The 57,671-nt window shown below is 59.9% G+C and carries 49 protein-coding genes, 1 tRNA gene, 2 rRNA genes and 2 pseudogenes (2 of these 54 only partly in view); 22 read left to right on the forward strand and 32 right to left on the reverse strand.

Translation table 11 applies throughout. The annotated features are described in order from the left end of the window. From ACHMW7_RS09540 to ACHMW7_RS09560, 5 genes are all read left to right on the forward strand, one after another. Positions 1-1,149, forward strand: a 23S ribosomal RNA gene (locus ACHMW7_RS09540); it begins 1,664 nt to the left of the window's first position. A 182-nt stretch (positions 1,150-1,331) separates the two neighbouring features. Beyond that, a 5S ribosomal RNA gene (gene rrf / locus ACHMW7_RS09545) occupies positions 1,332-1,446 on the forward strand. A 174-nt stretch (positions 1,447-1,620) separates the two neighbouring features. Continuing rightward, positions 1,621-1,697 (forward strand) — tRNA-Met (locus ACHMW7_RS09550). Between the two features lie 1,011 nt (positions 1,698-2,708). Continuing rightward, positions 2,709-3,272: a cysteine hydrolase family protein gene (locus tag ACHMW7_RS09555; protein ID WP_395450023.1), complete on the forward strand. Its 564-nt coding sequence runs from the start codon at positions 2,709-2,711 to the stop codon at positions 3,270-3,272. Next, on the forward strand, positions 3,269-4,276 hold the full coding sequence (locus ACHMW7_RS09560) for a GlxA family transcriptional regulator (RefSeq protein ID WP_395450024.1): 1,008 nt from the start codon (positions 3,269-3,271) through the stop codon (positions 4,274-4,276). The genes ACHMW7_RS09555 and ACHMW7_RS09560 overlap by 4 nt, the downstream gene beginning before the upstream one ends. A gap of 110 nt (positions 4,277-4,386) precedes the next feature. Here the strand turns inward: ACHMW7_RS09560 and ACHMW7_RS09565 are convergent, their stop codons facing one another. Then, a complete protein-coding gene (locus ACHMW7_RS09565) occupies positions 4,387-5,244 on the reverse strand; it encodes a LysR substrate-binding domain-containing protein (protein ID WP_395450025.1) in 858 nt (285 codons plus the stop codon). Positions 5,245-5,379: 135 nt separating this feature from the next. On the opposite strand from ACHMW7_RS09565, the gene ACHMW7_RS09570 reads away from it, so the two are divergent. From ACHMW7_RS09570 to ACHMW7_RS09580, 3 genes and pseudogenes are all read left to right on the forward strand, one after another. Then, complete coding sequence (locus ACHMW7_RS09570; protein ID WP_395450026.1) at positions 5,380-6,378, forward strand: zinc-dependent alcohol dehydrogenase family protein; 999 nt, start codon at positions 5,380-5,382, stop codon at positions 6,376-6,378. Next, the gene (locus ACHMW7_RS09575) at positions 6,371-7,162 is read left to right on the forward strand and encodes a 2-keto-4-pentenoate hydratase (protein WP_395450027.1); all 792 of its coding nucleotides are present in this window, start codon (positions 6,371-6,373) and stop codon (positions 7,160-7,162) included. The genes ACHMW7_RS09570 and ACHMW7_RS09575 overlap by 8 nt, the downstream gene beginning before the upstream one ends. A gap of 108 nt (positions 7,163-7,270) precedes the next feature. Then, positions 7,271-8,915, forward strand: a pseudogene (locus ACHMW7_RS09580) (ABC transporter substrate-binding protein). Positions 8,916-9,095: 180 nt separating this feature from the next. Here the strand turns inward: ACHMW7_RS09580 and ACHMW7_RS09585 are convergent. From ACHMW7_RS09585 to ACHMW7_RS09595, 3 genes are all read right to left on the reverse strand, one after another. Then, positions 9,096-10,793, reverse strand: a complete 1,698-nt coding sequence (locus tag ACHMW7_RS09585; protein WP_395450028.1) for a recombinase family protein — start codon at positions 10,791-10,793, stop codon at positions 9,096-9,098. An 18-nt stretch (positions 10,794-10,811) separates the two neighbouring features. Further along, positions 10,812-11,036 (reverse strand): hypothetical protein, encoded by a 225-nt coding sequence (locus ACHMW7_RS09590; RefSeq protein WP_395450029.1) that lies wholly within the window; start codon positions 11,034-11,036, stop codon positions 10,812-10,814. A 273-nt stretch (positions 11,037-11,309) separates the two neighbouring features. Further along, entirely contained in the window at positions 11,310-11,987 is a 678-nt protein-coding gene (locus tag ACHMW7_RS09595; protein ID WP_395450030.1) for a hypothetical protein, read from the reverse strand. Between the two features lie 149 nt (positions 11,988-12,136). On the opposite strand from ACHMW7_RS09595, the gene ACHMW7_RS09600 reads away from it, so the two are divergent. After that, positions 12,137-12,379 carry a multiprotein-bridging factor 1 family protein gene (locus ACHMW7_RS09600; protein ID WP_395451299.1) on the forward strand — a complete coding sequence of 81 codons (243 nt, stop codon included), beginning with the start codon at positions 12,137-12,139 and terminating at the stop codon, positions 12,377-12,379. A 767-nt stretch (positions 12,380-13,146) separates the two neighbouring features. Here the strand turns inward: ACHMW7_RS09600 and ACHMW7_RS09605 are convergent. The 14 genes from ACHMW7_RS09605 to tnpA (ACHMW7_RS09670) form a co-directional block, all read right to left on the reverse strand. Next, positions 13,147-13,605: a hypothetical protein gene (locus ACHMW7_RS09605; RefSeq protein WP_395450031.1), complete on the reverse strand. Its 459-nt coding sequence runs from the start codon at positions 13,603-13,605 to the stop codon at positions 13,147-13,149. 3 nt (positions 13,606-13,608) lie between these two features. Then, positions 13,609-14,181 (reverse strand): hypothetical protein, encoded by a 573-nt coding sequence (locus ACHMW7_RS09610; protein WP_395450032.1) that lies wholly within the window; start codon positions 14,179-14,181, stop codon positions 13,609-13,611. A gap of 404 nt (positions 14,182-14,585) precedes the next feature. Further along, on the reverse strand, positions 14,586-14,765 hold the full coding sequence (locus tag ACHMW7_RS09615) for a hypothetical protein (protein ID WP_395450033.1): 180 nt from the start codon (positions 14,763-14,765) through the stop codon (positions 14,586-14,588). A gap of 64 nt (positions 14,766-14,829) precedes the next feature. Beyond that, a complete protein-coding gene (locus ACHMW7_RS09620; RefSeq protein WP_395450034.1) occupies positions 14,830-15,009 on the reverse strand; it encodes a hypothetical protein in 180 nt (59 codons plus the stop codon). A 543-nt stretch (positions 15,010-15,552) separates the two neighbouring features. Then, positions 15,553-15,789: a DUF982 domain-containing protein gene (locus tag ACHMW7_RS09625; protein WP_395451300.1), complete on the reverse strand. Its 237-nt coding sequence runs from the start codon at positions 15,787-15,789 to the stop codon at positions 15,553-15,555. A gap of 197 nt (positions 15,790-15,986) precedes the next feature. Beyond that, a complete protein-coding gene (locus tag ACHMW7_RS09630; protein ID WP_395450035.1) occupies positions 15,987-16,274 on the reverse strand; it encodes a DUF982 domain-containing protein in 288 nt (95 codons plus the stop codon). A 12-nt stretch (positions 16,275-16,286) separates the two neighbouring features. Further along, positions 16,287-16,490, reverse strand: a complete 204-nt coding sequence (locus ACHMW7_RS09635) for a hypothetical protein (protein WP_395450036.1) — start codon at positions 16,488-16,490, stop codon at positions 16,287-16,289. An 87-nt stretch (positions 16,491-16,577) separates the two neighbouring features. Next, positions 16,578-16,820, reverse strand: coding sequence for a hypothetical protein (locus ACHMW7_RS09640; protein WP_395450037.1), 243 nt, complete (start codon positions 16,818-16,820; stop codon positions 16,578-16,580). A 38-nt stretch (positions 16,821-16,858) separates the two neighbouring features. Further along, positions 16,859-16,999, reverse strand: coding sequence for a hypothetical protein (locus ACHMW7_RS09645; RefSeq protein WP_395451492.1), 141 nt, complete (start codon positions 16,997-16,999; stop codon positions 16,859-16,861). Next, positions 16,966-17,412, reverse strand: coding sequence for a transposase (locus tag ACHMW7_RS09650; protein WP_395450038.1), 447 nt, complete (start codon positions 17,410-17,412; stop codon positions 16,966-16,968). Before ACHMW7_RS09650 ends, ACHMW7_RS09645 begins: the two co-directional genes overlap by 34 nt. A 110-nt stretch (positions 17,413-17,522) precedes the next feature. Further along, positions 17,523-17,921 carry an IS66 family insertion sequence element accessory protein TnpA gene (gene tnpA, locus ACHMW7_RS09655; protein WP_395450039.1) on the reverse strand — a complete coding sequence of 133 codons (399 nt, stop codon included), beginning with the start codon at positions 17,919-17,921 and terminating at the stop codon, positions 17,523-17,525. A gap of 116 nt (positions 17,922-18,037) precedes the next feature. Further along, on the reverse strand, positions 18,038-19,564 hold the full coding sequence (gene tnpC / locus ACHMW7_RS09660; protein WP_395451301.1) for an IS66 family transposase: 1,527 nt from the start codon (positions 19,562-19,564) through the stop codon (positions 18,038-18,040). Between the two features lie 72 nt (positions 19,565-19,636). Then, the gene (tnpB, locus tag ACHMW7_RS09665) at positions 19,637-19,990 is read right to left on the reverse strand and encodes an IS66 family insertion sequence element accessory protein TnpB (protein WP_067965081.1); all 354 of its coding nucleotides are present in this window, start codon (positions 19,988-19,990) and stop codon (positions 19,637-19,639) included. Further along, positions 19,987-20,874 carry an IS66-like element accessory protein TnpA gene (gene tnpA / locus ACHMW7_RS09670; RefSeq protein WP_067965083.1) on the reverse strand — a complete coding sequence of 296 codons (888 nt, stop codon included), beginning with the start codon at positions 20,872-20,874 and terminating at the stop codon, positions 19,987-19,989. Before tnpA (ACHMW7_RS09670) ends, tnpB begins: the two co-directional genes overlap by 4 nt. 827 nt (positions 20,875-21,701) lie before the next feature. Between tnpA (ACHMW7_RS09670) and ACHMW7_RS09675 the strand changes: the two genes are divergently transcribed. Genes ACHMW7_RS09675 through ACHMW7_RS09685 form a run of 3 tightly spaced genes read left to right on the forward strand, consistent with a single transcriptional unit; the run spans position 21,702 to position 25,093 of the window. After that, complete coding sequence (locus ACHMW7_RS09675) at positions 21,702-21,872, forward strand: hypothetical protein (RefSeq protein ID WP_395450040.1); 171 nt, start codon at positions 21,702-21,704, stop codon at positions 21,870-21,872. Between the two features lie 10 nt (positions 21,873-21,882). Further along, positions 21,883-23,655 (forward strand): TM0106 family RecB-like putative nuclease, encoded by a 1,773-nt coding sequence (locus ACHMW7_RS09680; protein WP_395450041.1) that lies wholly within the window; start codon positions 21,883-21,885, stop codon positions 23,653-23,655. Next, positions 23,627-25,093: a DEAD/DEAH box helicase gene (locus tag ACHMW7_RS09685; protein WP_395450042.1), complete on the forward strand. Its 1,467-nt coding sequence runs from the start codon at positions 23,627-23,629 to the stop codon at positions 25,091-25,093. Before ACHMW7_RS09680 ends, ACHMW7_RS09685 begins: the two co-directional genes overlap by 29 nt. A 359-nt stretch (positions 25,094-25,452) precedes the next feature. Here ACHMW7_RS09685 and ACHMW7_RS09690 read toward each other — a convergent pair whose 3' ends face one another. From ACHMW7_RS09690 to ACHMW7_RS09710, 5 genes are all read right to left on the reverse strand, one after another. Continuing rightward, the gene (locus ACHMW7_RS09690; protein WP_395450043.1) at positions 25,453-26,772 is read right to left on the reverse strand and encodes a hypothetical protein; all 1,320 of its coding nucleotides are present in this window, start codon (positions 26,770-26,772) and stop codon (positions 25,453-25,455) included. Beyond that, positions 26,769-29,855, reverse strand: coding sequence for an AAA domain-containing protein (locus ACHMW7_RS09695; RefSeq protein WP_395450044.1), 3,087 nt, complete (start codon positions 29,853-29,855; stop codon positions 26,769-26,771). Before ACHMW7_RS09695 ends, ACHMW7_RS09690 begins: the two co-directional genes overlap by 4 nt. Beyond that, complete coding sequence (locus ACHMW7_RS09700) at positions 29,803-32,778, reverse strand: DUF4011 domain-containing protein (RefSeq protein WP_395450045.1); 2,976 nt, start codon at positions 32,776-32,778, stop codon at positions 29,803-29,805. The genes ACHMW7_RS09695 and ACHMW7_RS09700 overlap by 53 nt, the downstream gene beginning before the upstream one ends. Positions 32,779-33,020: 242 nt before the next feature. Next, the gene (locus ACHMW7_RS09705; RefSeq protein ID WP_395450046.1) at positions 33,021-33,665 is read right to left on the reverse strand and encodes a 4Fe-4S single cluster domain-containing protein; all 645 of its coding nucleotides are present in this window, start codon (positions 33,663-33,665) and stop codon (positions 33,021-33,023) included. Continuing rightward, on the reverse strand, positions 33,665-35,371 hold the full coding sequence (locus ACHMW7_RS09710; protein WP_395450047.1) for an AAA family ATPase: 1,707 nt from the start codon (positions 35,369-35,371) through the stop codon (positions 33,665-33,667). The genes ACHMW7_RS09705 and ACHMW7_RS09710 overlap by 1 nt, the downstream gene beginning before the upstream one ends. Before the next feature lie 837 nt (positions 35,372-36,208). Here ACHMW7_RS09710 and ACHMW7_RS09715 point away from each other — a divergent pair. The 3 genes from ACHMW7_RS09715 to ACHMW7_RS09725 all read left to right on the forward strand — a co-directional run bounded on the left by ACHMW7_RS09715 (position 36,209) and on the right by ACHMW7_RS09725 (position 41,538). Beyond that, positions 36,209-36,940: a thermonuclease family protein gene (locus ACHMW7_RS09715; protein WP_395450048.1), complete on the forward strand. Its 732-nt coding sequence runs from the start codon at positions 36,209-36,211 to the stop codon at positions 36,938-36,940. 795 nt (positions 36,941-37,735) lie between these two features. After that, positions 37,736-40,222, forward strand: a complete 2,487-nt coding sequence (locus tag ACHMW7_RS09720) for an AAA family ATPase (protein ID WP_395450049.1) — start codon at positions 37,736-37,738, stop codon at positions 40,220-40,222. After that, a complete protein-coding gene (locus ACHMW7_RS09725; RefSeq protein WP_395450050.1) occupies positions 40,219-41,538 on the forward strand; it encodes an McrC family protein in 1,320 nt (439 codons plus the stop codon). The genes ACHMW7_RS09720 and ACHMW7_RS09725 overlap by 4 nt, the downstream gene beginning before the upstream one ends. Before the next feature lie 505 nt (positions 41,539-42,043). Here ACHMW7_RS09725 and ACHMW7_RS09730 read toward each other — a convergent pair. The 6 genes and pseudogenes from ACHMW7_RS09730 to ACHMW7_RS09755 form a co-directional block, all read right to left on the reverse strand. Continuing rightward, a complete protein-coding gene (locus ACHMW7_RS09730; RefSeq protein ID WP_395450051.1) occupies positions 42,044-42,439 on the reverse strand; it encodes a DNA resolvase in 396 nt (131 codons plus the stop codon). Between the two features lie 17 nt (positions 42,440-42,456). Next, positions 42,457-42,804, reverse strand: a complete 348-nt coding sequence (locus tag ACHMW7_RS09735; protein ID WP_395451302.1) for a zinc ribbon domain-containing protein — start codon at positions 42,802-42,804, stop codon at positions 42,457-42,459. 21 nt (positions 42,805-42,825) lie between these two features. Then, positions 42,826-43,029: pseudogene (locus ACHMW7_RS09740) on the reverse strand (aspartate transaminase); the annotation flags it as partial. Between the two features lie 203 nt (positions 43,030-43,232). Beyond that, entirely contained in the window at positions 43,233-43,958 is a 726-nt protein-coding gene (locus ACHMW7_RS09745) for a GntR family transcriptional regulator (RefSeq protein ID WP_395450052.1), read from the reverse strand. A 70-nt stretch (positions 43,959-44,028) separates the two neighbouring features. Continuing rightward, positions 44,029-45,120: a Zn-dependent alcohol dehydrogenase gene (locus ACHMW7_RS09750; protein ID WP_395450053.1), complete on the reverse strand. Its 1,092-nt coding sequence runs from the start codon at positions 45,118-45,120 to the stop codon at positions 44,029-44,031. Between the two features lie 23 nt (positions 45,121-45,143). Beyond that, the gene (locus ACHMW7_RS09755; RefSeq protein ID WP_395450054.1) at positions 45,144-45,941 is read right to left on the reverse strand and encodes an alpha/beta fold hydrolase; all 798 of its coding nucleotides are present in this window, start codon (positions 45,939-45,941) and stop codon (positions 45,144-45,146) included. Between the two features lie 150 nt (positions 45,942-46,091). On the opposite strand from ACHMW7_RS09755, the gene ACHMW7_RS09760 reads away from it, so the two are divergent. The 6 genes from ACHMW7_RS09760 to ACHMW7_RS09785 all read left to right on the forward strand — a co-directional run bounded on the left by ACHMW7_RS09760 (position 46,092) and on the right by ACHMW7_RS09785 (position 53,577). After that, positions 46,092-47,345, forward strand: a complete 1,254-nt coding sequence (locus ACHMW7_RS09760) for a cytochrome P450 (RefSeq protein ID WP_395450055.1) — start codon at positions 46,092-46,094, stop codon at positions 47,343-47,345. Next, positions 47,342-48,379, forward strand: coding sequence for a 2Fe-2S iron-sulfur cluster-binding protein (locus ACHMW7_RS09765; protein WP_395450056.1), 1,038 nt, complete (start codon positions 47,342-47,344; stop codon positions 48,377-48,379). The genes ACHMW7_RS09760 and ACHMW7_RS09765 overlap by 4 nt, the downstream gene beginning before the upstream one ends. 97 nt (positions 48,380-48,476) lie before the next feature. Then, entirely contained in the window at positions 48,477-49,910 is a 1,434-nt protein-coding gene (locus tag ACHMW7_RS09770) for an APC family permease (RefSeq protein ID WP_395450057.1), read from the forward strand. Between the two features lie 96 nt (positions 49,911-50,006). Next, positions 50,007-51,323, forward strand: coding sequence for a glutamine synthetase family protein (locus ACHMW7_RS09775; protein WP_395450058.1), 1,317 nt, complete (start codon positions 50,007-50,009; stop codon positions 51,321-51,323). A 135-nt stretch (positions 51,324-51,458) separates the two neighbouring features. Then, positions 51,459-52,790 carry a tetratricopeptide repeat protein gene (locus ACHMW7_RS09780; RefSeq protein WP_395450059.1) on the forward strand — a complete coding sequence of 444 codons (1,332 nt, stop codon included), beginning with the start codon at positions 51,459-51,461 and terminating at the stop codon, positions 52,788-52,790. Positions 52,791-52,863: 73 nt separating this feature from the next. Continuing rightward, on the forward strand, positions 52,864-53,577 hold the full coding sequence (locus ACHMW7_RS09785) for a gamma-glutamyl-gamma-aminobutyrate hydrolase family protein (protein WP_192567402.1): 714 nt from the start codon (positions 52,864-52,866) through the stop codon (positions 53,575-53,577). Positions 53,578-53,638: 61 nt separating this feature from the next. On the opposite strand, the gene ACHMW7_RS09790 is transcribed toward ACHMW7_RS09785, so the two are convergent. From ACHMW7_RS09790 to ACHMW7_RS09800, 3 genes are all read right to left on the reverse strand, one after another. Beyond that, on the reverse strand, positions 53,639-54,649 hold the full coding sequence (locus tag ACHMW7_RS09790) for a YeiH family protein (protein ID WP_395450060.1): 1,011 nt from the start codon (positions 54,647-54,649) through the stop codon (positions 53,639-53,641). Positions 54,650-54,752: 103 nt separating this feature from the next. Beyond that, the gene (acdA, locus tag ACHMW7_RS09795) at positions 54,753-55,949 is read right to left on the reverse strand and encodes a 3-sulfinopropanoyl-CoA desulfinase (RefSeq protein WP_395450061.1); all 1,197 of its coding nucleotides are present in this window, start codon (positions 55,947-55,949) and stop codon (positions 54,753-54,755) included. 21 nt (positions 55,950-55,970) lie between these two features. Continuing rightward, a complete protein-coding gene (locus ACHMW7_RS09800) occupies positions 55,971-57,185 on the reverse strand; it encodes a CaiB/BaiF CoA transferase family protein (protein ID WP_395450062.1) in 1,215 nt (404 codons plus the stop codon). Between the two features lie 125 nt (positions 57,186-57,310). On the opposite strand from ACHMW7_RS09800, the gene ACHMW7_RS09805 reads away from it, so the two are divergent. Continuing rightward, positions 57,311-57,671: the 5' portion of a LysR family transcriptional regulator gene (locus ACHMW7_RS09805; protein ID WP_395450063.1), read on the forward strand. It continues 548 nt past the right edge of the window; the window shows 361 of its 909 coding nt (coding positions 1-361); the start codon lies at positions 57,311-57,313; its stop codon lies off the right edge, out of view.

The raw sequence follows: 57,671 nt of genomic DNA on the forward strand, positions 1-57,671 counted from the left end.
TCATGCGCAAGCATGTGGAGGGTGGCACAGACCAGGGGGTAGCGACTGTTTATCAAAAACACAGGGCTCTGCGAAGTCGCAAGACGACGTATAGGGTCTGACGCCTGCCCGGTGCTGGAAGGTTAAAGGGAGAGGTGCAAGCTTTGAACTGAAGCCCCAGTAAACGGCGGCCGTAACTATAACGGTCCTAAGGTAGCGAAATTCCTTGTCGGGTAAGTTCCGACCTGCACGAATGGCGTAACGACTTCCCCGCTGTCTCCAGCATAGACTCAGTGAAATTGAATTCCCCGTGAAGATGCGGGGTTCCTGCGGTTAGACGGAAAGACCCCGTGCACCTTTACTATAGCTTTACATTGGCATTCGTAGTGGCATGTGTAGGATAGGTGGTAGGCTTTGAAGCCAGGGCGCCAGCCTTGGTGGAGCCACCCTTGAAATACCACCCTTATCTCTATGGATGTCTAACCGCGGCCCGTTATCCGGGTCCGGGACAATGTATGGTGGGTAGTTTGACTGGGGCGGTCGCCTCCTAAAGAGTAACGGAGGCGCGCGATGGTGGGCTCAGACCGGTCGGAAATCGGTCGTCGAGTGCAATGGCATAAGCCCGCCTGACTGCGAGACTGACAAGTCGAGCAGAGACGAAAGTCGGTCATAGTGATCCGGTGGTCCCGCGTGGAAGGGCCATCGCTCAACGGATAAAAGGTACGCCGGGGATAACAGGCTGATGACCCCCAAGAGTCCATATCGACGGGGTTGTTTGGCACCTCGATGTCGACTCATCGCATCCTGGGGCTGGAGCAGGTCCCAAGGGTATGGCTGTTCGCCATTTAAAGCGGTACGTGAGTTGGGTTCAGAACGTCGTGAGACAGTTCGGTCCCTATCTGCCGTGGGTGTAGGAATATTGAAAGGATCTGTCCCTAGTACGAGAGGACCGGGATGGACGGATCTCTGGTGGACCTGTTGTGGCGCCAGCCGCATAGCAGGGTAGCTATATCCGGACGGGATAACCGCTGAAGGCATCTAAGCGGGAAACCCACCTTAAAACGAGTATTCCCTGAGAACCGTGGAAGACGACCACGTTGATAGGCCGGGTGTGGAAGTGCGGCAACGCATGAAGCTTACCGGTACTAATAGTTCGATAGGCTTGATCGTTCTCATTCCTAATGCTCATCACAGTGCGATCCCAAAAGGATCGTCACACTGCCAAAAGCAGGATGAAAAGGCACATAAAGACCAGCGAATAGCCACGAGAGGCACCCCAACAGTTCCACTGTCGACGCCCCTCCACGCTCCTCGCTACACAAAGCTTCTCGATAAAACGTGCGTTTTGCCGACCTGGTGGTTATGGCGGAGCGGCTGCACCCGATCCCATTCCGAACTCGGCCGTGAAACGCTCCAGCGCTGATGGTACTTCGTCTCAAGACGCGGGAGAGTAAGTCGCTGCCAGGTCTGCCAAACGCACGTTGAAATCTTCTCTTTGCAAAAAAGGCCCGCCAAAGGGTACACGGGCCGCGCAAGCGGCCCTTTCCATTGGCAGTCTCTCGAAATCATCCGGGCAAACACCCATATGATCTCAAGAGAAAGACCAAAACTTGCCGCAAGCACAGCTTGCGATAATGGTGGCGCGGGGTGGAGCAGCCCGGTAGCTCGTCAGGCTCATAACCTGAAGGTCACAGGTTCAAATCCTGTCCCCGCAACCAAACCTCTTCAAATCCACGAGCTCTATCGCTGGCGGGAAGCTCCGCTTCCCTGGCGATGGTAGCTCCTCGTCCTGCGGACCATAAGCTGAAGGTCACAGGTTCAAATCCTGTCCCCGCAACCAAATACACAAAAGCCCGCCTCGTGCGGGCTTTTGTGTATTTAGATGCACGGCACGGCCGAGTTGAACCTGCATCAGGGGCCCGCAAGCAGGCGACAGCCGACCAAGCGGGACAAAAAAGCCAAATCCTGAAACCAAAACCAAACCTTCCAAATCCACGAGCTCTATCGCTGGCGCCAAGCGCCGCTTCCCTGGCGATGGTAGATCCTCGTCCTGCGGACCATAAGCTGAAGGTCACAGGTTCAAATCCTGTCCCCGCAACCAAATAACAAAACAGCCCGCCTCGTGCGGGCTGTTTTGCTATCTGGCCGCTGGTGACGGTTCGATTTGAAGCCGCATCAGGGGCCCGCAAGCAGGCAAAGCCGACCAAGCGGGACAAAAAGCCAAATCCTGGCCCACCAACCAAACCTCTTCAAATCCACGAGCTCTATCGCTGGCGCCAAGCGCCGCTTCCCGGGCGATCGTAGCTCAGCGTCCGCACGCACCAACTTCTGTCATACTATGCAAACCGTCTCGGTCTAGCCGAGGCGGCTTTTTGCCTTTTGAGGCTGGGATGTCTGGATGGCAGCCGACACCCGGTGCCAAGGTTTGAACGTCTCACATGGGGCCGACAGCAGGCTGTCAGGTTCCGGTAGAGACTGGCGATAAGCTGCCGCTCCGCTTCTCGACCTCCGCCTGCTTGCCGAAAGCGGCGATATCATCAGCACACGCCGGGTCCGTAAACGCAGGCATCCTCGGCAAACGTGAGTGATGAATATGCACCGGCCACATCAGTTTGATCTGGCTATCCGTGTTTGTCTTTTTTTGTCCGATCTTTGTCCGGTGAATGGCTGGAGTACTTCGGCACAAGGTCTACGATTGCAGCACAGCATGGCTCACGGAGTGTCTGGAAATGACCGATACTGCTCTACTCGTCATTGATGCCCAGGAAAGTTTTCGTCAGCGCGCCAGCTGGGGGGAGGTCGATAGCCCGACCTATCTCAGGAACCAGCAGGCGCTTATCGATGGTGCAATTGAAAAGGGCTGGAAGATCGTGCGCGTGTTCCATGCCGAGCCCGAAGGCATTTTCTCCCCCGCCTCGGGTTTCGTTAGACCTCTCGCGGAACTCAAGCTCAACAAGCCCGACCTCGAGTTCTTCAAGTTCAGGCATTCCGCCTTCGTCGGCTCGCCGCTTGAAGTGTACCTGATCGAGAACGGCATCCGTCGCCTCGTCATTTCCGGCATTCGCACCGAACAATGCTGTGAGACGACCACGCGCCATGGTTCGGATCTCGGTTGGCAGGTCGACTACGTTACCGAGGCTACCCATACCATGCCGCTTACCGACGCTACCGGAAAAACCTGGACGGCCGAAATGATCAAGGCCCGCACGGCAGCCGTTCTCGATGGGCGCTTCGCCCGCGTCTGCACGATCGCCGAGGCTCTGGCCAACGAGACGACGGCTGCCGCAGCATGACGCCGCCGCGTCGGGTTCCAACCTACGTCGTACTGCCGGCGCGGACCCTGCTGCTCGATGTGGCGGGGCCTATGGAGGCCCTGCGCTACGCCAATCGGCTGCAGCAGGACGTGCAGTTCGACGTCGACTATGTCGGCGCATTGCCCGAGGTCACGACCTCGATTGGGCTGCGCGTTGCCGGCATCTCGCCACTGCCCGAGACCGTTGAGGCAGGCGCCATGATCGTGATCGCAGGTGACACCGACGAGCCAATGGATGCGGGCCAGCCCTTCGAGGCGCCCGATCAAGGCTCCGACGAACTGGTCCAGTGGTTGCGGCGCAGCTTAAGGCCCGGCATTTTGCTCGTGTCGATCTGCTCGGGTGCTCTCCTGGCGGGGAGAGCGGGGCTGCTTGACGGGGTCAAATGCACCACGCATTTCACCGATTGCGACCGTCTCGCCCGGATTGCGCCGTTGGCCAAGGTGCTGGAGAACCGGCTCTATGTGGAGGATGGCGAACGCTATACCAGCGCCGGCATCACCGCCGGTATCGACTTGATGCTGCATATCATCGGCCAAATCACCAACCCGGCGGTCGCCGCCGCCGTAGCAAAGTCGCTCGTCGTCTATTTCCGGCGCCTCGGCACTGATCCGCAGCTTTCGCCATGGCTTGAAGGGAGAAACCACATCCACTCGGCCATCCATCGGGTACAGGACGCAATAACCGCCGATCCGGCGCGAGACTGGTCGCTCGCAACGCTGGCTGACATCGCCATTGCCAGCCCCCGACACCTTAGCCGCCTGTTCAATGACCAAGCCGGCATGAGCATTCCCGATTATCTCAACCGGCTACGCGTCGCACTGGCCCAGCAGCTTCTGAGCGAGACGAGGCTCGACATTGAGCGGGTGGCAGAGCGCGTGGGTTATGGTTCAAGCCGGCAATTGCGTCGCGCCTGGGGAAGGTTCAATGCGACTCCTCCGAGTGCACTTCGGCGCGGGGATCCTCTTCACCTGCCCAAAAGCTGAACTCCGCAGCGTGCAAATTGGCGGTCTTACGATTGGCTGCTATTTCCGCTCAGTTCTTCAAAAACTGCCTACCGCTTTGGGGCCGGCTTCGGTGGGAGGTCTCGGTGGCGTCAGTGGGCAAGATTGTCGGTGAGGAAAGAAAGAAGAGGCTGAACAATGCGGGCTTCGCTCTTCTCCTCACCGATGACCACGATCTCGGTCATCGGAAGTGCAGGCCACTGATCCGAAGGGCGGATGACCTGCAATCCGTCCTGAACGAATGATCTCCCCAGCACTGTCACCCCGAAACCACCGGCGACGGCTGCGCGCGCGCCGGCCAGGCTGTTGGTCGTGCAGGCCACAAACCAATCGCGCCGAACCGAATCGAGCGCCTTGATGGCCACGCCGCGATAGGTGCACGGGGCCGGCAAGAGAACCAGCGGCACCGGTTCGCCTGGATCGCGATCATATTGCTTGGACGAGATCCACATCAACGGCTCACGCCAGATGACCCTGCCTCGCTGCGCACGCCCATCCTTTTTGGCGATGACGATATCCAGCCGATCCTCGTCATAGGCAGCCAAGAGGTTGCAACTGAGGCCAGTCATCAGTTCGAGCCTCACCGCTGGACACAGACTGGCAAATTTCGACAACAAGGCGGGCAGATGGTGCGGTACGAAATCTTCCGAAATGCCAATACGCAGCCGTTCGACCTCTGCGAAATCGACAAGCGTACGAACCGCCAGATCGTTGAACTCGAGCATGCGCCTTGCCGCTGAGAGAAGGCGTTCCCCCTCGCCCGTGAGGACAAGGGAACGGCTGGTTCGCCTGAACAGCGGTCGCCCCAAAAGATCCTCCAGTCGGATGATCTTTTGACTGACGGCGGACTGCGAACGCCCGACGACGTCAGCGGCAGCAGTAAAGCTGCCCGTTTCGGCGACCGTCGTGAATGCCCGGAGAAGATCGATCTCCAGATCGGGATATCTCATTGCGGCCCCTGTCTGTCGTCCAAGCGTCACCATAAGCTAGAAGCGTTCCAGATCGATAGCATTAGATTTATGCGTTTCCTCTCATGCAGCGCTGACGGCACACTCCCAAAAGACGAAACGTGTTGGGAATCGTGAATGCGTGCAATGGTCCTGAAGGCTTTCGGAGGCCCGGAGAACGTCAACCTTGCCAGGCTTGAGACACCTCGACCTGCCCCAGGAGAGGTGCTGGTGCGGCTGCAGGCAGCGTCGGTGAACCCGGTCGACGTCCGTATCCGGAACGGTCTTCCCATCGGACCTGCTCTGCCGGCGGTGCTGGGCGCCGATCTTGCCGGCACCGTGGAAGCCATAGGCGAAGGCGTGACCGACCTGGTGCCGGGCGACGAGGTCTATGGCTGCGCTGGCGGCGTGAAAGGCCTCGGTGGCACATTCGCCGAATACATTGCCGCCGATGCTCGCCTGCTGGCGCCGAAGCCAAAAAACCTTTCGATGATCGAGGCAGCGGCGCTGCCCCTGGTATCGATTACCGCATGGAACTGCATGACGCGCACCGACGTTTGCGCTTCCGACCATGTCCTGGTGCACGGTGGCTGCGGCGGCGTTGGCCATATCGCCATCCAGTTGGCAAAAGCACGCGGCGCGCGTGTTGCAGCGACCGTCTCTTCAACGGAAAAGGCAGCACTCGCCCGCAAATTGGGCGCAGACGACACGATCCTCTATCCACGTGAACCGGTACAGGACTATGTCCACAGGCTGACTGCGGGGCATGGGTTCGATGTCGTCGTCGACACGGTCGGCGGTAGTAGCCTGGACCATTCCTTGCAGGCCGCTGCACCGCTCGGCCGCGTTGTCGCGACCGCCGCGCGAAGCACCCACGATCTGTCGCCGATGCATGGCAAGGCGCTGTCTCTCCACGTCGTGTTCATGCTGATCCCCCTGCTTTCGGGTATCGGCAGGGAGGAGCATGGCCGGATTCTCCGCGAACTGGCGACTTTGGTCGAAAACGGGAGCGTTCGCCCATTGATCGATCCCGAACGCTTCACTCTCGACAGGCTGCCCGATGCCTTCCGCCGTCTCGAAAGCGGGCAGGCGCTTGGCAAGGTCGTCGTTGAAATAGCTGGACACTTCGATGCCTGAAACGCCCTCGCAACGCCTCGACATGCACAAGGCGGCAGAAGCAATTCTGAGTGCCGAACGCGATGCGATGAGCATGCAGCCGCTCAGTGGCGAACATCCAGATCTCACGCTCGATGACGCATATCTCATCCAGAACCTGCTTAACGACATTCGCCAGAAGCAGGGGCTCCGTTTCGCTGGCCACAAGATCGGTCTGACCTGGCGCTCGACCCAAATCGCATGCGCTCTGACCGAACCTATCCGCGGAAGAATCCTGAGCAATGCTGTCTTCGACAGCGGCACCATGATGTCAGCTGCACGGTTCGTGAAACCACATATCGAAATGGAACTGGCCTTCATCATGGCGCGTGACCTCGATCAACCAGGCGCAACAATCGATGAGGTGCTGCAGGCTACGGACCATGTGGTCCCGGCCCTCGAGCTTGTCGACCATCGAATGGCTCCGCCGCGCATTGTCGCTGACACGGTTGCCGACAATTCCGCCTTCGCTGCCGTAATTCTTTCCGAACGGCGCTTGCGTCCACACGACATCGACACCCGTTGGGTCGGCGCAACCCTGTCGCGCAATGGCGTCGTGGAAGAAGCGGGCGTTTCAGCAATCGGGATGGGTCATCCGGCCGCCTGTGTCGCTTGGCTTGCGAACGCGCTTATCGAGGCCGGAGAGCGCCTCCGCAAGGGAGACATTGTCATGTCCGGAGCGTTCGCAAGAGCGGTAGCAGTATCGCACGGCGACTTTATCGAAGCGGATTTTGGGCCATACGGAAGCGTCAAGGCAACGTTTTGAAGAACGCGCCGGCTTTTTCGTCGGCTCCTGCCGTCCACTCACCAGCCACCACAATCGCCTGACGCCACGATTTCGTGGTGCCGACATCCCCCGGGGGAGGAGCATACAATGAGCAATCGCAACCATGATGAAAAGCCGATACCAGCCGCGGTCGCGCAGATGGCCCGAATGGCCAAGGCCGGCAAGATGGACCGGCGCGAGTTTCTGACCATCGCCAGTACGATGGGACTGAGCGCGGCGACCGCCTATGCACTTGCGGGCCTGGCACTGCCTGTGTCCGCGCGGGCGGCAACCCCGCAAAAAGGCGGCGTGCTCAGGGTTGCGATGCCCGTCAAGGAACTGAAGGATCCGCGTACTTTCGACTGGGGCGAGATGGGCAATCTCGGCAGGCAGTTTCTCGATCCCTTTGTCAAATACACCGCCAACTACACATTCGAGCCCATGCTTCTCGAAAGCTGGGACGTCAACGACGATGCGACGCAGTACGTGCTGCATCTGCGCAAAGGCGTGAAATGGAACAACGGCGACGATTTCACGGCGGAGGATGCGATATTCAACATCAACCGCTGGTGCGACAAGAAAACGCCGGGCAACTCCATGGCCGGGCGCATGGCCGCACTGGTCGATCCCGCAACCGGAAAAGCGCGTGCAGGCGCCATCGCCAAGGTTGACGATCATACGGTCAAGCTGTCGTTGTCGAAATCGGACATCTCGCTGATTGCGAACTTCGCCGATTTCCCCGCACTCATCGTCCACCGCAGTTACGAGGAAAGGGGTTCCGATCTGGTGACGCACCCCATTGGGACAGGGCCGTTTGAGCTCGTCTCCTTCGAAACGTCGGTACGTGCCGTCTACAAACGCCGGGACGGCTGGTGGGGGCGGCGAAACCTACCTGGATGGTGTCGAGTTCATTGATTACGGCACCGATCCCAATGCACTCGCCAGTGCATTCGAAGCCGGCGAAGTCGACGCCAATTTCGAAACCACCGGCGATCAGATTCAAGTGCTGGATTCCATGGGGCTTGCCCGCAGCGAAGCCCCGACCGCAGCGACCGCCGTTGCCCGGTTCAATGTGAGAAGCAAGCCTTACGACGATCAGCGCGTACGCAACGCAATGCAACTCGCCGTCGACAATGCTGCAGTCCTCAGCCTCGGCTACAGCGGCCGCGGCAATGTCGCCGAAAACCACCATGTCTGCCCAATTCACCCCGAGTACTTCCCCTTGCCGAAGCTGGAGCGGAATCTCGAAAAGGCTGCGGCTCTCATGGAGGAAGCCGGCATGATGGATTTCGAACACGACCTCATCAGCAGCGACGATGACTGGCATCGGGGGACGGCCGACGCGATCGCGGGGCAGTTGCGAGAAGCAGGCTTCAAGGTCAAGCGCACCGTGCTGCCTAGTTCCACATTCTGGAATGACTGGACGAAGTTTCCGTTTTCGCTGACCGGGTGGACGATGCGTCCTCTGGGTGTCCAGATCCTGGCGCTCGCTTATCGGAGCGGTGAGGCCTGGAACGAAACCGGGTTTGCCAACGATGAGTTCGATACAAAACTCAACGAGGCGCTTTCGATTTCCGATGTCGACAAACGTCGCAACGCCATGGAAGACATTGAAAAGATTCTTCAAGGGTCAGGTGTCATCATCCAGCCCTACTGGCGCAAGGTCTTTGCCCACTTCGTCCCCAAGGTCAAAGACCATCACGCTCATCCGCTTCTCCAGATTCAGCTCGAAAAGGTGTGGCTCGAGTCCTGAAGGCGCGACCGGCACACCGAGTGGACGCGACGGGCTCCGACCGCCACAAGAACCTAGGGCGCCGCTGCCGATGTCAGTTTTTGGCGAATGGCAGCGGTGCCTCTTGGCCGGCACAAAAGTACCGCAGGCAACGCCTGCAAATGGTGGCGGGGGGTGGAGCAGCCCGGTAGCTCGTCAGGCTCATAACCTGAAGGTCACAGGTTCAAATCCTGTCCCCGCAACCATTGATAACGACACTCCCGTGAGCCCTGCTCCGGGAGTGTTTTTGTTTGCAGGGCCAACAGCCTGTCGCTCGGTCCAGTTCAGGATCGTGCCCAGTTCTCCGTACAGCGTCGCCGCGATCTCGCCGCGCTTCGCGCCAGGTGTCAGAACGATCTTCTCGATCAACGATCTCAGCGCTGTCGCGGCTTGCGGCCGGTCGTCCGGATAGTTGAGCGCCTCGGTCAGATGCGCCACCTTCCGCGCATAGAGTGACGATATGCTCGGCAGCAGGTCCGGCTTGTCCTGGGGAGCGGCGGCAAGCTGGTTCGTGAGGTCAGCCTTGCGCGCCTCGAGCGCGTCCATCTCGGCCTTCATGCTCACCTGAAACATGCCGGCCTTGATCGCTTCGATGATGCTGCGGATCTGCTTGTCGACCTTCACCAGTTCTGCGTTCCAGCCGTCGGCATTGGCGCGGCGTTCGCGGTTGAGACGGTTGGTCTCCTCGGCGTAGGCCCTCATCGCAACCGCGGCTGCCTCCGGCGCCATCATCCTGTTCTTCAGGCCGGCCAGCACCCGCTGTTCCAGTTCGCTCCGCGCTATGGTGCGCTTGTTCGGGCATGAGCCATTGCTGGTGTGGCTGGAGCAGGCGAAGCGGTCGACGCTACGCAAGGAATAGGGCCCCTCGCAGCACCCGCAAAAGACAAGTCCCGACAGCAGCGACTTCGGCCGGCGGGCGCTGCTCAGCCGATTGCGCATGTGGTGAGCGCGGACAGCCGTGGTCAGGTTGACGGACCTGTCGGCGATATCGATCTGGCGCACCTTGACCGCTTGCCAGAGTTCGTCGCTTACGATGCGCAACTCCGGCACATCGGTGACGATCCATTCGCTCTCCGGATTGAGGCGGGAGACGCGCTTGCCGGTTGCGGGATCCTTCACATAGCGCTGGCGGTTCCACACCAGTCGACCGACATAGAGTTCGTTGTTGATGATGCCCGTCCCCCGCTTTATGTGACCGCGGATCGTCGTGTCGTTCCACAGCTTGCCTGCGGGTCCTGATATACCCTGGTCGTTCAGGTTCTTGGCGATCGTGCGCGGACTGATGCCTGTGGCAAAGTCCCGGAAGATGCGGCGGATGACATCGGCCTGATCGGTGTCGATCTCGCGGTCGCCCTTGATCTGTTCGCCGCGTTCGTCGACACGCCTGACGACACGATAGCCGTAACACAGCCCGCCGCCGGACTTGCCGAGTTCTACGCGGCCGCGCAATCCGCGCCGGGTCCTCATGGCGAGGTCCCCGAGAAACAGGGCGTTCATGGTGCCCTTGAGGCCGACATGCAGTTCGGAGATCGCGCCCTCTGCGAGAGTGACGATCGGCACGCCGGCGAACTTCAAATGTTTGTAGAGTGTTGCGATGTCGGCCTGGTCGCGGGAAATGCGGTCAAGGGCCTCGGCCAGCACCAGCTGGAACAACCCGCATTGGGCGTCGCGGACCAGCTTCTGGATACCGGGCCGCAGGATCTGGCTTGCGCCGGAGATTCCGGCATCCTGGTAGGTGCCGGCGATCTCCCAGTCTTCGCGCGTCGCATGTTCGCGGCAGAGCCGGAACTGGTCCTCGATCGAGGCTGCCCGCTGCTGGTCGGAAGAGTAGCGGGCATAAAGTGCTACGCGCATGGTCATGAGCGGTTCTCTCTCGGTCTAGCTGGTGTCGGAATTGCCGTCGCCGGCTCTTTCGCCCGGTGGTTCTGCCTTGGCCGCGTGAGAGTTGGGGGCGGCATTGGCGTCCGTTGCGTTTGCAAAGCGCTCGCGTGCCATGCCGCGGCCAATCAGCCAGGCGAGAGCCAGAATCGCCGGATGGGTTTTGGGCCTGTCGGTGCTCGGAGAGTGCCGCGCGTCGGCGGCCGTCATGTTGTCTTCTGCCATAGGCTTCCTCGCTTCGGTGTGTCGAAGCGGGGATGAAGCTGCCAGATATGCTGGCCGGGAAGGGGGAAAATGCGGTCGTAGCAACGTGGCGCGCAATGACCTGCATTCGGCGCCCTCTCCTAAGCAGACGCAGGATGCCGACTGCCGCGACGCTGGTAGCGCCGATCAAGGCCTTGGCGCCAACCCGCCTTGACCTTGACCGGCTCCGCCGTGAAGCCACATGCAATGAAGCCACCCGGCGAATTGTCCGGCAGGGCCGGGGAGAGGCAAGCCTCACCGTTTACCGTCCGGGAAAAACGCATGCGGTGTCAGCTGGCGCCCGATCCGCATCAGGTCCTCGCGCGCCGAGCGGATTTGTGGCCAGGGAAAGGCCGAACGATCCTCCCAGTCCGCGCCGTTGCGCAACACCGCATCGAGCTTGCCCACAACGCCTGAAAGCGAGACGGCGGGCGTCCCGGAAAGCGCCTCCAGCAGCGCCGCGCATTCTGCAAAGCCTGCCTGCTCAGCTCTCAGACCCTCGAAATAGCCGATCTCCGTCGCAACCACCTCGAAATGTGCTTGTCGCGCATCGAGTTCAGCTTCGGCCCTGTCGCGGATCTCCGCCATGTCCGTTCGCTCGCCGATGATCCGGTCCAGCGCTGCCTTCGAGCAAACGATGGTCTCCTCGCCGCCAGGGACGCTCACAACCGTCCACAGCCCGTCCACTCGCTCGGCAAGTGCTGCCTCGAGTTCCTGCAGCCGGTCACAGCGCCACATTGCTTGCTCATATGCAGCATTCCAATCGCGCCACAGCACCACCGCCGGGTCCGGTGCTGGATCGGGCATTACGTCAGAAGCCGCTGTCGCGCGTGAGGCCCCAAAAGCCCTCCCAACGCCGGCGACAAACAACCCGCCAAGCGCCAGCCGCCGCGTGACGCACCCAAAACTCATGCTATGGTCGGAATCAGCCATGATCCGAGCTCCCAACAGCTTAGGTTGTGGTTAGGTCGCTAACGGTGGTTGCACACCCTTGGCGGCCGCTGACAATGACAAAATCGTATCAGGGTTACGATAATGGCGATGGCGCTGCAGATCAACAAAAATCGTATCTGTGTTACGAAATGAATGCAGTTCAATGTAAAATGGCGCGCGTGGCGCTGGGATGGGGAACGCGAGACCTTGCTCGAAACGCGGAAGTATCACCTGATACGATCGCCCGTCTTGAACGTGGCGAGCAGCTGAAGGGTTCAACGATCGACGCAATTCGAATAGCTTTCGAGGCCGCTGGTATCGAGTTCATTCCGGCAAATGGCGGCGGCCCCGGCGTACGGCTGGCTCGAAACTTAGAACCGAAGAGCACGTAAAGCCCGGAGAGGGTTCCTATTTAGGCATTGCTCCGCGCCAACACTGCGACCATCTTCTCAACCCAGCTGTCATTCATAACGGTGGCAGTGTATGTCTGGCTCTGCCCTCCGAAGGCAGAGGTCACAGGTTCGAATCCTGTCGGATGCGCCAATAAAATCAAATGGTTATGGGAAGTTTGCGCGATTTCGTGCCTCGTCCCACATCTGCGGCCCACATAAAGCTTCCTTTCTGCGTTGAAGTGCTTTACCCGGCCGTTAGGGGTGAGGGCTGGGAACGTGTCTGTACTAAAACATCCTTTTGCGATCGGCGTTGTCGTTTTCTTCTTGTCGTGGAACATACTTGCGGCACTGCTAGGCCCGACGGCCTGTAACTCAGGCTGGCAATCTAGCTCCATCGGGCGCCAAGGCGCGTGCTCACATCACGGCGGCGTGGACCGATTACCGGCTGTTGTTGCGACCGTCGCAAGCCTCCTATTAGCCTTTGGGGCAGGAAGTCTCGCAAGCAATTTGCAGTCGCAACGTCGCACTCCAGCTGGTAGCCGCATACAGCGAATGTCCGCTAACCCTGCCCGAGCTCCTGGCTTGGGTTGCCCCAAGTGCGGCACGCAGAGGCGCGGAATGGCACGAGACGGCCGGATAGTCCTGCAATGCCCCGCAGACGGGTGCGGGCATATTGAGCCCTACTAGCTAGAGAGTTGCCGAAGCTGGGTGAGTGATGAAGGCTCATGTTACGGGCAAGAAACAACAGGCCGACTATCCCGGTGTGCTTAGTTGGCACTACTGCATTTGCAGAACCAGCCGCGCGCATCATGGCGCATGACGCCGCTCTGTGTGTTCGGCCTGATCGCAATTTCAGTCTTGCTCTTTTCGTCGAGGGAAAAGCAGTCCTTGTAAAGATCGACATACTGCATGAGCAACTGGTGAGCGTTTTTGCCAGTTATGGTCGTTGCCTCGCAGACCAACGTTTGCGCTAAATCCTCGGGGTCTGTTCGATAGCTCATGGCAGGGTCTTCACGTGTAGCGTTCCGAAGCAAACCTGGCAGCGGCAGGGCGTAGCCATGCACGTTCACCGGGATCGAATAGGTGCTGCCCGGTACTTCGTCAGGCCAAAAATAAAGCCCGATTGCCCCTAAGATAGCGGTCACTATGTAGGAACGTATGTCCCCAAAGATTAACGTACCCCACCTGACAATGAATGACGGCTTCCGCTCGGCCGGTTCCGGCATAGTCTAACTCGCCGCCGGACCAGGCAAGATTAGAACTAGCCTGATGGCCTCGCTCAGTGCCTCGATCACAAAAGATCCACCTTCAACTATCCCACAGGAAACAACCTCACTTCGGCGCTCAAAGGACGCCTGCTTGTACGCGGCATCCATGACGCATTGACGCAACGTTGCCGATTCTTGGCCAACTAGAGTGTTTTCAAGTGTTCCCAGCTGGTCGGCGTTCTCGTTCGTGCGCCATTTTTGGACGAGAGCCTGCATCAACACCGGAATAAAGGCATCCCATGCCGCGTCAGTCTCGCTCGGCTTCGCAGTCGCAAGTTGTCGGTAGTTCCGTGCAGCGGCAATGGCTGGCTTTGCAGTCGTGGAGCTCGCGGAGGCCGGCTCCGGGTTGACATCGATAGAACAATATCTTGTCGGACGGTTCTCGTAGATGCTTACGATTAGCGTTCCATCGAAATTGACTTCCGCACCGTTGCTGACAGTCTTGCACTGCTTGTAACTGGTGTCCGCGAAGGTCGCATTCACTGTCACAATTAACGCGGCCAACGCCGCGACTGATGGCAAGAGATGCTGCACGCCCCGACCCCAACCGATTGCGTCTCACAAGAATACACGCATTTGTTGCGGGCTGTCCACTTGGACCACGGGCGCTGATTCAAATCAGAAATCGGTTACCGCGGAGCCCCAAGGCGTCCGCTTCTTGCTAATGTGCTGACGCGCATCGCGCTCGAGCGCATTTGCCCATGATTGCTCTTCAACTTTGGCGCGTCAGGAAGGACGTTTCGCCGCGATCCTTAGAAAAGCACAATCATTACAAGAGCCGAACTGGGCAAGGGTGTCGCCACTTTTGCCAAATCAGGGTAGAGCCTTCGACTAGCTGGCGACAGTCACTAACTGGATGGCACCCGGAGCGAAGCCGACACATCGAGCCGAAATGCTCGAGCCTCTACGTGCCGAGAAAAAGGCAGCCTAGCGCGCAGTCATCTGCGTGCCGCCTCATGCCTTGCTAAGTCTTTGTTGCCGGCCGCGATTGCCTCTTCTCTCGTCGAGAAGGGGCCAATCTCGTCCAAGGTGCTTCCCCGAAAGTGCACCTTGTAGTGATACCCGTCGGCCTTCTTGTTGACCTCGACACTGTTCAGAGCCGGCGAACCAAAACTCATCTTGGCTAACTCCCGTTGACTCGCTTCAAACTTCCATCGCTCAACCGCCTGTCGAGCGGCCCATTTATCCAGCAAACGATAGGAGAGCGAACAACCCTCCGCCAAGTAGCAGGGCGCCAAGTACAGTGACCGCGACGATGATGAATATCAGACCAATTAAGCCGCCCAGGCAGCCGCGCCCTTCCTGAGAAAATAGCATCAGGAATACTAGCCCGATGACAAAGCACACCAGCAGGAATGCCATGATACCCCCCCGTCAACCTCGCTGATCAGGTAACCAGAAATCGCACTGACCGACAACCAGCAGCGCTGCTTCGCCTGATGCCGAGGCGGATCAGGATTCCGCGAGTATTCGCGCGGGGTGACTTCAGGATTTGGATTTGCGCCAGCCGGCAGCGCGAGCTTCGCTTTCGGAGCAGAACCATCGCTCACCAAACTCTGGCCGAATGGTTGTCTCGGAGTAATGATACTGGCCAGGCACGTGAAAGATGCGCTCGCCAGTGTTTATGCTGACATTGCCCTTGATGTTGCAGTGGCTCGAGACCTTGCCGGCTCGAGGCGCGGTCGCAAAGCTCGGGATGCTAACACCGTCGATGAAATACCCGGCTGCCGCTGAACCTGCGAGTGCCAGAACAATCGGTACGCTGATGGGGTTTCGCGAGCGTCTCATAAGTGCATCGTAACCTGCGCGAGCTATCGCACTGGCAAACGCAGGTTGTGCAATTTTAACAATCGTCAAGTCAGGGTAGAGATTCTAGCTTCAGCACCCGGTTTTCAAGAAAGACCACTAGTGAACCGTTTCTCTCGCGTCCAGGATGCCGGCCTCCAATGCCGCGTCGGTGAATGCCTCTCGCGCCTCGGCAGGTGTGATGTGCCCAGTGCTCACGCAGTTCAGGGCCGTGGCAGCCATCCGCAGGCACAGTCCGCCTTTGTCCGGCCAGTTCTCGCTTCGCAGGCAATGCACCGCTTCGAGCACGGTACTGATCGTCTGCGGCCTTCTTGGTTTGCCGAAGTCAATCCTCACTGGTTTGTCGAACTCGATCCGTCGCAAAATGGAACCAAAGCCTCTGCCCTCGAAGCTTCGAAGGGCGGGATGATCATTCTGGGGCTCGATCTTTGTCAGCCACAGGTTGGCCGCTGCACGACACCTCGTCAAGCCTTTCAGTGATGGAGGCGCGAGCGGCGGGCGAGGCCTATCCGCTTCAGGTCTTTGCAGGCGGCTCAATCAACAGGATGCCGGAACTCGCCGCAGAATGCCGTGAACGCCTCCCGAGCTTCCTCAATAGATATCGATCCATGGATGGCGCCCTGTATGGCGCTCTCGGCCAGATAGAAAAACGGTCCACGAGCGTTTGCCGGCCATTCGTCGAGAAACTCTACGGCCTCAGGCACCGATCGTATCTCACGAAGGGAAAATCCTGGGCCGTTGATCAGTATGGTTGGTACGATTTCCATCCAAACCAACGCGCTGGATGGGGGAGGGTTGCATGGACGCACGCCGGTCCACATGGTCAGCCCCGGTCAGTCATCCTCTGCCTCGATCAAGTCGATGATCTCTTCGACGGTTTCGGTCACCAGGTAGTTGGTTGTATAGTCGCCGCCCATACTGCTGCAGTGCACCTCCGTGAAGCTCACGCCGGCTTTCCGTGCGAAACTGATGATGTGGTTCACGTTGATGAAGATCGCCGTGGCGGCTTCTCCATGTAGCGTCAGGTTGATGAACATAGGGCCTTCCCAGTTGAGGCGCGCATCCTTCCACCACTCCGGCCGCCTGTCGAGCGGGCCAACCCGCCCAAACAAGCGGACCGTGCGCTATTTCTTGCTGTCCGTTGCCCGCAAATGGTCGTGTAGAACGTTGATCTCTTCCCAGCGGTATTGAGCGCCTGAGCGCGTGATTATCTTGGCCGAGGAATGTCGCCTGCCTAGCGGGACATTTGCTGCGTGCCGCAGGGCTTGCGACAGGTGATCAAATGCCATCCCATACGGCAGTTGACTGTCGTCACACTCAAAGAAAGTAGCAGGCTCGTGTAGATCGACGGACTTGATGTCTTTCATCGTGCGCACCGCCTAAACGAACGCCCCAGAAGTGGGCCTCAGTTGAGTGTGTCCTGGGTAACTTCCTGGACGGTAGCAGGATCCCGCGCACGGTCCATCAGCCCGATGGCTAAAAGGGCAGCCACAGCAAATGCGACGGCCGCCGTCATCGCATAAATGCCTCGCATGTTCTTCTGCATCCGCGCATCTCCTTTGAGATGACCGGAATCAACCGTCGACAGCCCAAACGGTTCCGCCAAGCCAATCGACTGCTCAAACCGGGGAGAGGACCGCAGAAGCTGCCGCGTTCAGGTGCAAAGACACGCCGCCCGTCCGGCAGTTCGATTGCCATCATCTCGTCAGGTAGCTGCACAAGGTTCCGCAGCGCGAGTGCCGCTGCGGCGTCCGTTACCAGCGTCACAGATGCAAGTTTCGCTTGCTTCTTCTGCGTCACGCCGAATTCCACGCGCCAGCGAAACAGGATGCCGGTCGCGATCCCATGCCGGCGCGCGACAGCCGAGACCGTTGCACCTCCAGCTCCACTCTCTTGCACGACGATGAGCTTCTGCGCGTCCGTAAGAACCGGCGGCCGCGCGTGGCGGCAATGTGTCATCTGTGTGCCCACGTCGCGCCGTTAGTGATACCACTAACGGTTCGGCGGGCGGAGGGATGAAGACGTGCCCGCCAGTTGACATCCAGTTCGCCATCCTCCAAGCGGTCACGTCAACGGCGTAGCGCGTAAGGCGACAGATGCTGCGCGGCAGCATACTCGCGAACGCCCATGCCGCTCCAATTCATCGCCTCGACATGCTTTGCCCAGAACGCCCGGAGCGCACGATTGCGTACGTCCGTGCTCACGCCAAAGCGTTGGCGTTGACGTCGGCGCGGCCCTTTCTGGCGCTGTTGCGGACACGCTTCTCGGAGCAATTGTGCCTGCGACTGCGCATGCTTACGCGCCGCTTCCTTGCCCATCAGGTGGTCAAGCCAGCGCTCGAACCTGCGCCGGTTGAGATGGTGATGGCGGCAATAGGTTGTGCGCGCCAACTCGCTCTGACGCCACGCTTCGACGTGAACCACCCAGAAGGACTTACGTGCCGTGTTCTCGAAATGTCTCAAGTTCACCGGAGATTATCCATGCTACGAAGGAACCCCACTTGCTGCGAATTTGCACCACGCCAACGAGGTGTCAGGACCGGACGGTTACACGGCGAGTATGCGTCCGGGGGCTGCACGTGATGTCAGCTCTTGACGGGATTTTGCGCTTTCCACGCCCATGGCAGGAGTTCATCGAGGCTGCTGACGGGATGCCCATCGAGCATGCGCTGCAGTACGTCGGCGAGATAGGAGTAGGGCTCGACATCGTTGAGCTTGGCAGTTTCGGTGAGAGAGCAAACGATCGCCCAGCGGCCGCCGCCGCCATCGCTGCCGGCGAACAGGTGGTTCTTGCGGCCGAGCGCAACGGGACGGATGGCCCGCTCGACCGGGTTGGTATCGAGCTCGACACGACCATCGGTGAGGAAGCGGGTCAGTCCGGTCCAACGCGACAGCGCATAGCGGATCGCTTCTGCAAGCGTGCTGCGTCCGGAGATGTGCTGGAGCTGCACTTCCAGCCAGGTGTGGAAGGCGGCAACAACGGGTTTCGATCGCTGCAGCCGCGCCGCAAGCCTAAGGGCCGGCGACTGTCCGCGCACATCCGCCTCGACGGCATAGATTTCACCGATCCGGCGCAGGGCTTCCGCCGCCACGGGCGATCCGGTCGCTTCGACCACGTCATAGAACTTGCGCCTCGTATGCGCCCAGCAGGCGGCGAGAGCGATATCGCCACGGGCAGCGAGCTGTTCGAAGCCGGCATAACCATCGACATGCAGCACACCTTTGAAGTGCTGAAGATGCGATATCGGGCGCTCGGCCTTTCGGTCCGGCGCAAACAGGTAGACTGCCGCCGGCGGCTCGGGTCCGGCCCAAGTGCGTTGCTCACGGGCATAGACCCACAACCCCCCCGTCTTGGTCCGCCCGCGGCCCGGATCGAGCACCGGCACCGGTGTGTCGTCGGCGAACAGATGGTTGGAGGCGAATATGTTCTTCACCAGCCGCTCGTGCAGGGCTTCCAGCCACCAGCAGGCGCCGCCGACCCATCCAGCCAGCGTCGAGCGTGCCAGATCGACACCATGCCGGGCGAATATCTGCGACTGCCGGTAGAGCGGCGTGTGATCGCAATATTTGGAGACCAGCACCTGCGCCAGAAGCGCCGGCGTTGCCAATCCGCCGGCGATCAACCGCTCCGGCGCAGGCGCTTGCGCTACCGTCTCGCAAGTCCGGCAGGCGTATTTCGGGCGCGTGATGCGGACAACGCGAAGCTGTGCCGGAACCCAGTCGAGCATCTCGCTGACGCTCTCGCCGATCGCATGAAGTGCGCCGCCACAGCACACACAATACGCTTCTTCGATGTCGAGCCGCATGTCCTCGCGCGGCAGATGATCGGGCAGCGGCTTGCGGTGGGATGGCCGCTCCAACGGTGGATGGACGCTCGGTGTGCTCTCCCGGATGCGGGCGATGTCGGCATCGAGGTCTTCCAGCGCGAGCGCCAGTTGGTCGGGATCGAGGCGCTCGGAACGCCGGCCGAACTGCGCCCGCTGAAGCTTCCTGATGATCGATTGGAGGCGTTCGATCTCGCCATCGCGGCTCTCGACGGCAGCTGCCATATCGCGCAGCAGACGCTGCAAAAGTGCTGGATCGGACGGCAGATTGTCGAGGTCGATCAACATGATCGAATCTACCATGAACCGCTCAAAAACCCAAGGATTCCGGTAGTTTCTGCGTCGATCGGAGGACCGTTTTCAGCCGGCCAGCGCCGGTCTCCAAATACGCTCGGGTGCGCGCCAGTCGATGCCCTCGATCAGCATGGCAAGCTGTGCCGGCGTCAATGTGATCGAGCCGTCATAACCTGCCATACGTGGCCACACGAAGCTGCCCTGGTCGAGCCGCTTGGTGAACAGACACAGCCCGTTGCCATCCCAGAACAGGATCTTGAGCAGCGACGCCTTCTTTCCCCGGAAGGCAAACAGATGACCCGAGAACGGGTCCTGCTTCAGCGTTGCCTGGACCAGCATGGCGAGCCCGTCCAGCCCCTTCCGCATGTCGGTGTGACCCAGCGCCAGATGCACCTTCACGCCCGCCGGAACGATCATCATGATGCAGTCCCTCCGCTGTCGACGAACGCTCGTACGGCAACAGGATCACTGCCCGCAGGTGCAAAGACACGCCGCCCATCCGGCAGTTCGATTGCCATCATCCCGTCAGGGGGCCGCACAAGATTCTGCAGCGCGAGTGCCGCTGCCGCGTCCGTAGCCAGCGTCACAGATGCCAGTTTCGCTTGCTTCTTCTGCGTCACGCCGAATTCCGCGCGCCAACGAAACAGGATGCCGGTCGCGATCCCGTGCCGGCGCGCGACAGCCGAGACCGTTGCACCTGCAGCTTCACTCTCCTGGACGATGGCGAGCTTCTGCGCGTCCGTGAAGAACCGGCGGAAGCGCGTGGCGGGAGTGTCATCTGGACGCGCTGTCAAGCCGTTTTCGGACGTCGCGCCGTTAGTGATATCACTAACGGCCGGGCGGGCGGCGGGATGAAGATGCGCGCGCCAGTCGATCTCAACCTCGCCATCCTCCAAGCGGTCACGCCAACGGCGCAGCGCGTAGGGCGAAAGCTGCAGTGCCGCGGCGTATTCGCGAACGCCCATGCCGCTCCAGTTCATCGCCTCGACATGCATTGCCCAGAACGCCCGGAGCGCACGATTGCGCACATCCGTGCTCACGCCAAAACGTTGGCGTTGACGCCGGCGCGGTCCTTTCTGGCATTGTTTCGGACACGCTTCCTGGCGCAATTGTGCCTGCGATTCCGCATGTTTGCGCGCTGCTTCCTTGCCCATCAGGTGGTCAAGCCAGCGCTCGAACGTACGCCGGTTGAGATGGTGATGGCGGCAATAGGTTGTGCGCGCCAGCCCGCTCTGACGCCACGCTTCGACATGAATCACCCAGAAGGACTTACGCGCCGTGTTCTCGAAATGTCTCAAATTCACCGGAGACCCTCCACGCTACGAAGGAACTCCACATGCTGCGATTTTGCACTACGCCAACGAGGTGTCAGGACCGGACGCTTACCACGGCGACAAAGGACGGCGAGATAAAAGCGCATGCCCGAAACGCGTTAAGCCATTGGCATGGCTAGCGTTTTCCTGTGCATATCGGCCGGTCGCGGGCATACTGCCCGGTTTTTATGGGAGAATTCAGAACCTTCGCATGCACATGGTAGTTGCTCTGGCAGCCGGCAGCCTCGCGTAAGGTTGGAAGATCGGCACCTCGAAGCCGATCGCCATGCCCTGATGCTTGGCTGCGTATTGGCCCTAAAGAAGAGGGTTCGACCATTTGTGGCTGAAACAAAGGATGCCGAGCTCGGCATTGCGCTCCGCCCTCCAGTTTCGGAGCTTAGCGCGTGTCTTGGGGTCCTGCAGGTTCCATTCGAGGAATTCGAATGGATCGTTCAATGCGTCGATCCGCGCGATCTTCAGCCGGCGATCCTTGATGGCGAGTAGCCCAAATTCTTGGGATGTGAAGTGATAGAGACGCATGGCTGAGAAGGAGCCGACCTGTTCGAAGACAGCAATCTTATCTGAAATCCCACTAGATATTGACCTTGATCTCGCTGAGGCCCTCTAGGGGGCGTTCGGATTTAGATGGCAAGACCTCGATGGCGTTGTGGATACTGCGAATATCTGCAAAGTACTCTGGAAGTCCGTCGCTCGTTTGCAGCGCGCTCTCTTTCTCCTCCCAGTCCGCGATTTAACGACAATGAGCCTAGCCAAGCCTTCTCCCAAGCGGCAATCTGTCGGACGGGGGGAACAACGATATGAAGCTGATCGGCGAGAACCTTCGCTTGAGTGCGCACGACCTGACAGGGTACGTGAACTGTCGACATTTGACGCAACTGGAACTAAAGGCTGCCACCGGCGTGCTGAAACGGCCAAAGCCTTGGGACCCGGCGCTGGAGGCGCTTTGGGGAACGAGGCTTCCGGCATGAGCGTGAGTTTGTGCAGTCGCTCGCTGATCAAGGTTTGCGAATAGACTTCATCGATGGCGTGGACGTCGACGATGCGGCCGTTGCGAGCACACTTGCCGCAATGAAAGACGGTGTCGATGTTATCGTGCAAGCCGCACTTCGCTCGGGCGACTGGATTGGTCGTGCAGACGTGCTCCGTCGCGTTGAGTTGGGCAGCGACCTCGGTGTCTGGTCGTACCAGGCTTACGATACCAAACTCTCGCGGGTCACCAATGCCAACACGATCCTACAGCTGTGTCTGTATTCAGAACTGCTCGAGAGGATGCAGGGTGCGACGCCGGAATACATGCATGTGGTGGCGCCCTGGAGCGATTTCGTACCTCAAAACTATCGTGTCGCAGAGTTTGCGGCGTACTACCGCCGTGTGAAGGGTGGGCTTGCAACAGCGATCGGGACCATCCCGGCTCCTGCAACTTATCCTCATCCGAACCCGCACTGTGATATTTGTTCGTGGCGCAGCGAGTGCAATGCGCAAAGGCGAGCCGACGACCACCTGTCGCTCGTTGCCGGAATCTCTTCTCTGCAAATCGCAGAGTTGAACGCGCACAGCATCTCCACTGTGGCTGCGCTAGCGGCCATCCCACTTCCGCTGCCATGGAAGCCTGAGCGTGGCACGCGTCATGGCTTCGTTCGGGTGCGTGAGCAGGCGCGGCTGCAGGTTGAATCCCGTGACGCGGGTGAGCTTCGTTTCGAAACCTTGCAGATTGCACTTGGGTTCGGTCTTGCGGCACTTCCAGAGCCGTCTGACGCCGATATCTACCTCGATTTTGAGGGTGACAGCTTCGTCGGAGAAAACGGCCAGGAATATCTGCTTGGCTACGCATTCAAAGGAGCGAGCGGTGCGCTGGAATATGTTGGCCTCTGGGGGCTGACGCGCGAGAACGAGAAGCGTGCCTTCGAAGAGTTCATCGACTTGGTTATGGAGCGCTGGGAGGCGAATCCGGACCTGCACATCTACCACTATGGAGCCTACGAGCCGGCGGCGCTCAAGCGGTTGATGGGTCGGTACGGCACCCGGGAGGACGAGCTCGATCGCATCCTCCGTGGCCTCCTCATGGTCGATCTGCTCAGCGTGGTTCGACACGCCATTCGCGCTGGCGTGGAAAGTTACTCGATCAAGCGATTGGAGCCGCTCTACGGGTTCGAGCGTCGGACCGATCTTCCGGACGCGAACTTGGCTTTGACGCGCCTACAAACAGCTCTGGAGCTCGGCGACCTTAACGATATTAGCGCCGCGGAGCGGGATGTGGTCGAGAGTTACAATCGAGATGATTGTGCCTCGACGCGACATCTCCACTTCTGGCTTGAGCAATTGCGGGCTCAGGCAATCGCATCTGGAACGCATATCGACCGACCTATTCGCGGGGATGGATCTCCCAACGACAAGGTCGCGGCGTGGCTGGCGCGGATCACCCCTTTGGTGAACGCCTTGACGGCCGATGTACCTGCCAATTCGGCAGAGAGGACTCCTGAACAGCACGGCCGCTGGCTACTAGGACAGATGCTCGACTTCCACCGTCGCGAGGACAAGGCGAGCTGGTGGGAATACTTCCGTCTCAGAGATCTCGACGCGGAGGAACTCGTCGACGAGAAGGTCGGGCTCGGCGGTCTGACGCTGCAAGCGACGGTTGGCGGAACTGCGAAGTGCCCAATTCACCGATATGCTTTTCCGCCGCAGGAAACGGATCTGCGACCAGGCAAGAAGCTCAAAATGGTTGGCGGCGAGAGTTCTCGGCGCGATTGAGGCGATCAGCGTCGAAGGACGAACCATCGACATCAAGAAGGCGGCTGCGTGTGCTGACGTACATCCGTCAGCGATTTTCATGCATGAGCATGTCGGATCCGAGCCGATGATGGAAGCGCTCGTGCGGCTGGCCGAGTATGTCATCGGCCACGGCCTAGAAGGGGAGGGGCCACATCAAGCGGCACGTGACCTGCTACTGCGAGTACCGCCTCGTTGGGCAGGTGGAGGCGCTGTTCGAGATGAGACTGAGGATGCGCTGGACGCAGCGCTCCGGATTGCCCGCCTGATCGAAAGTGATGTTCTGCCCGTGCAGGGACCTCCAGGCACTGGAAAGACTTACACCGGTTCACGCATGATTGCCGAACTCGTCCGCCGTGGAAAGCGAGTAGGCATCGTTGCGAACGGCCATGCGGTGGTGCGCAACCTCCTTGACGCGGTGATTGAGCGTGCAGATGAGCAAGGGCTTGACCTGGTCTGCGCTCAGAAGCCGGGCGAGAAGGAGCCAGATCAGCCCCGCCTCCGAATTGTAGGAAAGAATGCGGACCTAGTTGCAGCGCTTCGAGGGGGATGTCAGGTCGGTGGCGGAACCGCCTGGCTTTGGTCCTCGCCTGAGGCATACGAGGGGGTGGACGTGTTGTTCGTCGACGAGGCGGCGCAGATGTCCCTCGCCAACGTGCTTGCCGTGGCTCAAGCGGCAAAAGCGGTGGTTTTGCTTGGGGATCCTCGCCAGCTCGACCAACCGATGCAAGGGAGTCACCCGGAGGGCACTGACACATCGGCCCTAAATCATATCCTAGCCGGCGTCCAGACGATCGGTCCCGGCCAAGGGCTGTTTCTGGAGCAGACATGGCGCCTTCACCCATCCATATGCGAATTCACCTCCGAGTTGTTCTATGAGGGGAAGTTGAGGTCGCGGCCGGGGCTGGAGGTACAGGCGGTAGAGGGTGGGCCGGCTACCGGAAGCGGGCTTCGCTACATTCCGGTGCATCACGTCGGCAATCAAAACTGCTCACTGGAGGAGGCCAATGCAGTGGCTGATCTCGTCCGCGGGATCGTTGACGCAGGCGCTACCTGGATCGACCCAAACGGTGACGAACGTCTAGTCGGCCTGAGCGAGATATTGATCATCACGCCGTACAATGCGCAGGTCTACGAAATTCAGCAACGGCTGCCTGGCGCACGCATTGGCACGGTAGATAAGTTCCAGGGCCAGGAAGCGCCGATCGCGATCTACTCCCTCGCAACCTCGAGCCATGCCGATGCGCCCCGAGGCATGGAGTTTCTGTACAGCCTGAATCGGCTGAACGTGGCGACCTCTCGTGCTCGCTGCCTGTCATACTTGGTCTGCAGTCCAGCTGTCTTCGAGGCTGAGTGCCGCAGTCCGCGGCAGATGCAACTCGCCAATGCCTTCTGCCGGTATCTCGAGATGGCCGGCTGATTATTCGCGAAGCTAAGAGGTGAGCCCGGGGCCATTGCGGCTCGTGCCTGCTCGCGTTGACAATGCAGGCCCGCAATGTTGGAGATCGGTGGATCGCCGCCAGACGGCGGTATCAGCGCGATGCCGCTAAAGATATGATGCCGGTGGGAGCTTCATCCCGCGAACTGTATTGCTGACCGTTCGCTGCCACGCAGTGTAGCCAGGTTTCTGGCGCATCGAGATCCCTGAGTCTGTGCGGGTTCCATCGATTACCATCGGCCGTCCTGTGGTCTCTGCGACGGACTTAGCACACGCGATGGCGCGCCGCGGCGAGCCACATAGATGCTGCGAACAATACGACGACTTTGATATATGGCCGTTCAACGCAACGTTCGCTGTTGTGGGGCGCGGACATCAGCGACAGCTGTTTCCGACGCGCCCATTATCGCCACTCGTTTAAGCGGTGTAGCTCCCACAGGAGAGGATCTCTCGATGGCTAGGTCGGTTCCGACAATTGAGAGGTCTCTTCGGAGTTCCGAGACCTCCCCACACCAAATGGATTCTGCGTCACGGTCACGTGCACGATCTGCGGTGCCGCCGTCAGTCGTGAATGCAACCGCGCGCATCTGCATTCGCTCTAATCCAGCCGAGCTGACCTCTACACCATAGTCAGGCCGTGTCGTGCTACGCAGGATCAGTCGACCATCCTGCGGCGAGGCCAGCGTCATGCCTTCAGTGACTTGGTATCCAAGCTTTGCCAGGCCTTCGAGCACAGCGGTCCGCCGCGCTTCCGCAGCGGCGGCCTCACGACGAGCCGTTAACGCAACCTGCGTTTGGGAAAGCAGTGCTTCCAACGCTTCGACGCCAAGCTCGTCCAAATCGGACTGTGCCGGTTTGCCGTCCTTGTCGGTCGCCGACAGCTCCGCGATCTGAATACGGACATCTAGCACCAATGCGCGCCGTCTCCTGTGTTCCATCAACGCCCGCGCAGTCTCAACCTCGAGTGCATCCAGCATGAGATTGCGTCTGGCTTCATCAGCGTCTTCAATTTCCAAGATGCGCGTCTGCCAGCGGGCTGTATCGAAATGGTCCTGCATTTCATCGATCCGCGCCTGTATCCGTTCGATTGCAGGGTCGAGCGGCTGGGTAGGCTGCTGCGCCAGCCATTCAGCGAAGGAGCGAAGCCCACTGCCTTCCCTCATGCTAGCCGCCAGTGATGCTGAAGCTATTGAGTCATTGGAAACTGGTGTCGCTTTCTCCAGCAAACGGAATGCTTCGGACAACGCGTCCAATTCCGCCCGCCGAAGGCGATCGGCAAGCCCTGACGGGATGGAGACCTGCAGCTCGCTAAGGCGAATAAGGAGACTGGCCAAAGCCTCCTTGCCACGGCGCTCCTTGGATCTCTTCGCTGCCTTCGCGGCCGCGGCCGCGACCAGACGTCTTTGGATGTCATCGCGCAGAAACTGCACTTCGAGCGGAGCCTGCTTCTGGAAATCCATAAAGCGATCGCTTGCGATCAAGGAGGCCAGCGCATCACGGCGACGCCTCGTCGAAGTTATCGCATCATCATCGATAAACTCGTTCCGCTGACCGACCTTCAACCACTCGTCGAAAGCAGCATCGACGCGCGCCAACAGTCCATTGCAAAGGTCGATGATCTCATCCCGAGTGACGATCCGGACGACTTTCGGTCCGCTCATTTTGCGCTCCCCATTGCTCTGATGACTGCGCTACGAAGCAGATCGCGCTCGGTTTTTGGGTCATGGAACCATCGATGCGATGAGACCCGGTGTATCGCGGGTATCGAGCGACGGAGGACAGTCGGCCGCCACATCTCGCGTGCCCTTGCGTTCTCGAGAAGAGGATGCCGCGGAGCGTCGCACTCAATGCCCAATCCGAAGAGCCCTGTCCTCGGATCCTCGATCGCGAAGTCCAGGCCAAATGCGCCGTCGTCGCTCACACCGACCGGTTCCCATCCGAGCGCGCGGACTTCTTCCGCGACTGCTATTTCGAGACCATCCCGGTTGCTTTCGACGTGCCTGCTTCTCCGCTGTTCCGGAGTAAGCCGGGCCAGCAGCGCTTCTGCGGATTGGAAATCGCCGTCGGACAAAGCACGTGCGTACTCAAAGTACGCTTGGAGATAGTCTCGTGGACTCTGGACTTGCCGGCGTGTCGCCAAAAGATCGGAGATCAGCGGTATGGGCATCGAGGTGACTAGGATCACCTTTTGGCGTGCACGGGTCACCGCCACGTTCAAGCGGCGCTCCCCTCCTGTCTGACCCAACACTCCAAATGAGCGCCTGAAGGTGCCTTGCTCGTTTCTACCGAACGTAGAGGAGAAGATGATGATGTCGCGTTCGTCGCCCTGTACGTTCTCGACGTTCTTGACGAACACGCTCATGTCCTCACCGCCCTCGAGCCTCTCCCGTTCCCGGGTCAGCGCCAACCTGAAAGCGGAATCGCGTTCCGCCCGTTCTTCGAGAACATCGTCGATCAGGTCCGCTTGCTTTCGGTTGAAGGTGACGATGCCGACGGTGGGCGGATTCCGTCCATGTGCGGTCCAAAGGTCTCGCAGGATGTCAACGACGCGTTCTGCTTCCTGGGGGTTTGTTTGATCCTGATAGATGCCGTCGACGCGGACCAGCTCCACCGGACGCTTCCTCTTTATCTCTTCGATCGGCTGTCGTGCCGGAACACTGAGGCCATTTCTGTAGAATGCTGCGTTCGAGAACTGGATCAGCTCGCGGTATATCGATCTGTAGTGGATTTGGAGGGTCGTTGCCGGCAGTACCGTCTTGGCTAGTTGCAAGAGGTCGGGGCAATCCTTGATTTCGCGCCTGTTCCAAGTCTCCTCCATGACCTCACGTTCTTCCTCGGCCATGTCATCGTGTGCAAAATTGCCTTCAAACACCTCTGCTTCGTCGCTTTCCACCTTGCTGGAGAAGAAAGACGTTGGCGGCATCTGCTTCTCGTCACCAGAAACAATCATCCGGCCACTGCGGAACAGCGTCGGCAGCGCGTATTCGATCGGCATCTGGGAGGCTTCATCGAATATGACGGAGTTGAATAGCGCCTTCCGGAGTGGCAGAAGTCTGCTAGCGACGTCAGGATTGACCAACCAGACTGGGCGCAGCTTCATCAGCCCTAGATCGGTTCCCAGTTCCATAAACTCGCGCAGCCGACGCGAGCGCGTTCCACGCAGGCGGGTGATATCCTCCCACGCCCGCAAAGGTCTGATGCTGTCGGGATCGAAACCTTCAATGAGCAGCCTGCGGTTTAGACGCCGCATGTCCTGGTCCGCCGTAATCAGAGACGTGGCTTTCGCCGATAGTTCCCTGGCATCAAGTAGCAAGGCTGGATGGGCGCCTTCCAACCTTGCCTTCCACGCCAGCCGCGCTTCCGTGGCGATGATGCTCCGTACCACGGGCTCAAGGTCGGCTGGGTCCAACTGCTCCAGACGATCGCGGACGAGCGCGAGGTGCGAGAACACCTGCATGGTCTCTTCGCCCATCTGAGGGATGCGGGCGCGGAATCGCTGATAGGGAACCAACTGCGGCAGCGCCTTAATCAACGGAATGAGGCGTGAGGCATTCGAGCCGTCGAGTTCGATCGCCATCAAGCACTGATGGACGAACTCTTCCTGAAGCCAAGCGGATACCCGTGCGGCCGCGGCTCTGCTTTGCTCTCGTGCCGCATGACGCGCCAGCCCTTGTCGCATCCGGTCCAAGAGCAAGTGCACCGCTTGTTCGTCTGCGGCCTTCGCCATCACAACGGCGCTTGCTCTGTCGGGGTGTGTCTCCAGCGAGTGGACAAGCCTTTCTACTGCCGCCAGAGCTTCGATCTTCTCGCGCGCCCCTTCCAGCATCAGCGGAACGCGTAGCGGCCCGAGGTCCGTCGCTTCGCCGATGTCCATCATCGCAGTCTGAAGCCTGGAACGAAGTGGACGGAGCCGGACCTCTCTTGCAAGTGCTTCCGCTAGATCCGCTTCATTTGTTAGGTCGGAGGTCTTCATCAGCTTGCGCCGTTTGCTGGAGGCCATCCAACGTCTCGGCGAAAGCCTCTGAAAAAAAGTCGGCGGGGTCGATAGCCGATCGGAGATACCCTTCCAGACTGCGAGCGACGCGTCGTCCATCGCCCGCGCTACCTCGACCGCTTTCAGGCTTGCTTCGTCCGGGGGCAGATCGGTCAGCGCCTGCTCCAAGGCGGCGATTTCTTTCTGGATCGCGAGCGATCCTGGCTCCCTCTCTGCAGCATTCGCCATTCGATCCAGCCAGCGGGCAAGCCTCACGCGGGCTGTCGGGGCAAGGCTCTTGAAGGTGTTCGCATTGTTCCTTGTCCAACTCTCATGGGGTATAGGATCAGCGACCGGCAGTGCATCAGGTGTCCGCTCGATCGTCCCGATCCGTTCGACCTCGGCCGCCGCGAAAGCCTTAATGTCCTCCAAAAAGGTTTCGACGCTTCCATCGTCCGTGCCGAACGGGAGCGTGCTGGCGAGCGGGCTATTCTCGAAGTGCGCTAGCAACCAAACGGCTGCGATCGGGGCGCAATTCTCCTCCATCAACGCGAGGGTTCCCGGATCTGTACGCCCCAGCATCTGCCGCAACGAAGGCACTGGAATAGCCAACCTCCCGTCGGCTAAGCCGATGAGATCGCCAACTATCAGTCGGTAAGAGAGGCCGGTCTGTTCATCTGCGGCATGCAGCGCCTTGTGATGCTCGTCAAGCTCTCGCTCAAGCGACTTCGATTCGTGCTGCCGCTTGCGATCGCTGCTGCGGCCAGCCACGGGCGACGCGCGGATTCCGGAAGAGTTCTTCCAACTGCTCTCGGATGGCGCGGATGGTAGGCTCGCGGTCCTTGTTGACGTCCTGGACCATGACAATCCGCTCGCCGAGACCTGCCGCCTCGAGGCGTTTGAACACCACTCCAAGCGCCGCCTGCTTCTGGCACACTACCAGGAGACTGCACCCCGTCCCGATAGCGTCCGCGACCATGTTGACGATGGTCTGACTCTTCCCGGTGCCGGGTGGACCTTCCACGAGCAGTCCGTGCCCCCCACGCGCCTCGATGACTGCTGCCTCTTGAGATGGATCGGAATCGGATGTGAAATATCGCTCGCGCTCAGGGACTTGAGGCCTTTCAGGAGGAGCAGCTACCTCTCCGATCCTGAAAGCAGTTTCGAGACTGCTACCCAAAGGTGACAGGGCTTTCAGCTGCCGGAGGTCTTCCATAACGGCTTGCCCGAAGAAGCCGAGATGGAAAATCGCCGCCGCGCAGACAATCCTGTCTTCCCCTGGCCTGACACGGACATCCTTGGATGGAAGCGGTTCCAACCCGGTCGACTCTATGGTGCCGAACTCGGCGAAGGCCTCGGTGACCTCTGTCGCGGTGACGGTGGAGCGTTGCAGAATCTCCCTAGCGACTTCCTGCCACTTTACGGCTGCATCGATGCCCAGCAGTGTCTCGAAAGCGGGGTTCAGCCGGACTTCCTCGCGATCGCGGTCAAAGGAGATGATCACACGTCCGCGCGAGCCAACTTGCGGCTCAAGTTTGACTGGCCAAAGGAGAATCGGAGCGATCCGGGGGCGCACGCTCGCGCGTTGTTCCTGCATCACGAAGAATGGGAAGCCCATGTAGAGACCGTCAATACCTGTATCGCGACGGTATAGCGTGGAATGTGAATGCAGGGTGCGCAGCCGCCGTTCGATGCGGTCGTCGATCGCGAAAGCCTGTGGATCGATCTCGATCTTTTGATCGTTGCGCAGCAGGACATGGTTGAGAATCTCGGTAGCCTTGCGGCGCGAACTATCCAGCTCCATGAGATCGATGCGCGCCGACGTTTTGGCGATCGTCATCCTCGTCAGTGGCCCGCGCATGATCGTGCCCGTGATGCGCCTGGCGTAGAAATCAAGCAGGGTGGCCACATAAGCCTGACCCGGCGGTTTGACCCAATCACCCTCGGAGACAGCCAGCAATGCAAGCGACCTGGCCAAAGGCAGTCTTCTCTCGAGCCGGAACTGGTCGGCCCACTGGTCGATGCGGTCGTGTCCGCATCGTGCAAATCCTTCAAGCCTCCGCTCGATCTCCGCGTGTAGTTCTCGCCGAGGCTGGTTAATCCATTGCAGTGCGGCTACGCGGTCGAAGTCGCTACGACCAGCCTGTGTAGCGGCTTCCTGCGCTTCGTCGACAATGGCCCCTGCAGCCCGGAACTGGTTGGTCGCGGCACTGAGGAGAAGGATGAGATCTTCCTCCTCGGTGACCCGGCGCTCTACGATCGCAAGGAGACCAGGATGGTCAGTGTCCGGCAGTACACGACGGCGGTCATCCCAAACGGCGGCTAGACGGCTTCGGGACGTCGATAAGGACGCCGACCGCAGAAGACCTTCGTCGAGCTCGACCTCGAGCTGCCTGGCGCGCTCACGAACCCTATGTTCACGCCGCTTCAACCGTCCGAGCCAAGTCCCGTCCGGATCGTCTCCAAGACGATCCGGAACTGGTCCGGTCACAAGGGCGTAGCCTTCATCCGGATGGTCAACGAGCCAGCCCGGTGTGACGATTTCGCCCCGGACGACGAGCGGCATCGAAGTGTTCATCGCCTTGAGGGCGAGTGCGAGGCGAAAGTCTTCCGGCACATCGGAAAGGCCCGCGATCGTCCTAACTTTCGATCGGAGATCCGACTTTTGATCGGCCTCCGCGAGCCAGGTCGCAAGGTCTCCACCCACAAGCAAGCGCCGGGCTTCGTCCCAACGATCCGCCTGTGCCGCCGCGAGCGCGAACCGTTCCGGGGTCGAGATCCGCTGAGTTCCGAGCGGAATCGAAAGCCGTCCGCTAGAAGCCGATGAACCCCGCACGCTTGGTGGCGCTTCCGCAATGTCGCCGTCGAGCCAACGCCGTGTTTCCGGCCATGTCCAGCGCTTGCGCCGTTCTAGCGAAAGCAGGCCGCGCAGCAGCGCATCCAAAGGATGGGGCAAGCCTTCTGGAATCGGCGCCCCGTTCGTTAGTACGCTGATGAGGAACGGCTGGTCATCCGCCCCAGCGAAACAGTCACCTTTGGTCACCTGCTCTAGGAGAAGCATGCCGAGGCTCCACCAGTCGCTCGCGGCCGCGACGCCACCGGCTACGGCTTCAGGTGCGGTGTAGCGCGTGATCTCCAGCGGCGAGACGATATCGAGATCGTGGTCTGAGAGCTGTGCCGAACCAAAGCACGTTATCACGAGGTCGAGTGGCTCCCGAGAACGAACCAAGATGGTAGTCGGACGCAGGTCACGGTGCCGAAGACCGCATTCGGCCAGTGCCGCCAGAGCGCCACCGATTTCCTCGACAATCCGTGTGAGCGTGGCCACGTCACCCAAGTTGACGCCGAGATCTGCTAGGGTTCCACCCTTGACGTCCTCGGTCACCTCGTAGGCGCGGTCTTCCCATCTTCCGGTCTCAAGGATTTCAGGAACGTGGTCACGGTCGAGAGATCGGAGTGCGATGTAAACGTCAGGATCGGGTTCGCTGCCGTCGGCATAGAGCGTCAGGATGGCTTCCCGGCCGTCTGCGGCATGGACAGTTCGGTATCGTTCGCGCACCTGACTTGCGGTCGGCAGGCGCTCCACAAGACGCCATCCAGCAACCACCGTCTCGCCAAAAGGCGAGCTGCACTGCTCATCGACGGGGTCGGCACATCGAGAGAAATCACCATCGGCATCAGCGTCGGCTGCCAACGGGGACTCCACATCCAATCCACAGACAGTGCAAATTAGATCACCCGGTTCGACGGGGTGCCCATTCGGACAGGTAGATGGCTGTGAAGCGGGTTGTTCCAGAGGTGCTTGCTCAGGCCGCCAGCCGTTGGGCCTTACCGGCAGGCCGGATAATGGCCAGTCGCACATCTTCCCTTCGACCATTTCCGAGCAGAAGAGCTCGTCCAAAGGGCGTTCAGTTTCACAGTTGGCGCAAAAACGCATCATGCCTGGCGGCTCGCAGAAAAGTCGGATGTCACAACGTGATGCCCCTCACTCTCGAGAAGCCTTCTGAGTTTTCGGAACTCGCCGCGGGCCGGCACCCCCGCAAACCAAGCGTTCCCAGCTTCGTCGAACAATACGTCGAGCTTGCGGTCTTGCACTCCGGCCTCGCGATCGTACTCGACAAACTCTGCACCTGCGTCCGTGAGGACGTGAAGTTTCTGGTTATCGCTGCCGCGGAGCGCCAAGGTCTGGGGGAGATCAGACCTGAAGGGTCCGGTCATGATAGCGTCGATCAAGCCCGGATGCCGTTCTAGCCACCCTGAAATCTCTTCGAGTTCCCGACCGGTGAACACGAATATTGATGCGGATAATGTCGCACGCCACGCGGATAGAAGTGCGGCCAATGCATCTGGCTGATCGAAGGGTTCACCTCCCGATACCGTGAGGCCGTCGGCTTCATGCGCCGAAGCGATCACATGGTCGATGAGGCCTTCCACGTGGATCCTACCTGCATCGGCGTGCCACGTGTCAACTGAAACGCAGCCTGGGCATCGGATCGAGCAACCCTGGAACCAGACGCCTACACGTCGGCCTGGTCCTAATGCGGTCACTGGGAAGTGTACACGCGAGATCGAAGCCAGCATCAGACACTTTCCAGAACGAGCGTCGTTACGCTTCCAACCTCCACGCGTTCGATGCGGGCAGGGCCAGACTCTGTCCGATCGAACACGGCGCGTGCGAGCGGGTTTATCAGATGCGCTTCGATTTGATTGCGAATGCCGCGCCCCCCGTTGCCGAGATCTGCTGTACAAAGGTGCTTCAGTGTTTCCAACGCAGGGTCGGAGATCGTCACGATGTGACCAGAGGCGTTCGCCTCCCCGAGGACCGCCTCGACCATGGAAGCGAAGATCTTCTCCGCCACCGCGGGACGGATGAAGTCGAACACGATGATGTTCTCGCCGAAGCGGTTGAGGATTTCCGGTCGGTTGAGGACGAGCTTGAAGTGGTTGCCAATCTCGGCCTTGACGCGCGACTTAACTTCCTCGAACGGCTGCTCAGGGGAGACGTTCACCGTCCGGCTGCCATCAGGGGCAGTCGAGTATATGCCTAGGTTCGACGTGAAGATGATCAGGGCCTCCGAGAAGTAGACGCGATCGCCTCGGCCCGAAGTCAGCATTCCGTCGTCCAGAATCTGCAGGAACTTGTCGAGGATCTTGGGATGTGCCTTCTCGATCTCGTCGAAGAGGACCACGCTGAAGGGCTTCTCCCTCACAGCATTAGTCAGTTCTCCACCGACGTCGTAGCCGACATAGCCGGGTGGCGCCCCGATCAATCGCTGATCCGCATGCTCGGCGCTGAATTCAGACATATCGAAGCGGATATACGCGCTCTCGTCGCCGAATAGGAGCTCCGTGACGGTCTTCGCCAGCTCGGTTTTGCCAACGCCCGTCGGCCCGGCAAGGAACGCGACTCCCCGTGGCCTTCCACCGCGGCGCTCGCCGCCAATTCCGGTCGCGGCCCTCTTCACTATGTCGAGCATGTGAACGGCGGCGTGATCCTGGCCGATGACCCTTCGAGCTATAATATCGGCACCATTCCGGATCTTGCCGCGCTCGATTTTCTTCCAAGCATCCTCAGTCACGCCGACCTTGAAACGCCGAACGGCCTCGCCGATGTCCTGCATGGGGACCTTCTCCGTGCGTGCGAGCTGCGCCACGGAGTTTAGGTCGACCAGAAGCATCCCCTCGGTTGAGTCGACGAGTTCGCGTCCGGCAGCGGCTGCTTCTTCGTTGGAAGCTTCCTTGAAGCCCGACAGCCCCCGCAGCAGAGATGTCGCAACGGCTTGCCTCGCAAAGCGATCTGGTGGCGGTATGGGGATATGCCGAATTCGGGGGTTTTCAATCGTCAGCCAGTCAGGCAGGTCGCCCTCCTTCTCCACGATCCAGATGATTGTGTTGAACCGGGGCGCCCTGTCGGGGCCGACTGGCCGTGGCTGAGCGCGATGGCTCAGCACAAGCGCGCGGGTGAACAACTGCTGCTCGGCGGGCGACAGCGCGTCGCTCCTGACGATAAGGCGGGAGGCAAAGTCAACCACCAGCGAGAGCGGCGGCCCGTCAAGTGCAATCAAACGCTCCAACACCGAGCTTACTAGGTCTACGCCGGCGGCTGCCCTGCCGTTCGTCGGCGCGAGACCCAGCCTCGTGAGAATGCCCGTTGCATCTCCAGAAGATCCGTCCGGCCGAGCGAGAAGACTGAAGCCTTCGATGGGGTCGTATCGGACGACATCTGCGTATCCAGCATCACCCAGTGTCGCGGAAATCGCTTCCGTCAAGCCGACAGTCGCTGTCATCTCGCTTACGCGTCTCGTTTGGAGGTCGCGGACATTGCCCGTAAGAACGAACTGGCTTTTGAGTGGAAGGAAACGCGTCAGATCGCGTATCCAGCGAGAACCGAGATCTTCAGACTGCACGTGCTATTCCTAGGGGTTCGAGACCTGGGAAAATGAATGTCACCATTGGCACTCGTGTCGCCTCCCAAGCCCATTTCACATCGCGATGATCGATGCATAGCTAATTCATCCGGGATTTCGCTACCACAAGTCGATGCGCGCAATGGATGACGTCGATTCATAAGCAATCTCGCTTAAACAATGTTCTACTTCAACTCGCTAATATGAGACGGCGCCTAGGAAGGCCGGCCATGCAGTTAAATTGCTAGTTTTGAGCAGTCGCCGGAGCTTCGGATCGCGTATCATGTAGGCAGCGAGTACTCGGCTGACGCGGGTCAATGACCTTGGTGATCGATGAACTTTGCCAATCATTCTGGGCGTCTAGCTTCTTAAGGTTCTGGTCAGTTGTTTGGAATTCCTCCAGGCTTCGGGGGGGGGAAATGCGACGAAAAAACGTCCCCCCAAGGGATTAGCCCGCCTTGGCCAGAAGTGGTCTTTTGAACGCCTCCTCTCTGTCAAGTTGTTAGGCATTCTTCACATCACTGTTAACTGAGCTCTTTTGGATAGCCTTGACCTTCGCTTTCACTGCAATCACGGTGCGAGAGTGAGGGGTGGGCTATGACTGGCCGGGGGCGGCGACAATCGGAATGGCGACCGCAAAGAGCGCGCTATCGGCGGCGCAGGATGCCCTATGCCGCCAGACGATCAATTCCAGTGATGATCATCATTGGAGCAATAATGATCTATCAGGTGATGGAGCAAAGTAGCGCGAAGGTGGGCAGCCTATTCGATAGCCTTGACTCTAGCGCACCACGCCCGGCGACCGAGACTATCAAAGGGCGCGCTTCGGTAATCGATGGGGACACCATCGAGATCGCCGGCCAGCGCGTTCGCTTTAATGGCATCGATGCGCCCGAGAGTGCGCAATATTGCCAGGACGCGAAGGGCTTGGAATATGCGTGCGGCCGGAAGGCAGCGTCAGCGCTCGATAAGTTCCTTGCTGCTTCCCGTCCCGTGCGTTGTTCCTTTGTCGAATGGGATCAATACGGCCGCTTCGTTGGCAACTGCTTCCGCGCTGATGGGAAATCAGTGGCAGGCTGGCTTGTCGAGAGTGGCCATGCTCTGGATTGGCCTCGATATTCCAACGGCATTTATGCGCAACATCAGACAGCGGCTAAGCGTGCCAGGCTAGGCATCTGGCAAGGCCAGTTTCAGGAACCCTGGGACTGGCGAGCCAATCGTGCCGATGAGATCGTACCTACAACAGTGGCGCCCAGCCCAAGCTTCACGCTGCTGGGTTCTTCCTCGTGCGACATCAAAGGTAACGTCAGCTCTAAAGGCGAGCGGATTTACCACCTGCCTGGCCAGAAATTCTACCGACAGACCAAGATTTCAGAGAACAAAGGCGAACGCTGGTTCTGTTCGGAAGCAGAAGCCAGGCAAGCTGGTTGGCGCAAATCGCAACGATAATCGGCCTGTTTGCCTTGACGGTTGGCACTCAAGCAGCAAGGATGCAGGCTTGAATCCGGGGGGATTTATTTGAAAACTATACTGAAACTCGCCTTGATGGCGATTTTTGCCACTTGCTCAACTGCAACATCCAATCACCGAGGCCGCCGAACCTGATTGACGCCGCTGCACTCAGGCAGATGGCGCCGGCTGGCCGATATCGCAGCCCGGCAACAGCACACGGTGAACAGGGATGCATGGGAGTGTTTTCAATAGGTATCCCGTAAGTACGGCGGTAATCACAAGCCGGGAATCGCCCGAATGAAGGAACGACGCGGAGCCAAATAGGCTATTTTGGTTGAGGCACGGCAAAAATAGATTTGGCTTACAATAAAGGTATTACTGGGAATGGAAATGAAATCTGTATTTCTGGCGGTTCTGACGGTCGTAGCTCTGGCGAGTAACGCTGAGGCGCATGGTGGCGGCTGCCGCAAAAGTTCACCGCCCGGCCAATGTTGCCACATGGATAACAGCGCAGGATCGGTGCATTGCCATTGATGCGAGCGCCGTTGAAAAATCACAAAGAAAACATCGGGTTAAAGGAATAGCTGCTAGCCGCAGTCTGGTGACGTGCTTGCTGCCTTTCGAGAAATTCGCTGAAGAATTCCAACGCGCTTGAGGCAACCTATTTTCCGTTTCCTTGTCACCGACGCCGAGCCGAACTGCTCTATGCCCCGGTAGCAAGCGCTTGATTTCGGTCGAGAAGATGGGGCTGGTGAACACGCTCTGCGCGTTGGACGTTGCTAAGAGTCAGAAGTGAAGTACGTGATGGAAGAAGATGACAGTGGTTGGCTTCAAATCCAAAAAGAACACGCTGTAGCCTTCGGCAAGCCAGTTCCATCCGGTTTTGTTGTTCGACAGGGTTCAACCGCGATGCGTGAGGGTTCCCCGGATAAGAAACGGGATCGGCCTGAGCGAGATCGTTTGGTGGCAGAAGGTGTTCTGGTTCCCGATGAAAACCCGGCGCTTTTCCGTTTCGATGTCGATCATGTGTTCAGTAGCCCAAGCCGTGCTGCAGGAGTGATTATCGACGGCAATAGCAATGGCAGCCATTGGCGACGAGATGCTCTGAATGCTTCCATTGGATTCGAGGTGACAGGCGTCTTTACCAGAGCCGAGATCGAAGGGGCTATCGATGCCTTTGACCGTCAAGGCGAAACTGGCGAGAGCATAGAGATTTTTAGTCGGTTTGGAGACCCGCGCGATTACTGGGTGCGCTCCAGTCGTGAGCGTCCAAATCGCATGTATCCCTCGAAGCCACTCGTTGGCTTCATCCTAAAGAAGTCTGAGCTAAATGGAGGCTGGGGACAAAAATTAGATGCTGCATCGCGTCTGTACAATTCCGGCTTCATCATTGTGGACCAAAATGACAAGCCTGTTCTTCCCCCTGAAGGCTATAGTCACCTCATACGCGACGCAGACCGAATACGGCTTTGCGCGCTAAATTACTTCATAGAGCCGGCGCGAGAGCGCGATGCGCTCGAGGTCGCTATTCGCGCCAGCGAGATTGCAGAAGCGATGGGCTTGCGAGACGCATATCCAAACATCTGCAGTGCTCTTGGTGGAGAGAAGCTCCAACTGTTGGCACGGGTGTCCGCCCCATCCCATACCGAGCCGAGCCCCAGCAGCTCGACCATCTTCACGTACAAGCTCCCATCGCAGGCGGAGGCGCCCACCATGACTGAAGCAAAAGCGACGCCAACGCGTTCGGCGACCAACCTCATTCTTTATGGACCGCCCGGCACAGGCAAGACCTACAGCACTGCATGGGAGGCGGTCCGTCTTTGTCTTGGCGAGCAGGCTGCCGCGAAGTTTCAAGGCAGCGATGCGCGTGACGCACTAATGACCGAGTATAAGCGTTTGGTGAGCGAGGCGCGGATCGAGTTCGTGACCTTTCATCAGTCCACGTCTTACGAAGAATTCGTCGAAGGCCTGCGTCCGAGCACGGGCGACGAGGTTGGTGAGGGGCAGGAAGAACCGGAGGCGATCAGAGCCGGGTTCTCACTAAAGATTCATGATGGAATTTTTAAGAGAATGAGCGAGCGTGCAAGGCTTGATCCCAATTCCACAGGATCATTGCGGAGGCTCGATCGCTCCGCACGCCTATTCAAGGTTGCACTTGGAAACCGCCAAATTGAGCAGGAGCGTCACCGCATAGACTTTGGCCTGAACAACGGCTTGATCCATGTGGGTTGGGGCGGGGACATTGACTGGTCGGACGAACGGTTTGACGAGTTTAGCGAGATATTCACTGAGTGGAAGAAGAAGGAGCCCGACGCCTCCGGCAACAACGGAAATGTAGTAATTACCTTCTCCTTCAGGGCAGACATGCGGGTCGGCGACTATTTTGTCGTCTCCGATGGACGCGATCGGATCCAGGCATTTGGTAGGGTCACAAGTGAATACTTCTACGACGAGGGTGCCGCCTTCCATCCGCACCGCCGCCATGTTGAGTGGCTGTGGCGTGACGACGAGGGGACTGAGCGCAGTCGCTTCTACCCAAAGGGCTTCAGGCGTCATTCCATCTACAAGCTAGACCAATCACTCGTGGACTGGGATGCCCTAGAGGCGATTGTCTTCGGCGATGAGGCCCCCCTCACAAGCCCGTCAGCACGGGATCACGTTCTCATCATCGACGAGATCAATCGAGCAAACATCTCGAAGGTCTTCGGCGAGCTCATTACGCTTCTGGAATCGGACAAGCGTTTGGATATGCAAAACGAGATACGCCTCGTTTTGCCTTACTCCAAGAAGCAGTTCGGCGTGCCAGCGAACCTTCACATAGTCGGCACTATGAACACGGCCGACCGATCCATCGCGCTTCTGGACACCGCGTTGCGCCGCCGCTTTACATTCCGTGAGCTCATGCCGAACCCGCTGATCCTTCCCGTGAACGTCGGTGGGATCAACTTGCGGCAACTCCTGGCCACGATCAACGACCGCATTGAGTATCTTTTCGACCGGGAGCATCAAATAGGGCATGCGTACTTCGCCGGATGCACTACCCGCGACGATGTCGACCAGGTGATGCGCCACAAGGTAATCCCACTGCTGGCCGAATATTTCTACGAGGATTGGTCAAAGGTTGCTGCGGTACTCGGTGACTCGGCGCAAGGCCGTGCGCGGTTTCTTGAGGCTCGACGGCTCGCAGCGCCTGCTGGAATGGCCGAAGACGACTTTGCCGGTGAGAAATTGCGTTGGACTGTGAAGACGGAGTTCGACTTCTCGGAGTTCGCAGCTTGACACAATCCTATGCTGTCCGCGAATGGGACAGGCTCGCCTATGGTGACGGCGATGGGCAGATCCCCGAGCGTTTTGCTGATCGGCTCGCGGCACTAGCGCAAAGATCTACCTTTGCTGGCAGGGGAGGCAGTGGCGTGCTTGAACACGGTCGCCACAGTTTGCGCGCGCGTGGTGTGGTCGGCATCTTGGCCGCGAGCGGCTGTAGTCTCGAGATCCTGCCCAAAATCGACGTTGCGCCGAGCGAGAGCGTTCACGATCAAAATGCCGCAATCCGAAAACGTCTGGTCCACATGCTGGCGGTGGCGCTCAATCTGAAAATCGATCTCGGATCGATTACCGACTTGGCTTGGCAGCGAGAAACCCTGCTCGAAGTCTTGATCCGGATCTTCACCGATAAACTGACTGAGGCCGTTAGGAAAGGCATGCCCCGTCGCTACATCGAGCAGGAAGACGATCTGAGGGCCCTCCGCGGCAGGCTTGATGTCGTGCGCCAGTTCACCCGCCATGCAGTCAATCCTTCCCGTCTTGCGTGCCGTTTTGACGACCTCTCTGAGGATACGGCATTAAATCGGGTTATGAAGGCCGCCGTGCTGCATCTGTCCCGAACGTCTAGGAGTTCCGCAAACCAGCAACGGTTGCGTGAGCTGGCTTTCGTGTATGCGGACATCGCGGAAACTCCGCCTAGTGCGTTGCGTTGGAATGACATCGTAATGGACCGTACCAATCGTCGGTGGCGGGACCTTCTAAATATGGCGAGGCTCTTCCTGCGGGGGCGATATCAGACGACGACAGGCGGCGCGGGTGAAGGCACAGCACTTCTTTTTGAGATGAACACGCTGTTCGAAGAGTATGTCGGCCGCCTGGTGTGCCGGGCCTTGGCTGGGACGGATCTTGCCGTGTCCTTGCAGGGTGGGCGTCTCTTTTGTCTAGCTGCCGACACAACTGAGCGAGGTCTGTTCCAGACAAAGCCAGACATACTGATCCGTCGGGCAAATGCCGTCATCCATGTGATTGATACGAAATGGAAACGGATTTCTTCTCGCATTGATGACCCGAAACAGGGGATTTCACAAGGCGACGTCTATCAGATGATGGCGTATGCGCAGCTTTACCGCGCGCCACGCCTGACGCTTTTGTATCCGCACCATCCAGGGCTAGGCAGTGATGAGCTCGTTCACGCGAGACACCGAATAGCAGGCCACGAAACCATCCTTGAGACCGGAAGCATCGATGTGGCGAATGGTGAAAACGTTCTCCATCGGCTGCGACGACTACTCATCGGCGGCGAGACCGAGGTGCCCGCTCAAGGCCAATGACTGTAGCGCCATCTCAGAACGAGATGACCCTCCCGCGAAGCGGGTTAGTGCATGCGGCGCGAAGCAGTCGCAAACATCAAAGGATACGCAGGTTCCCGCGATGCGGACGTAACCACGGCCGGATGGCTGTGAACGGCGCAATCGCACAATCCAAGAGTCGACGAATATGTGCTCGCTGTGATGAGTGTCAGAGGGCGGCGCAATGCTCCAAGCATCACCGCGTGGTATGTGCATTGCATTCGATGGATCTCGAAGCCTATTCAAAGAACCTTACTGGCTCAGCTGAGGCCCGAGAATGGCGGCAAAGTAGGGTCCAAAGAGCCGCCATTTTGGCACGATACGTTAGAGTCGGAGAAAAACGAAAGCTGAATTCCATAAAGAACTCCGCCAGATAGGCGAACGTCGGGAAGAAAAAAGACCAATATTACTATTAGTTAGGGGATGGCGGGGCGAAAGGGATTCGAACTATTACTCCGGCGAGGTACCGTGGGGGTAACCAGCGCGGTCAGATCGCCACTATCAACGAATGTCGGTATCGGTAGTTGCCTGTCACCGCAACCATTGATAACGACACTCCCGTAAGCCCTGCTCCGGGAGTGTTTTTGTTTGCAGATCCAACAGCCTGCCGCTCGGTCCAGTTCAGGATCGTTCCCAGTTCTCCGTAGAGCGTAGCTTCGATCTCGCCGCGCTTGGCGCCAGGTGTCAGAACGATCTTCTCGATCAACGATCGCAGCGCCGTCTCGGCCTGCTGCCGGTCGTCCGGATAATTGAGCGCCTCGGACAGATGCGCCACCTTCCGCGCATAGAGTGACGATATGCTCGGCAGCAGGTCCGGCTTGTTCTTGGGGGCGGCGGCAAGCTGGTTCTTGAAATCGGCCTTGCGTACCTCGATCGCGTCCATCTCGGCCTCATGATCAGCTAAAACATCCCAGCCTTGATGGCCTCGATGATGCTGCGGGTCTGCTTCACGACCTTCACCAGTTCTGCGTTCCACCCGTCGGCACTCGCGCGGCGCTCGCGGTTAAGACTATTCTTCTCCTCGGCGTAGGCCCTCATCGCAACCGCGGCTGCCTCTGGCACCATCATCCTGTTCTTCAGGCCGGCGAGCACCCGCTGTTCCAGGTCACTCCGCGCTATGGTGCGCTTGTTCGGGCATGAGCCATTACTTGTGTGGCTGGAGCAGGCGAAGCGGTCGACGCTGTGCAAGAAATAGGGGCCCTCGCAGCACCCGCAAAACACAAGTCCCGACAGCAGCGACTTCGTCATCGCCTTTGGATGAGCGGGAGGGGGGGGCGTGCCATAGCCGATGCGCCACCCGGTCATCGCATAGGCTTTTGGAGACCTTGTTGACGTTCAGGATGCGATCGCGGAGCCTGGGTTCCAACTGTGCCAGCTCACGCGGGTGCGGCAGCAGCGCATCACATCCAACAGCGGCCTATAGTCGGCCTGCGAATAGGCTGCGCCAGTCTGGTTCGAGGGCGAGTTCAGCAAAAACTACCGCGTCGTCGTCGCTGCAATCGCATATGACCCGATATCCACGCGACCTAGTCCTCTGCGTGTGCTGGCGATCGCACATGCCGCACATCCCCAGCAGCTCGGACATCAACGCCGACATTCACCAAGAGCTTCACGAAATGGGATAGATGCTCACCCCGGCCACTGTTGTTGACGCCAAGTGCCGGGAACTCGCTGCGTCATGCCTGCCGCTTCGTCTTCCCGTTGAGCTCGGTTGCGCTCATCGCGTGCAGTTGCAGGTCGAGTTCCTGGGCAATATGCTCGCGCATTGCCCGGGCCGCCACGTCGCCGTCGCCACTATGGACAGCATCTAGCAGGTCAAGATGCGCACGAAGCGATTCTGCCAAGTCGCTGCCACTCATGGTCGAGGCGAAGACATGGAAAGAGATGCTTCGGTTCCACATCAGGTCGAACATCTCAAGCAGGTAGCGGTTTCCGGTCTCCAAGACAAAGGTTCGGTGAATGGCCTTGTTGGCCTCATAATATTCGGCAGCGGTGGTGACTTCACGTGCCTCTTCGACCCGGATCACGTCGGCAATCCTTTCAAAGCAAGCCTCATCCTTGGCCTCGGCCAAGAGACGCGCGCTATAGCCTTCGATCGACTGGCGGGCCGAATAGATCTCGCGAGCATCCTCATCGGAAATCAACCGTAGCGCAAAACCGCCGCGACCAGCAGTTACCAGCACACCCTCTTGTTCCAGCCGCAACAGCGCTTCGCGCACGGGGGTGCGGCTAATCTGGAACTCGGCGGCCAGCTTCTCTTGGACGATCCTATCGGAGGGCGCGATGATCCCGCCAGTTATCGCCAGCAGGATTTGGCGGTGGACCTCGTCTGCGAGCCGCTGGTTGTAAACGATAATTGGCTTAAACTCTGCCAATGAAGGCCCTTTCTTGAATTGGTCCAACGAAGTGCTCCACCCACCTTTAGGTTTGCACTATTGCCATATGCGGGCAAGATTTCTGTGCGGCAAGTCGTCAGCCGTGGAAATCGATGACCGTGCGGATGCCGTCACCGCGCTTCATCGCCTCGAAACCCTCGTTGATGCCGGCAAGCGGGATGCGCGCGGTGATCATATCGTCCAGGTTGAGCCGCCCGTCGAGGTAAAGCCGCACCAGCCGCGGCACGTCGGTGCGGAACTGGTTGGAACCCATATCGCAGCCCATCACACGGCGTTCGGCAATGAAGTGAGCGAAAGGCAGGTCTATCCGCGCGCCGTCGCCCATCAGGCCGACCATCACTGTCGTGCCGCCCTTGCGGGTCATGAGGAAGGACTGCTCCACCAGTTTCGGCGTTCCGACCGCCTCATAGGCCACATGCACACCCTTGTTGTCGGTAAGCGCCCGCACCTCAGCCACCACATCGCGCCCAGTGGGATTGATCGAGGCAGTTGCGCCGAAACGGCGGGCCGTTTCCAGCCGGGCGTCATTGATGTCGATGGCGATCACATCCACCGCACCGGCAATGCGTGCACTTTGCAGAATCGACAGCCCGACCGCTCCGCAGCCGACCACCGCGACGGACTGGCCGGCCTGAACCTTTGCCGTATGCACCACCGCGCCGAAGCCCGTGGTCACACCACAACCAATCAGCGCAGCGCGGTCGAGCGGCATTGCCTGGTCGATCTTCACGATGGCGTTCTCGTGCACGAGGAGCCGCTCGGCAAAGGCCGAGAGATTCATGAACTGGGTGACAGCATGGCCATCTGATGACAGGCGCGAGGGCTCTTCTTCAGTCCGCACCAGATGATCGCCACCCTCGCAGATCGAGGGACGGCCCGAGAGGCAGAATTCACAGCCGCCGCAAAAGGCCGAAATGCAACCGACAACGTGGTCGCCTGCCGCGAAGGCAGAGACCCCCGCGCCCACGGCCAACACCACGCCGGCCGTCTCATGGCCAAGGATCGCCGGCACCGGCACTGGCAAATGGCCCTGCATGAAATGCAGGTCGGTGTGGCAAAGCCCCGTGGCTGCGACCTCCACCAGGACCTCCCTGAAACCGGGATTGGCGTGACTGACGGTCTCGATCTCGAGCGGTGCGCCGAAGGCGCGCAGGACTGCGGCTTTCATTGAAAATCCCTTGGCTGAAAGGCTCAGCGGTGGCGGTTCAGGAATGCTGTGAGCGCGGTGTTGACGGCAGGCGCGTTTTCGACATTCGACAGATGCCCCGCACCGGGGATCACCTGCATCTTGGCACCGCCGATGCGCGCGGCGATCTCGGCGGAATAGGAAGGCGGCGTTTCTCCGTCCTTCTCGCCGACCAGTACCAATGTGGGCGCTGCGATGCGCGGCAGGTCTTCAAGCCCGTCATGCCCGCCGATAAGCCGTGTGCACAAGGCAAGCCCTTCGGGACGGGCGCGCGCCATCGCTCCGACGCCCGCAGCGCGGATCGCCTCGGGCGTGTCGGGCGCCATGATGGCGCGAACCATTCCATCGGCGAATTGGTGCACCGCGATGCCACTGGCGAGCTGCGCGAGGATCGGTTCGATGAACTCTTCGGGCTGCATGGACGAGCCAAAAGCGAATTTTGGCGAACTGTCCATGATTGTCAGGCTCGCAGCCATCTCCGGGTGGCGCGCGCCGAACGTCTGCAGGATCATTCCACCCACCGACAGCCCCACAAGATGCGCTCGCTCGACCTGCAGCTTCTCGCGCAGGAACTGGGCAAGAAGATCAGCCATCTCGGCCATCGGAGTGGTTTCGGAGATCGCTGCCGAGCCGCCGTAACCGGGCATATCCCAGGCGACGCAGCGATGCGTCCCGCGCAAGGTCTCCATCTGCGGCCACCAGGAATCCGCCGATCCAGCCATGCTGTGCAGGAACACCACAGGGCTGCCGACGCCTGCTTCGACATAGCAGGGCAGGTCGATACCGCGCTTGTATGTGGGCATGAAACTCTCCTCCCGACAGCTCGTTTTCTGGACCAAAAGTTCCCCCCTCCGTCTCTGCAACGAGGTATTGAATACTGAATTCAGTGCTGCTAAGCAATGGAAATGTGGCCGCCAGGGAGGAATTGGACGGCCGCGGCACAGGGAGGATTCATGCAGCACCGGCAAACACTTGCTTGGGATTTGTCCAATCCGGCGCAGTTCGATGCCGGCATTCCACAGGCCGCTTTCGCGCAGTTGCGTGCCATGAATGGGCTGGCGTGGAATCCCATCGATGGCTCGGAAACGGATGGTTTCTGGTCGGTCGGCCGGTTCGACGATGTCGTTGCAGTGTCACGCGATACCGAGCTGTTCAGCTCGGCTGTGGGTCACATCCAGATCTATTCGATCGACGACGACGCACTGGAGGCGCGCGCCTCGATGATCGACATGGATCCGCCGATGCATAGCCGCCTCCGGCGGCTCGTGAACCCCGGTTTCATTCCCCGTGCGATCCAGCGCTACATCCCCACGGTGCGCAAGCGCGCGGCCGATCTTTTGGGCGCCATGCAGGCGCAAGGCGGCGGCGACTGGGTCGGGGGGCTGTCGAAACCGATCCCGATCGGCATCATCTGCGACATGCTTGGCGTGCCCGAGGCCGACCGAGACCTGATGATCGAATTGACGGACCATCTGGTCGCCGGCACATCGGCCGAACCGCTGGATCCGCATGCCTATGGCAACACCACGCCGCTGCGGCTTTTGCCCTTCAACAGCCCGGCCGCCCACGCGCTGAGCGAATATGCCCGCAAACTGGGTGAGGAGCGCCGCGCCGCGCCTCAGGACGACCTGGTTTCGCAGCTGGTCTCGACCGAGATCGACGGCGAGCGGCTGACCGACAACGAGTACACCAATTTCTTCCGCCTGCTGATCTTTGCTGGCAACGAGACGACGCGCACGGCGATGTCGCATCTGGCGTTGCTGATCGCCAAGCATCCCGATCAGTTCGAGATGCTGCGCCACAATCGCGACCTCGTGTCGAATGCGGTCGAGGAGGTCGTGCGCTATTCTTCGCCCATCCTCTACTTCCGCCGCACCGCCACCCGCGATACCGAACTGTCAGGCACGCCGATCAGACGCGGCGACAAGGTGGTGATGTGGTATGCCTCAGCCAATTTCGACGAGACACGCTTCCCCGATGCGCTTCGTTTTGATGTGACGCGGCCCAAGCTGCCCATTCATGCCGGGTTCGGCGGCGGTGGCGTGCATACTTGCCTTGGGGCGGGACTGGCGCGACTGGAACTGATCGAGCTTGTCAACGAAATCCTCGACCGCAACCTCAAGATCGAGATTGTGGGCGACCCGGAATACGTGCAGACGAACTTCGTCAACGGGGTCGAACACCTGAATGTGCGGCTTTCGGCATGACCGGCAAGTTTCACGCCTACACCGTCCTGTCGCGGCACGAAGAAGCCGTCGGCATCTCGTCTTTCTGGCTGCGCCCCGAGGGCGCCATGACAGCGCGCGGTGGCGAGCATCTGATCGTCGAGGCGCTTGTTGGCGATGGCAGCTGTGCGTTGCGGCGCGAGTATTCGATTTCCGGGCTTTCCGACGGAGCGCTCCGGCTGACGGTCAAGCGCGAGGGCGCACCTAAAGGGCAGCCTGCTCTGCCGCCGGGATACGTTTCAAGCTGGCTGCACGATGAGGTGAAGCCGGGCGATGTCCTGCGCGCTTCGGCGCCGCGCGGCGAGTTTCGGTTGCGCGAAGGCTCCGACAAGCCGGTGCTGCTGTTCAGCTGCGGGGTAGGGATCACGCCGATGATGCTGCTGGCCAAGGAATTGGCAGGCTCGGGGCGGCGTGTGGCCTTTGTCCATGTCTGCCGCGATGGCGCACATCATGCATTTGGACAGGAGATCCGCCAACTGGCGGCGCGGGCGGCGAATATGAGCGTGCATATTTGCTATAAGTACGGCACCTCCGATTGCGCCGGCTGCGACAGCACGGGAGACCTGGACCGTGACCGACTGGCAGCACTTCTGCCCGGGGCCGGTTGTGAGGTTTATCTCTGTGGGCCGGGCGCCTTCATGCAACGCGCCTATGACATGGCGCTGGACCTGGGCGTCAGGGCCGAAGATATCCGCTATGAGCTGTTTGGGCCCTCTTCCGACTTCACCCCGCGCCATGCTCCAAGCAACGGCACGAGCGACGGCCCCCTCGTGACGTTCACCAAGTCCGGAGTCTCGGCGCGCTGGTCCGCTGATGCCCCTTCGCTTCTGGATTTTGCCGAGGAGCAGGGGCTCTATCCCGATTATTCCTGCCGCGCCGGTAGCTGCGAAAGCTGCAAAACACGCGTGGTGAGCGGCGATTTCGACTATCCGGTCGAGCCGTTCGAGCGGCCCGGCGAGGGGTATGTGCTGCTCTGCTGCGCGCAGCCGACCTCCGATCTGGTGCTGGAGGTCTGATGCGCGCAGGAGCAACAACCGGCACGTGACTATGCCTTCGTCGTGTCTGGAGGGACGCGGCGGAAGAGGCGAATGAAACCATAAGGGAGGGAAGTGCATGTCTATTCTGGAGGCGGGCAGCGGACAGCTGCGCAAAGATGCCATGGGCGTCTGGCACATCGTCTTTTTCGTCGTCGCAGCCGCCGCGCCACTGGCGGTCGTGGTGGGCGTTTCGCCTTATGCTTTCGCTGCCGGAAACGGCACGGGAGTTCCGCTGACCTTCATTCTGGTGGGCGCGATGTATCTGCTGTTCAGCGTCGGGTTCACCACGATGAGCGCCCATATCGGCGGGGCGGTGTCCTTTTACCCCTACATCGCCAAAGGTCTCGGCAAGCCTATGGGCGTCGGCGGCGCGCTGATCTCGATCGCGTCCTACATCGCGGTCCAGCTCATGGCGATGACGCTGTTCGGCATCTTCTCAAATGCAATCGTAACGCAGTACACCGGGCTCGATATTCCCTGGTGGATCTATTGCCTCATGCTCAACGTGGGGGTCTATCTCTGCGGCATGCGCAAGATCGAGTTTTCGGGCCGCGTGCTGGGCGTGTTCATGATCGCCGAGGTACTGGTCTTGTCCCTGCTGGGCATCGCCATTCTGGTCAACGGCGGGGGACCGGAGGGCATCACTCTGGCGCCGTTCGGGTTCAGTGCGGTGAACTCAGGCAATCTGAGCCTTGCGCTGGTGTTCATCGTCTCCGCGTTCATCGGCTTCGAGGCCACCACGATCTTTGGCGAGGAGGCTCGCGAACCGCGCAAGACCATCCCCATCGCCACCTATCTGGCTGTCGCCATAATCGCGGTCTTCTACGCGTTTTCGACTTGGGCCATCGCGCTCGATTACGGCCCCACGAACATCGTTGCGGCGGCAGAGGCAAATTTCACCGGGCTTTATCAGGTCTCGATGGAAAAGCATCTCGGCGGCTTTTCCGGTGTGGTGCTGCAAGTCTTGATGATCACCAGCCTCTTTGCCTGCGTCCTGTCGTTCCACAATACGATCAACCGCTATTTCTTCGTGATCGCGCGTGAAGGGCTTTTGAACGCCAAGATGGCCGCGACTCATGCCGAACATCAGTCGCCGCAGACCGCCGGCATCGTGCAAATGTTCATGGTGGCTGCGATCGTGCTGGTGTTCGCGCTGGCGGGGCTGAAGCCGGAAGTGATTGTGGGCCTGTGCTCAGCCTTCACGGCTATTGGCATCTTGATGATCCAGTGTGTGGTCTCGGTTTCGGTGATCGCGTTTTTCAGCAAGGATCATCGCGGCGTGAATGCCTGGCGGCGGCTGGTCGCTCCGGCGCTGTCGACGATCGCCCTGGCGTCTTGCCTCTACCTGATGGCCAGCCATCTCGCGCTGGTCAGCGGCTCGGAATCGATCTTCGTCCAAGCCTATCCGATCATCATCGCCGGGATCGGCTTGATCGGCATCCTGTTTGCCCGCTGGCTGAGGACCGCCCGACCCCAGACATACGCGAATCTCGGCCGCGTATTCAACTGACGTCAAAAGACCACGCCGTCGGAGTCTCGACCTCCGGCGGCCGCAGCAACCAGAAAATTAGGGAGCGGTGGCCGGCAGGTCGCCAATGAAGCAGCGATGAGCAATCAAGCAAGCAATCACAGCAAGCCCGTCTTCGACCTGCCCCCGGGCACGCATACCGTGTCGTTCGGATTCGGCGACATGAACGGCATCATGCGCGGCAAGCGCATTCCGGCGGCGCATTGGCCGTCAGCCTGCGAGAACGGCATCGCGATAATCGGAGCGATGTTTGCGATGGACATGACCTGCGACATCTGGGAAACGCCGTTCTGCGGTTTCGACAACGGCTATCCGGACATTCACATGTTTCCGCTGGCCGCCCCGGTCGCCTGTCCTTGGGAAGAAGGCGTGGCGATCTGCCTCGCCTATACCGAAGGCATGGATCACAAGCCGGTTCCGGTCGACCCGCGCAATGTGCTCAAGCGCCAGGTCGAGCGCGCCAAGGCCATGGGCTTTGACGTGCTGGTCGGCACCGAGCTTGAATTCTACCTGGTCGACCCGGAAACCAAGTTGCCGAAAGTAAAAGACAATCAGGTCTACGGCATCAATCGTTCGGCCGAACTTGAACACGTGCTTGGCCCGATCCGCAACCATTTGACGGCCATCGGCATTCCGATCGAACAATCAAACCCCGAATATGCGGCCGGACAGGTTGAAGTGAACATCCGCTATGACGAGGCTTTGATCGGGGCCGATCGGGTGATCCTGTTCCGCAACATGATCAAGGACATTGCGCGGCGCGCAGGATATCTGGCCACCTTCATGGCCAAGCCCTTCATCGACCAATCTGGATCTGGCTTCCATACCCATTATTCATTGTGGAAAGACGGCAAGAACGCCTTCGCCAATGAAGGCACCATCAACAAGCTGGGTCTGTCGTTCCTTGCGGGAATGCAGGCGCGGATGGCCGAGATGTCCTTGGCAGTCTCAACGACGCCCAACGCCTATCGACGCCGGGTACCGGGCTTGTTCTGCCCGATCAACACCGCCTGGGGCTTCGACAACAGAACCGTGGCGTTGCGGATCATCGAGGGCAAGGACAGTGCGGTGCGGATCGAAAAGCGGGACGGGGCGGCTGACTGCAATCCCTACTACCTGCTCGCCTGCGAACTGGCCGCCGGCCTCGACGGCATCGAGCAGCACATGTCGCCCAAGGGCGAGCCGACCACTGGCGATGCTTCGAAGCGGACCGATGCCGATCCTGTGCCCACCACCATCGACAAAGCGATCGAATTGGCCAAGGCTTCGGCTTTCATGGAACGGGTGATGGGCGACGGCCTGGCGATCCTGATCCAGCAGGCCGAGCGTGAGCGGGACTTCGTCTATCGGCAAGTCACCCCTGTCGAACGCGACCGCTACATGGGCAACCTCTGACAAGACTCTGCGCAGGCTCAGGCCTGCGCAGACAGCAGAGCCGACCCCTCGCGTGCACTTGAAGCCCGGGGGGTCGAAGCGATCAAACTGGAAATGCCCTGGCGTGTCTGGTGGCCTGAGCCGAGGAGTTGAACGATGGGTCTGATCGACGGTTTTGGCGCAGCCGTGTCGCACGGCAACAGGGCATCGGTTGATGCCTTTCATGCCGCGGCCGTGCGAATGCTTGGCTATGCACCCGATCCCGGGGCGATGATTGCAGCGGTACTGGCCGAGGACCCGGACTTCATCATGGGACGCTGCTTTCAGGCGGGACTGCTTCTTACCGCCTCAGACAAGCGTTATCAGGCAGATCTTGCGCGTGAATTTGCGTTGCTCGAGCGTCTCGCGCCGCAAGCCAACAGGCGCGAGCTTGGTCATATCAAGGCAATCAAGCTTTGGCTTTCGGGTGATTTCTACGCCGCCTCGCAGGCTTATGCCGACATTCTGCTCGACTGCCCGCGCGACCTCTGCGCGCTGCAATTCGGTCACCAGACCGATTTCCTGTTAGGCACTGCGAGTTCCACACGCGATCGCCCCGCGCGGATCATCCGTCATTGGAGCGAGGCCGACCCTGAGTACTCCTACATCCTTGGAATGCTGGCGTTCGGGCTGGAGGAATCGGGCCATTATGCCCAAGCCGAAGAGATGGCGTTGCGCTGCGTCGCACTGAACCCGCGGGATACATGGGGCGTGCACGGGTTGGCGCACTGCTACGAAATGCAGGGCAAGACCGAGCTTGGCATCTCATTCATGGAGCGCTGCGAGGAAAACTGGGCGGGCGAGAACTACCTTTCGATCCACAACCGCTGGCATCTCAATCTCTATCACCTGGAGAACTGCGATTTCGACAAGGCGCTGGCGATCCACGACCGCTATATGACGGTCACTAGGGATTCGGCGCTGATGGACATGCATGACAGCGCCGCGATGCTGTGGCGGCTGGCGATGGACGGAGTGGATTGTGGCGACCGCTGGACCCCCATAGCCGAACGCTACACCGAAGTAATCGACCAGGCCTATATCGCTTTCAACGACATGCACGCGATGATGGCTTTTGCCGCGACAGGCCGAGAGGCCGAAGCGCAGGCGCTGATCGCCGCCATGGAAGCCAATGCCGAAGGGCCAAGCACCAGTTCCATCGTCATCCGCACTGCCGGGCTCTCGATCGTGAAGGGGTTTCACGCTTTCGGCCGGCAGGACTACGCGACGGCCAAAACACTCATCTCCAAAGCGCGGCATTCGGCGCATCTGTTCGGAGGCTCGATCGCGCAGCGCGACGTCATCAACCTGACATTGATGGAAGCCGCGATCCGCTCCGGTGACCGGGCGATGGTTGAAGGCCTGATTGCCGAGCGCAGCCTGATGAAGCCCGAAAGCCCGCTGACTGACTTCTTCCGCAAGCGCGGTTCGGAAGCCGCAGCGCACTGATCAGCCGCCTGGCCCGCGAAACCGGCCGCGCCAGTCGTTGGCATCGTCCACACACCACAAGGAGAATTTCACCATGCGTCCTTGCATCGGCGTCATGTCCTGTTCATGCGATTTCCGGGGCGAGCCGGGCGTGTATCTGCCCAGCCGCTATGTGAGCGGAATCTCGGAGCAGCTCGACGCCGACATTGTTCTGATTCCGCCCATCCCCACAGCGGCCCGGGCAGGTTCTGTCCTGGCGAAGCTCGATGGCATCATCCTTACCGGCAGTCCGTCGAACATCGAGCCGGCACGGTATGGCGCGAGCGCCGGCGCCGGCCCGTTCGACCCTTCCCGCGATCACGTTGCCCTTGATCTCATCCTGGAGGCCAAGGCCCGCCGGCTTCCGGTGCTGGGGATTTGCCGGGGCCTGCAGGAAATCAATGTCGCCCTGGGCGGCACGCTGCAGGACGGGCTTGGTGCAGAGGACCGGATGTTGCGCCATCACGCCCCAGCCGGAACCGACGGCCCGGGCCAGTTTTCCTGGAGCCATTCGCTTGATGTCGCGCCAGACGGCCTGCTTCACCGGGAGCTTGGAACGGGCATGGTGGAGATCAATTCCATCCACTATCAGGGCGTTGCGACGCTCGGTGATGGCCTTCGCATCGAAGCCCTGGCGCCGGATGGTGTCGTGGAAGCAGTCGCAGCTGTCGACCACCCTATCTTCGCCGTGCAATGGCATCCCGAGATGAGCGTCGAGAGCCGCGTATCGAAGGCGGTCTTTTCGATCTTCGGCCGAATGCTCGGCTAGACCAGGGCTTTCGCAATCTGCCGCGGGCGTGCAGCAGCTTGCCAATGGACCGGGATAGTTGTCAGGCGAGGGTGGCAAGGACGATTGCGGCAAAAGCTGCGATCCACACGGTTTCCGCCACAATGATCGCCATGGCCCGGGGGCCGACTTCGAAGAAATCCTTCAGCGACGTTTTCATGCCAAGCCCGGCTATGGCTATCACCAGCGCCCATCGCGACGCATCGGCCAGGACTGTTGAAGCCTGCGCCGGTATCAGACCGACACTGTTGATGATCACCAACAATACGAAACCTAACAGGAAAAGCGGAAATCTGGCGCGCGTGCCCAGTCCCGAACGGGTCATGAGAAGGGTGATGGTAGCGACAACGGGCACCAGCATGGCGACGCGCAACAGCTTGACGATGGTGGCCGCGTCGCCGGCCTCCTGCGAGATCGAGTAGCCGGCGCCGACCACCTGGGCCACATCGTGCACGGTCGCCCCGATGAAGATGCCGGACAGCCTGTTATCGAAGCCGAAAAACGAAGCCAGGACAGGATAGGCGATCATGGCGACCGTGCTCAGCGCGGTCACGGCGACAACGGTGAAAATCGTGTCGCGCTCGGATATGCCGCGCTCTCCCTTGGGCAAAACCGATGTCAGCGCCAACGCTGCCGAAGCGCCGCAAATTCCGACCGCACCGCCAGTGAGAATGCCGAATGCGGCCGGGCGACCAAAAAACCGGCCGAGGCCTAGGCCCAGCAGGATGGTTGTCGCCAGGCCCCCGATCGTCAGAAAAATCGGGAGAGGTCCAAGCGCCATCATGTCCGAAAGCGTGATCCGCGCTCCAAGTAGGGCCACGCCGATCCGCAGAACCGAACGGGAAGCCAGGGCCACACCGGGAATGAACTTCCCAGCCGGATCAATGAAGTTGAACGCCATTCCCAACAACAAGGCGAACAGCATGACAGGCGCGCCATAGTGAGTGCTCAGAAAGGTTGCCGCCATCGCGACCGTCAGGCAAAGCACCATGCCGGGCATGATTTCGCGCGCGCCCTCGGGCGTCAGAAAGCGGGGCCAGACCAAGGTCGTCATTGCCGTCCGGCTCCCCCGAAATAGGCTCCGGGATCGAGGCTCGGCTCCATCGGCCTTGCCCTCCTTGTTCTGTGGGCGGTGTTCAGGCCAGCCGGCGCTGCTTTCACGTCTTTTCCGCAAGGTCACGATAACCGTCGCGCGACTGCGGCAGCTTCATCTCGAGAACGGCCGAGGCGACCTGATTGCGCAGCATCTGCGCCGTGCCGCCGCCTATCGTGAACATGCGCGCATCACGAACCATGCGCTCCATGGGCAAATTGCGCGAATACCCCATCGCGCCATGGATCTGCAGGGCATCGTTGGCAACCTTGATCGCCGTCTCGGATGCAAGGATTTTGGCCTGGGCAGCTTCCTGCATGCTGGGAAAGCCGGTCCCGGCATTGATCGCCGCCTTGTAGATAAGCGCCTGCGAGGCGGCGAGGCCGATCGACATATCCGCAAGCATCCACTGCAGACCCTGGAACTCGGCAATCGGTCGACCGAATTGCTCGCGCGCCTTGGCATAGTCGCGCGCGATCTCGAAGGCACCTTGGGCGATCCCGTGCGCCACGGTCGCGGCACCGACGCGCTGGGCGTTGTAAGCGCTCATCAAGGCGGCGAAGCCACGGCGAAAACCATGAGGCGGACGCACGACCATGGCTTCGTGCACCTCCAGATTATCGAAATGCAAATGGGTCTCGGGAATGCCGCGCAGACCCATGGCCGGCTCGCGCTTGCCGACCCGCAAGCCTTGCGATTCTCCACGAATGGCGATGAACCCGCCAATGCCCTGTTCCTCGCCGTTTTCGATGACGCGGGCAAAGATCAGGTGCACCTTGGAGACGCCGCCTCCGGTGATCCAGTGTTTTTCGCCGTTGAGGATGTAGCGGTCGCCTTTCTTGACCGCGGTCGTGGTCATCTCTGTTGCAGCACTGCCTGCCCCTGGCTCGGTGATGCAGATTGCCGGTTTGTCGCCCGCAAGGACGTAAGGCGCCACCTGCTTTTTTTGGTCGTCAGTACCGTAGGCCATGATCGCGCCGATGCCGCCCATGTTGGCCTCGACCACGATGCGTCCGGTGACCCCGCAGGTCCGAGCCATCTGCTCGATCACCAGGACCGCATCCAGATAGGTCAGCCCTCGACCGCCATATTCCTTCGGAATCGTCATGCCCATAAAACCGGCCTTGGTCAGCTTCTCGATGCTGTCCCAAGGGTATTCTTCGGTGCGGTCGACTTCCGCCGCACGCGCACGCACATGGCCTTCGGCGAGATCGCGCGCTTGATCCTGAAGCAGCTTTTGAGCGGGGCTGAGCTGAAACATCGAGTGTCTCCTCGTCTGGGGTTAGCTTGCAACGGGCCGGTGCTTGCGGTCGGCGGGCTGGTTCAAGAATTCGTCGAGCACGGCTTTGGTGTCTGCCCCGCAAACCGGCGGCGGGCGACGATAGGTGACCGGCGTCTTCGACATCTTGATCGGGTTGCCGATCAGATCGACAACGCCGCCGCCTGCGAGCGGGTGAGGCATGGAAATCTTCATGTCCCGGGCTGCGACCTGATCGCTGTTGAAGACGTCTCGCAGCGTATTGATCGGTCCGCCGGGAATGCTGTTTGCTTCCATGCCGGCAATCAGGCTGTTCCTGGCGAGGAGACGCAGCTTCTCCGCGATCATCGGGATGAGCGTCTCGCGATTTTTCAGCCGGGCGGCGTTGGTCGCGAAGCGCTCGTCGTGTCCAAGTTCGGGGGCTTCGATGAGATCGCAAAAGCGCCGATACTGGCTGTCGTTGCCCACCGCCACGATGACGTGGCCATCGCTGGTTTCGAAAACCTGATACGGCACGATGTTGGGGTGCTGGTTGCCCCGGCGCACCGGTAGCTTGGCCGAAAGCAGATAGTTGGTGCCCTCGTTGATCAGCCACGAGATCTGAGCATCGACAAGGGCGATGTCGATATGTTGGCCCTCGCCGGACATTTCGCTGTGGCGAAGGGCAGCCAGAATGGCGGTCGCCGCATACATCCCGGTCATGACGTCTGCTATGCCGACCGCCACTTTCGTCGGCTCGCCGTCGGCGGGGCCGGTCAGGCTCATGATGCCGCCATAGCCCTGGGCGAGCAGATCGTAGCCCGGCTTGTCGGAATTCGGGCCGGTCTGGCCGAAACCGGTGATCGAACAATAGACCAAGCGTGGAAATTGGTCTTTCAGGTCGTCATACGAAAGCCCGTACTTCTTGAGCCCGCCGACCTTGAAATTCTCAACCAGGACGTCGCAATGCGCCAGCAGTTCGCGGACGGTATCCGCCCCTTCCGGGGTGGCGATATCGAGTGCAACCGAGCGCTTGTTGCGGTTGGCGCAAAGGTAATAGGCGCTTTCCCCTGTGGCATTGCCGCTCTCGTCTTCGACAAAAGGCGGCCCCCAGGCGCGGGTATCGTCGCCGGCTCCCGGCTTTTCGATCTTGATCACGTCAGCACCGAGATCGCCCAGAAGCTGGGTGCAACTCGGACCGGCGAGAATCCGGCTCAGGTCGAGAATGCGAACGCCCGCGAGCGGTCCTTGAGTATGCACGCTGCCCCTCCTGCCCAGTCGTCGCGTCCACGCGCCACCGGAGCAGGCATAAGTTGAATGAAACCTAGACAACAGCGAGATATTATTTATTTTAGCGTGAGAAAATCTGACGCTATTTGTGACCCATGAATCTTCGCTTTCTTCAGGCCATTGTGGCTATCGCCGAACAGCCCAGTTTCACCGCAGCGGCCAGCGCGCTGGGCCTCAGCCATTCGGCCATCAGCTTGCAGGTCAAGACGCTCGAGGAGGAACTGCAGCTTCAAATCGTCGACCGCACCACAAGACCGCCGACGCTCACCGACACCGGTCTTGCGCTGGTTGAGCATGCGAGGCGGATGCTCAAGATAGCTGACGATATTCGCGCCTTAACCAGCGACGACAGTCTCGTCGGCACCGTGACGATCGGCGTCGTGCCATCGGTGCTCGTGAACCTGATCCCACCCGCGCTCGCCAGACTTCGCCTCGCCCACCCCAAACTGCTTGTAC

The organism is Aminobacter sp. UC22_36 (genome assembly GCF_044056035.1).
In the GTDB taxonomy this organism is placed as follows: domain Bacteria; phylum Pseudomonadota; class Alphaproteobacteria; order Rhizobiales; family Rhizobiaceae; genus Aminobacter.

Coding starts and splice junctions, on each gene's coding strand:
- ACHMW7_RS09575 (WP_395450027.1), top strand. CDS start 6,371: ATGCCTGAAACGCCCTCGCAACGCCTCGACATGCACAAGGCGGCAGAA.
- ACHMW7_RS09790 (WP_395450060.1), bottom strand. CDS start 54,649: ATGACGACCTTGGTCTGGCCCCGCTTTCTGACGCCCGAGGGCGCGCGC.
- ACHMW7_RS09570 (WP_395450026.1), top strand. CDS start 5,380: ATGCGTGCAATGGTCCTGAAGGCTTTCGGAGGCCCGGAGAACGTCAAC.
- ACHMW7_RS09620 (WP_395450034.1), bottom strand. CDS start 15,009: ATGGCATTCCTGCTGGTGTGCTTTGTCATCGGGCTAGTATTCCTGATG.
- acdA (WP_395450061.1), bottom strand. CDS start 55,949: ATGTTTCAGCTCAGCCCCGCTCAAAAGCTGCTTCAGGATCAAGCGCGC.
- ACHMW7_RS09600 (WP_395451299.1), top strand. CDS start 12,137: ATGAATGCAGTTCAATGTAAAATGGCGCGCGTGGCGCTGGGATGGGGA.
- tnpB (WP_067965081.1), bottom strand. CDS start 19,990: ATGATGATCGTTCCGGCGGGCGTGAAGGTGCATCTGGCGCTGGGTCAC.
- ACHMW7_RS09705 (WP_395450046.1), bottom strand. CDS start 33,665: ATGCTGGCTTCGATCTCGCGTGTACACTTCCCAGTGACCGCATTAGGA.
- ACHMW7_RS09675 (WP_395450040.1), top strand. CDS start 21,702: ATGAAGCTGATCGGCGAGAACCTTCGCTTGAGTGCGCACGACCTGACA.
- ACHMW7_RS09765 (WP_395450056.1), top strand. CDS start 47,342: ATGACCGGCAAGTTTCACGCCTACACCGTCCTGTCGCGGCACGAAGAA.
- ACHMW7_RS09645 (WP_395451492.1), bottom strand. CDS start 16,999: ATGCAGAAGAACATGCGAGGCATTTATGCGATGACGGCGGCCGTCGCA.
- ACHMW7_RS09760 (WP_395450055.1), top strand. CDS start 46,092: ATGCAGCACCGGCAAACACTTGCTTGGGATTTGTCCAATCCGGCGCAG.
- ACHMW7_RS09615 (WP_395450033.1), bottom strand. CDS start 14,765: ATGAGTTTTGGTTCGCCGGCTCTGAACAGTGTCGAGGTCAACAAGAAG.
- ACHMW7_RS09710 (WP_395450047.1), bottom strand. CDS start 35,371: ATGACAGCGACTGTCGGCTTGACGGAAGCGATTTCCGCGACACTGGGT.
- ACHMW7_RS09555 (WP_395450023.1), top strand. CDS start 2,709: ATGACCGATACTGCTCTACTCGTCATTGATGCCCAGGAAAGTTTTCGT.
- ACHMW7_RS09635 (WP_395450036.1), bottom strand. CDS start 16,490: ATGTTCATCAACCTGACGCTACATGGAGAAGCCGCCACGGCGATCTTC.
- ACHMW7_RS09565 (WP_395450025.1), bottom strand. CDS start 5,244: ATGAGATATCCCGATCTGGAGATCGATCTTCTCCGGGCATTCACGACG.
- tnpC (WP_395451301.1), bottom strand. CDS start 19,564: ATGTTGATCGACCTCGACAATCTGCCGTCCGATCCAGCACTTTTGCAG.
- ACHMW7_RS09595 (WP_395450030.1), bottom strand. CDS start 11,987: ATGGCTGATTCCGACCATAGCATGAGTTTTGGGTGCGTCACGCGGCGG.
- ACHMW7_RS09750 (WP_395450053.1), bottom strand. CDS start 45,120: ATGAAAGCCGCAGTCCTGCGCGCCTTCGGCGCACCGCTCGAGATCGAG.
- ACHMW7_RS09640 (WP_395450037.1), bottom strand. CDS start 16,820: ATGAAAGACATCAAGTCCGTCGATCTACACGAGCCTGCTACTTTCTTT.
- ACHMW7_RS09605 (WP_395450031.1), bottom strand. CDS start 13,605: ATGCCGGAACCGGCCGAGCGGAAGCCGTCATTCATTGTCAGGTGGGGT.
- ACHMW7_RS09690 (WP_395450043.1), bottom strand. CDS start 26,772: ATGAGCGGACCGAAAGTCGTCCGGATCGTCACTCGGGATGAGATCATC.
- ACHMW7_RS09735 (WP_395451302.1), bottom strand. CDS start 42,804: ATGACGAAGTCGCTGCTGTCGGGACTTGTGTTTTGCGGGTGCTGCGAG.
- ACHMW7_RS09630 (WP_395450035.1), bottom strand. CDS start 16,274: ATGTGGACCGGCGTGCGTCCATGCAACCCTCCCCCATCCAGCGCGTTG.
- ACHMW7_RS09560 (WP_395450024.1), top strand. CDS start 3,269: ATGACGCCGCCGCGTCGGGTTCCAACCTACGTCGTACTGCCGGCGCGG.
- ACHMW7_RS09775 (WP_395450058.1), top strand. CDS start 50,007: ATGAGCAATCAAGCAAGCAATCACAGCAAGCCCGTCTTCGACCTGCCC.
- ACHMW7_RS09770 (WP_395450057.1), top strand. CDS start 48,477: ATGTCTATTCTGGAGGCGGGCAGCGGACAGCTGCGCAAAGATGCCATG.
- ACHMW7_RS09715 (WP_395450048.1), top strand. CDS start 36,209: ATGATCTATCAGGTGATGGAGCAAAGTAGCGCGAAGGTGGGCAGCCTA.
- ACHMW7_RS09590 (WP_395450029.1), bottom strand. CDS start 11,036: ATGGCAGAAGACAACATGACGGCCGCCGACGCGCGGCACTCTCCGAGC.
- ACHMW7_RS09785 (WP_192567402.1), top strand. CDS start 52,864: ATGCGTCCTTGCATCGGCGTCATGTCCTGTTCATGCGATTTCCGGGGC.
- ACHMW7_RS09650 (WP_395450038.1), bottom strand. CDS start 17,412: ATGACACATTGCCGCCACGCGCGGCCGCCGGTTCTTACGGACGCGCAG.
- ACHMW7_RS09780 (WP_395450059.1), top strand. CDS start 51,459: ATGGGTCTGATCGACGGTTTTGGCGCAGCCGTGTCGCACGGCAACAGG.
- ACHMW7_RS09730 (WP_395450051.1), bottom strand. CDS start 42,439: ATGGACGCGATCGAGGTACGCAAGGCCGATTTCAAGAACCAGCTTGCC.
- ACHMW7_RS09585 (WP_395450028.1), bottom strand. CDS start 10,793: ATGACCATGCGCGTAGCACTTTATGCCCGCTACTCTTCCGACCAGCAG.
- ACHMW7_RS09755 (WP_395450054.1), bottom strand. CDS start 45,941: ATGCCCACATACAAGCGCGGTATCGACCTGCCCTGCTATGTCGAAGCA.